This is a genomic window from Pseudomonas sp. EA_65y_Pfl1_P113, assembly GCF_963970525.1.
Classification (GTDB): Bacteria; Pseudomonadota; Gammaproteobacteria; order Pseudomonadales; family Pseudomonadaceae; genus Aquipseudomonas; species Aquipseudomonas tritici.
On record NZ_CAXAQM010000043.1, the window covers coordinates 1 to 41402 of the forward strand.

A 41402-nucleotide genomic window follows, 5' to 3' on the forward strand; every position below is an offset into this window, starting at 1 on the left:
TTGTTATTTTGGCGACTACTCATATGCTATTACCCCCCCCCCCCCCCCCCCCGTAGTAGAGGTCAAAATATGATCGGTTAAAAACTAGATTTTTCTGTGTTTAACTAATATTTAACCTTTGAGCTCAGAAGGGGGTTTTCAGGGTTAATTCAAGCAGTTTTTAATTGCTTTAGCTTTCGCTAATAGAATAATTATCTCAAGAGTAGAATTTGCCTTTGCCTTTTAATCGTTAAAGCAATCGTTTGTTTGTGGCAAACCTCGATGTGTACGTAGCAATAAAGTTTTCAATCCCTGGCTAAATATTCATTGTCAAATTTTCGTAGGTTCACTCAGTGAGAGCGCGTTTCACTGATCAGATCCAAGCAGTCCCAAACGATACGCCCATTGCGTCAAGTCAGCAGCATTATGCGCATCAAGTTTCCTCATCAAATTCAGTCGATGAGTTTCCACCGTCTTCAAGCTAATACACAGTAATTCAGCAACATTACGGTTACGCAACCCCTCAGCAACGAGCTTCAGTATTTGGCGTTCACGATCAGTCAGAGACATCCCGTCAACGGAATCACCGGAACTTCGTAAAGAAGCGACTTGGAATGCATCCAATTCGCGATCTATGTATATCCCCCCAGCGCGGATCTGGGCAATAGCGCGCAGAAGATCATCACGCCTGCTGCGTTTGAGCACATATCCATCAGCCCCGACATCAAGAATTCGTGCCGCATTTCGCTCAGAAGTATTGGAAGTCAGCGCCATCAACCGTATGCGTGGCCAACGCTGACGGATCAGGGTTAGCGCAGACACACCATCAAGCAAAGGCATGTTCAGATCCATCAGTACTAGATCTGGCCGCAGGTTGCGACACGCGGTAATCGCCTCGCGACCGTTTTCTGCTTCACCTATAATAACCAGTCCGGACACATCACAGAGCAAAGCTCTCAAGCCTTCAAGGATAATTCTGTGGTCGTCGACCAACAGTATTCGGTAGTCCGCTATATTCATAAACGCGTACCCAGTTTTATAGATGTCAAAATCGAAGAGGGCGCTTTAATCCGGCTGTAACTGTTTCAAAGTGTTCAGAAGTAAAATCCCTTTAAAGATCAAGGCCGGCCGCTTTGCCCACAAAGGACGAGTCGGGAAAACAAGGAGCGCAGGTGGATGCTGACACGCCTCTATTTCTGAAAATAATAAGGTATTGAATATTGCGGTATGGTGACTGGCTATCACTGAAATTAGGTAATTTTCCCGGTTTTTTGGAGTTTGTACGAGTAGTCGGGATGGGTAACATTGCCGCCATGATTGGCTGGAGGCGCGTACGGCAAAGCGTTACTGAGGAGGTATGCGTTACTTGATGACAAAGCTTAAAGAGCTGCGTCTGGATGGTGTGGTGCAGGCTTGGATGAGTGCGAAGGTGAGTTTGAATGTTCTAGAATTCAACATGAAATTGGTCACGAAAATAATCGGCGCGCACGGATTGACGAAGGCACTGTGGGCATAAAAAAGCTGGTTCTGGCTTATCACCGATGCCTTAAAAACAGTTCTGATGTGTTCCTGTTAGCGCCCGCTGCGACGCGCGGCATTGCCCTCGCGATAGCTAATTAACGAACGTAGATGGCCTGAGACGATGAAGCCTTGGCGTTTTCAGACAATGTGTGCCAATAGTCGGCACTTTGAATTCCCCACCCTGCAACACGAGCCCCAAGCAAAACGTGCTATGTGACTAGCGGCCCGCCATAAATAGTTGCGCTCAACAGCGTTTCGCCTTTGCGGGACTTGATCCGTAGCTCCCCCCCTATGCGTTCTATGCGCATTCGCATGCTACACATGCCAATCCCTGCGTTAGCGGCCAACACATCGCCCACCGCAAAGCCCCGACCGTTGTCGCGTATCCAGAGGCTCAGGCCATTCTCCTTCTCGGCGCGTACGCCCACTTCCAGGCGGGTAGCACTCGAGTGTTTGATGACGTTGGTTAGGGCCTCTTCGAGAAACCGCGTAAGTGCCAGCAACTGTTGTGGCAAGAAATCGCCCGGCCATTGCTCCGCTAAGCTCCAGTGCGACTCGATGCCCAGATCGTCGAGCAAGTCGATGAACCGTCGCCGCGACGGAGCCAGCCACTCCTGCGGCGATTGCCATGAATGCACCGTAGAGGTTCCGTCGATCACATCACGAAGATCACTGCGGAGCGTCTTCAGCACGGACAGGAACTGAGCGTCCTTGAGCCTATCTCCATGCTCCATTCGGGTGATCGAACGCATCAACGAGCTGCCCAGGCTGTCATGCAAATCATGGGTCAGTCGCAGGCGCTCGTTGAGGCGAATGTTGTCCGCTTCCAGTTGATGTTCGCGCTGCAGTGTTTCGGTCAGCTCCGCGCGTGTTTTGTCTACGCTTGACTGCAGCTCATCGTTGAAGCGTTCGATGCGATGCAGGCTCTTGGCGAAACGCATAGCCAGGCCCAGGAACATCACTGCGCAGATAAAAGGCGTCGACAGCAGGACATAGGCTTCTTGAGCCTTGAGCACGCCAGTAAAAGCGAGAAACTCATAGAGGGCCAAGCCTGACATGCACGCCCCAAGCAGGATCAGGTAGCCCTGTCGCGTCCGGCAGCTATACCAGAGAAGTTGTGCAGAGATGGTAAACAGGACCAGCCGGAGTGAAAAAGCAGACACCAGTTGTATCAACGAAATGTATGCCTTCGGAACCGCCACCACGACCAGGGAAAATACGATCGCCCAGCCCCAAATACCTCGCGTTAGAGTTACACGACGTAACCTAATGAACGACCAGGCGTACATGCATATCACGGGGCAATACAGTGTCAGCAAGATCAGCCCCAGACGATCCCACACCTCACCGTTGGGGAATGGCCAGGATGACGTCACCAGCATGTTACTCAGGCCACCCGTCCATAGCAGCGAAGCCAGCGCGAACCAGCCGAAGGCACGTTCCTGACGGCGCAGCAGCCAGAACGTCAGGAACAGCACGCCCAGCATCAGTGAAATCACCAAGGTGAAAAAAATCAGTTCACGCTGCAGCAGCATCTGGTGTCGGTACTCAGGCCGGACCTGCTCGGGTGCGCCTAAACGCACCGTCCCCAAACCAGGGGCCGCATGCTCCGAGCCCACCAAGCGAACCCACAGGGTATTGACCGGCCGCAGCCCGGAAGATGGCAACAGCCAATAGCGCGGCATGTTCCAACTGCGCGACAAGGGCTCGGCAAGGCTTTCGTCACGCCAGATCAGATCATCGTTGAGCCATAGCTCACCGGCCATGACCATGCGATCGATACTCAGCGCGAGCGACTCACCCGAGCAGTCAGCCTGCCAATCCAGTCGATACCAAACAGCCCCACCGAAACCGGGCCAGTGGCGTTGCCACAGGTCCGGCAGGCTCACCGGCTGCCAGCCTTCGCGCGGGCGCACGCCATCGCCGGCCCGCTCGGGGGCCGCCATTACCTGGCTTATGATCGGCTGACAGCTGGCCTGTGCCAGGCTCGAAAACCAAAGCAGCAGGGTGAGCAGTAGCGTCAGGGCAACAAGCCGTGTTGCCGAGCCTTGCTCACCGCGCGAGTCCGCGAGGAAACGGCCAGCTTGCGGTAAATCCGTTTTATATGGCATTCGACGGTATAGCGTGAAATGGTCAACTGATCGGCAATTTCCCGGTTGCTCAAGCCCCGGGAAACCCATTCGAGAATCTCGCTCTCGCGGGCGCTGAGCGCTTCTACTTCGCCTGCGTCGTTAGGCGTGTGCAACGGCACCTTCGGCAGCAAGGCCAGAATGCGCCGTGCGATGAACGGGTCGATCGGCGCACCGCCGCGTAGCGCGCTGCGAATCGACAGGCTCACCTCCAGATCATCACGTTCCTTGAGCAGATACCCTGTAGCTCCAGCCTGCAGCGCCCCGAGGATTGCTTCCTCGGTGCTCCAGGCCGAAATCACCAGAATCCACAATGCCGGATCATGCACACGTAACTCTTGGATCAGTTCCATACCATTGCCATCCGGCAGTCCCAGATCCACCAACACCATCGCCACCGGCTGCTGGCTGACATGCGCGCGCGCTTCGGCCAGATTCACCGAGAACCTCACCGCCTCCTGGGCATAACCAATTTCATCCAGTATCCGCGACAACCGCTGACGCATGAGCCGATCGTCCTCGACGACCAACACCGGCGCAGGCAGCAGAACATCATCGGGAGCAAGACTGGCGGTCGACATCAGCGAATGGTTCTCGGAGCAGGTCAATGAAGAGCGGCAAGTGTGCCACGCAATAGTGGCACTCGCCTATCGCCAGAATCAGGTATAGCCCTAGCGTTCATGTGTACTCTCGATTGCGGCTGACCCTCATTTCACGGGCGGTAACGGGGCCTGCCACGGGAGTCGCTTTAGCGGCGAATCTTGGGGGCTCGGCAGGTTGTGTGATTGCTCGGCATCGTCACAGCCAGCAGTCGCATCACTAGAAAACCGGCAGAATTACCTAGTTTCAGTGATAGCCATTCGCCATGCCTTAACGTCCAATACCCCCCTTATTGTCAGGTCTACGGGTCAGCACCCACCTGCGTACCATATTCCCGGTTCGCCCTTTGTCGCTACGTGCCTGGGTCAACCGGTCGGTCTTGATCGTTAAAGGGATTACACATGAACCGCACCTACGCCCTTGTCTGGAACCCAAGCCTCGCCACATGGAGCGTTACGGATGAACACGCCCGCCAGCGCGGCAAGGGCGCAGGTTCGATACTTGCCGCGGCCCTGTTGCTACCGCTCACGGCGATCGCTGCCGACCTGCCCAGCGGTGGCAATGTGGTGGCTGGCAGTGGCCAGATCAAAACACCAAGCGCCAACCAGATGGTCATCGACCAAACCAGCAACAAATTGGCCATCGACTGGCAGAGCTTCGATATTGCCGCCGGCCACAAAGTGACCTTCAACCAGCACGGCAGCGACTCGATTGCGCTGAACCGCGTGCTGGGCGCCGATGGCTCGAAGATCATGGGTCAGCTCGATGCCAATGGCCGGGTGTTCCTGATCAACCCCAACGGGGTGCTGTTCGGCGCTGGCGCACAGGTCAATGTCGGCGGCCTGGTGGCCTCCACGCTGAACCTCAGCGACAGCGATTTCGCAGCCGGCAACTACAAATTCAAGGGCAGCGGCAGCAACGCCAGCGTCATCAACAATGGTCACATCACCGCAGCCGACGGCGGCAGCATCGCCTTGCTCGGCGGCACGGTGAGTAACAACGGCGTCATCGTCGCCAACCAGGGTACCGTGGCCTTGGCCGCTGGCAATGCGGTCACCCTGGATTTTGCCGGTGATGGCCTGCTTAACGTGCAGGTCGATGAGGCCGTGGTCGATGCCCTGGTGGAAAACCATCAACTGATCAAAGCCGACGGCGGCCAGGTACTGCTCACCGCCAATGCCGGCGACGCCTTGCTCAAGACCGTGGTCAATAACACCGGCGTGATCGAGGCGCACACCCTGGGCGAGAAGAACGGCAAGATCGCCCTGCTCGGCAGCTTCGCCGGCGGCACCGTGCAAGTGGCCGGTACCCTCGATGCCGGCGCGCCCAACGGCGGCAATGGCGGCTTTATTGAGACCTCCGGTGCCCACGTCAAGGTGGCTGACGGCACAAAAGTCACCACCAAGGCGGCGAAGGGCAAGACCGGCACCTGGCTGATTGATCCGACCGACTTCACTATCAGCGCTGGAAGTGCGAGCAAAACTAACAGCGGCATTGGTGCCGATACGCTTTCCAGCAACTTGGCGACGAATAATATGATCCTGCAAACGGCCGCCACTGGCAACGAAGCCGGGAATATTAACGTCAACGCCGCCGTGACCTGGAATGCAGGCACCATGCTGACGTTGAGCGCCCATAACAGTATCAATATAAACGCCGCCATCACCGCCCAGCACCTCAGCGGCAAAGTCGCCTTGAAGTACGGCCAGGCCACCGCCGCTGGCGGCACGTCGGACTACCACATCAAGGCCCCTATCAACCTGCAAAGCGGCGAAAACTTCAACACCCAGAAAGGCTCGACGGGCGCGGTAATCAACTACACCGTGGTTAATGATGCCACTGCGCTGCAGGACATGAATAAGAACCTGGCTGGCAACTATGCCGTGGGTAGCAATATCGACCTGGAGAGCATCAGCAGCTGGAATTCGGTTGGTGGTGGTGACGACAAAGCTAGCGAACGTTTCGCCGGACGCTTCGACGGCCTCGGCCATACCCTCAGAAAACTCACCATCAACCTCGACAAGGCCAACTTCGTCGGCTTATTCGGCTCTACCAGCAACGGCAGTGTGATTCGAGATATTGGTCTGGTGGGTGTCGACGTAAAGGGCAGATATTGGGTAGGAGGGCTGGTCGGACTGAGCCGCGGAACCATCAGTAACGCCGATGCTACCGGCAGCGTCGAGGGCGAAGTTGGGGTCGGAGGGCTGGTCGGATTACAAGAAGAGGGAAGCATAAGCAATGCCTATGCCACCGGCAACGTCAAGGGTCAACGGGAGGTCGGAGGGCTAGTCGGACACCAGTATAATAAGGGACTCCTCAACACTGCCTATGCGTCCGGCAGCGTCACGGGCTCTTTAGGCGAAGTAGGAGGACTGGTCGGATATAGCCAAGGAAGCATCAGCAACGCCTACGTCGAGCCTTCCGTAGACGGCATTGTCAACGGCAATACACAGGTCGGAGGGTTGGTCGGATTAAATACCGGAAGCATCAGCAATGCGTATGCCAACGTCAATGTCAACGGCAATACACAGGTCGGAGGGTTGGTCGGATTAAACTATGGAAAAATCATAGACTCCTATGCCCTCGGCGGAGTCAAGAAAAACACAAATGGGGACTATACTGGCTTAGGAGGGTTGGTCGGATCAAACAAGGGAACGATCAGTAACGTCTTTGCTACCGGCAATGTCGACGGCAATACACAGGTCGGAGGACTGGTCGGATTAAATACCGGAAGCATCAGCAATGCCTATGCCTCCGGCAGCGTCAAAGGCGTACTCGTTGTCGGAGGTCTAGTAGGGCTCCAGGAGATCGGAAGCATCAGCAATGCCTATGCCACCGGCAGCGTCAAAGGCTTTAACTACGTCGGAGGGCTGGTCGGATATAACTATAACGGGGGAGCGATCAGCAATGCCTATGCTACCGGCAGCGTCGAGGGCAATAGGCAAGTCGGAGGGCTGATCGGAGAAAACGAAAACGGAACCATCAGCAACAGCTTTTACGCCACTACCGCTGCCAATAAAGATGAGATCAACAACGGTGGTAAAACTACCGGTGTGTTCAGCGGCAATACGCATGGCACTGGCAAAACCTGGGCAGAACTGACCCAAACCTCGACATTCACAGGCTGGAGTATCGCCAGTACGGGCGGCTCGGGTGCGGTCTGGCGCATCTACGACGGCTATAGCGGCCCGTTGCTGCGAAGCTTCCTCAAGTCCGTGACGCTCAACGCCGATGCCAGCGGCGGCAGTAAAATCTATGACGGCACTGCCGCCACGGGCACAACTACCTCCTATACCAGCAGCTTGGGCGGCAACCTCGACACCAGCAAGATCCTGGGCAACCTGCATTATAAGAGCAATAGCGAAAACGCCGGGACTTACAGGTATGCCGATGGTTCGTTGCTTCTCAGCGGCCTGTACTCGGACCAGCAGGGCTACGACATCAACTATGCCGACGCTAGCCTGACCATCAGCAAGGCCAATGTCACTCTCTCCGGTACCAAGATCTACGACGGAGCCACATCAGTCGCGGGCAGCACGCTGACGGCGGCCGGCGTGGGCGGGCAGACGTTTACCGTCACAGGCGTGGGCGACGCCTCGAATTTGACTAGCAAAAACGTGCAAAAGGGTGCGGCGCTCGCCAGCACCACTGGACTGAGCCTGGGTAGCAGCAGCAATGGAGGCCTGGCTCGCAACTACAACCTGAGCACCGCCGGCAGCAGCTATACCGTGACTCCCAAAGGACTCACCTTGACCGGCATTAGCGCGTTGGATAAAACCTATGACGCCAGCACCTCAGCCATTCTCAACACCCCGAACGTTGCCTACTCCGGCCAGGTCGACGGTGACAAGGTCACCCTGGCAGGTAACGGCACGGGCAGCTTTGCGAACAAGAATGCCGGTGCCAACAAATCGGTGGCAGTGTCGGGTTACAGTCTGGTCGGGGGCGATGCTGGTAACTACGTCCTCACCCAACCGAGCGGGCTGACCGCCAGTATTAGGAAGGCAGGCCTCACCATCACCGCTAATGACACCAGCAAAGTCGCCGGGCAAAGCATCGCCTTGAACGGATACAGAGCCAGCGGCCTAGTGGGTAACGACAGCATTAGTGCCGTCAGCCTGTACAGCCTTGGCCAACCCACAACGGCTGCTGCTGGCAGCTATTCCATCGTCGTCAGCAACGCTATCGGCGCAGCCTTGAGCAACTACGGCATCCGCTACCAAAACGGCACCTTGCTGGTTCGCGCGGCGGCAAGTGAACCGACCATGGCCAGCACCCCGCCCTATATCGGCGTGCTGGTGTCGAATGGACAAACCGTTTTAACAAAAGCCCCACAACAGGCCAGCGAGCCTGAGGTCAAGGATCCGCAGACGCTGATGACTAACCCGCTGGCTGAAGTCACGAGCCTGCAGGTCATCAACCAGGGCATTCGCCTGCCAGAAGGAATTTGACTCATGCGTTTTGTTCATTCACTGATCGGCAGTGCTGTTTCCCTGTTGTCGTTGTCCGTGGTCGCAGCCAGCCTGCCGGACGCGGGCCAGTCGCAACAGAACATCGATCAGCGCCCGCTGCAACTGCCGGGCAAGCAACGTCTGGAACTGAACCTGCCTGATGCCCCCTCGACCGAGGCGACCGCCAGCGGGCCGAGCCTGCAAGTCAGGGGCTTTATCCTGCAAGGCAACAGTGCCATCGCCAGCGAGACGTTATTGCCCCTGCTCAGCGATCTGCAAGGCCGCACAGTTGTGCTCGGCGAATTGCAGGCCGCTGCCAACCGCATCACCCTGGCGTACCGCGAGCGCGGCTACCCGCTGGCGCGGGCTTATATTCCGGCGCAGGAGATCGACGGCGGCGTGGTACAGATTGCGGTGATGGAAGGCCGCTACGGCGATGTCGCGCTAAACAACACCTCACGGGTTACAGGCGCGGCGCTCGCCCCCCTCTCAGATCTCAAGAGCGGTGATGCCGTGCGCAGCACGTCACTGGAACGCAGCCTGCTGTTGCTATCCGACACGCCAGGGGTGGAGGTGAAATCCACTCTCAAGCCAGGAGCATCAGTCGGTGCCACCGACCTGCTGGTGGACGTGCAACCCGGCCCGTTGCTGTCCGGTTCGGTGGATGCCGACAACTACGGCAACCGTTTTACTGGCGAGTACCGCCTGGGCGGCACGCTCAACGTCAACAGCCCGCTGGGCTTGGGCGATCGCTTGTCGCTGCGCGCCATGGGTTCGAATGAAGACCAACAATACGGGCGCATCGCCTATCAATTGCCGATTGGCCCTTGGGCCACTCAGGTGGGCGTGGCCTATTCGGACATGGACTACGAACTGGCCAAGAATTTCGCCGACCTCAAGGCCCACGGCAATGCGCGGATTACCAGCCTGTACGCGATCCAGCCGTTGGTACGCAGCCGCGATTTCTCCCTGTATACGCAAGTGCAATTCGACGACAAGCGCCTTAAGGATGATATCGACCTGTTCGACAGCAAGAGCGACAAGCGCTCACGCATGATCACTACGACTCTCAGCGGCAACAGCCGCGACATCCTGTTCGGGGGGGGCGTCAGCAGCTTCGCCCTGGCCTGGAGCCAGGGCAGCCTGAATATCGACGGCGCTGTAGCCAAACGTAGCGACGACCTCACCGCCGGCACACGCGGCCAGTTCAACAAGATCAACCCGAGCCTGGTGCGCCTGCAACGCCTGAGCGAGCGCTTCAGCCTGTACGGTCAACTGCAAGGCCAGTGGTCCGACGGCAACCTGGACAGTTCGGAGAAGATCAGCCTCGGTGGTGCCTACGGCGTGCGTGCTTACCCGCAGGGTGAAGCGTCCGGCGACCAGGGCTGGCTGGCCAACCTCGAACTGCGTTATGCGCTGACCGATGCCTGGCAGCTCAGCACCTTCGCCGATCATGGCGAAGTGCGCCTGAACAAGGACACCTGGAGCAACGGCGAAAACCACCGCAGCCTCTCGGCGGCAGGCGTCGGCGCACGCTGGTCCGCGTACGGCTGGCAGATCAACACCGTCGCCGCGTGGAAGCTGGGCAACGCCGACGCGCAAAGCGACGTCGAGCGCAGCCCGCGGGTGTGGGCGCAGGTGGTGAAGTTCTTTTAGTAACCGGCTCCTGAGCTCGGATAAGCTGCTGGCGCAATCCGGGCTTGGGGGGGGCACACATAGCGGTCTAACCGGAATCATCCAGTAGGGGCTTGCGCAGGGATGGCACAAAGCCATATCTTGCTTCGCTCCAGCGATCATTACGGTATGCCTGATATGCGCCTGGCTTGCAGCCTGTTGTCCGCATTATGTGTTTTGTCTTTTCCTTGTCTTACTAACGCCACCGCAGCGCAGTTGCTGCCCTTCCAGGAAATCGCCGACCTGCCATCGCGCACCAGCCTGACGCTGGGCGACACCACCTACGATCCGCCGGATGAGCTGAGTGCGATGCCTTTTATCAGTGGCGGCGTGGCGCTGGACAACTTTGGTGGCAAAGCCGACCAGGCCCGACTCGCCAGCGCGATCAACCTGCATGGCCTGCTTGACCAAAGCGATCTGCTGAGTCTGCGAAGCATGGGCTCGGCCGAAGCGGGGCATTACCACTGGGGCGCTTATAGCCTAGGCGTCGGCCCATGGGCCAGCAAGGTGGGGGTTATTCTGTCGGACTTGTCCTACTCATTGGGCGACGAACTGGAAATACTCGCCGCCAAAGGTAAAACTCGTACGGCCAGTGTATTCATCATCCAACCGCTGCTTGAAAACGAGGCGTTCACCCTCAAGGCGCGGCTGCAGTTCGACGAAAAACACCTGCAAGATGAGATTGGGCTGCTGTCTATAAACAGTAAAAAACGCTCCCGCGTATTCAATTACGGACTCTCCGGTACCGTTCGCGACCATTGGTTGAACGGCGCTACAACGACCCTTGCTCTGAGCTGGAGCGAGGGTAGCCTGAATATCGACGGCTCGCCCTACTCTCTGGCCGGCAGGGCCGATCCAGGCCATTTCCGCGTGCTGCGTGCCAATCTGGCCCGCCTGCAGCAATTAGTCGGGCGCCTGGCTCTTTATGTGCGCGCCCAGGGCCAGTGGACGGATGACAATCTGGACGACTCGGAAAAAACCTATATCGGCGGCGTGTTCGGCGTGCGCGCCGCAAACCAAGCTGCCGCATTCGGCGACAGCGGCTGGCTCGCCAGCGTCGAACTACGCTACGCCCTGACTGATACCTGGCAACTGGTTACCTTCGCCGATCACGGCGAGGCACGGCTGAATACTCCTAGCCTGTTCAATGACACCGCGCCGCGCCGCCTGTCAGGAGCAGGCTTTGGGACGAAATGGTCAACCCGCGCCTGGAGCGTCAGCGCGTTGACAGTCTGGAAGATCAGCAACCATGACGCGCAGAGCAACGCCGATCATCAGCCTCGGATATGGGCACAGTTGGCTTACAGTTTCTGATTCTTTGGTACCGCATCAAGAGGGATTTAAGGAAATTCTGAAGAAGACTTCTTGATTTTCGCAAAATACCAAGACTCCAGCCGCCGAGTTTTCCGATGAAGCAGATGACGGTCGCTGACGCCGAGTACGCCGGCAAGCGTGAGCAGGCCCGCAAAGAGTTGTTCTTGATCGAGATGGATCAGGTGGTGCCTTCTTGGTCTGATGCATTTCAGGATCGCGTTTTCCGTCCTTGTTCTTGGTCGAACTGAGCGTATGAACCAGCGTGGCATCGACGATGGTTGCTTGTCGAAGCGACAAGCCACGGGTGCCAAGATAGCCATTGATAACGCCGAGAGTACCAGCGGCCAACTCGTGCTTTTCCAGCAGGCGACGGAAGTTGAGGATGGTAGTTTCATCTTGGATCCGCTACAGGCTCAGACCGGAAAACTGGCGCAAGATCGTCGTCTCTTACAGCGCTTCTTCCATCGCAGGATCGCTGTAACCGAACCAGTTCCGCATGAGATGAACCCGCAGCATCGCCATCAAAGCATAGGCCGGACGACCACCTTCGCCCTTCGGGTAATGAGGTTCGATCAGCGCAATCAAACCCCTTCAAGGTAAGACCCGATCCATCTCGATCATTAACAATTCCTTGCGGGTCTGCTTGCGCTTACCGGCGTACTCGGCATCGGCGAAAGTCATCTGTTTCATCATCGAAAACCTCGGCGACTGGCGTCCGGAGATTTTGCCAAATTAGGAAGTCTTTTTCAGAGTTTTCCTAGTGATTCAGGTGTTCACCTGATTTTCATTCACTGCGTAAGAAATCAAAATCGAGCCAATATCCTCAGCTACTAATAGTTGCTGGAAGTTTTTTAGGTTTGTTCGTAATTTTATAATGGGTTCGATATCGATGAGTAGTAAACGAAGTGAAGCTTGATTTAGATTGGCTGAGCACCTTTTTATTTTTGAAGGTGTATGTTTCAGGTGGATACTGATAAGCAGAAAAGTCTATTGCTCTACGTAAGGTTCATGAACGGGCTTTGCGGGGGGGGGTACTTCAAGTATTTGATGGCGTGGTTGCAAGGGAAGTATTTTTATAGTGTGATCATAAAGTTGTCACATATATAGGTATCTATAAGGCGGTTTTCTATTTGTGGTCCGCCATATTTTTTGAAATTCAAGATTGTAATGATGCTTCTGAGTGAGTGCGTTCGGGAGCTTGAAGTGGTAGAGATTGCTATCTGCAGGGTTCTGACTGCTAGGTGTAACGTGTGTTTGTGGGGGGTATATCATGATATTCACATCAATGTGCGGATCTGGCTATCTGATTAATCGTCGGTCACCAAGATTATTCGAATTGGTATGTTTTTAGGTGTGAATTTTTAGATGACTACTCCGGACGAAGAGTTAGGCGCATTCCCAATCAGTGACGCAAATCCGGTCGGTGTTAGCCCTCGCGACGGTGTTGTTTTTGCGCGGGCCCAAGCTGAGATAGACAAGCTTAGTAGCATCCATTCGCAGAGCGGGGTTGATTGGACAAAGGTTGCTGCTGCTTGCAGTAAGATTTTGCTCGAAGAAGGCAAGGATCTGACAGTCGCTATATGGTTGCTTTGCGCCTGGACAGTGGTGCGAGGTACGGATGGTCTGGCGACAGGTGCTCATGTGTTACGTGGTTTGCTGGAGAACTATTGGGATAGCTTTACGCCCCCACTGGCTCGTCTTCGGGCTAGGCGCAATCAGGCGCAGTGGATGCTCGACTGGCTTGAAGTTCGACTAAGTGAGGGGCTGGAACCCGTTCCAGGCGCACAGTTGGCCGGTCTGTTGGATGACTGGGATGCCATTGATGTATTCTGGCGCGAACGAGATGATGATGGACCAAGTTTCTTTCGTCTGCGCCGCCTTATTACTGAATTGCCGGTGCAGGCCATAGTTGAGGTGCCGGCTGTTGTAACTGAGCCTGTATCGCAAGCAGATAATAGTGGTGCTGGGCATGCGCCTGTGGGGGCTGCCAAGGCGTCAGACTCTGCGTTACTCCTTGCGCCTGCGCACCAAGTGATTGGCAATTTGGATAGCGATGAGTCGGTCGAAAAGGCTATCAATGATGTGTTTTCGTCGCTCACTCCGTTAATTGAGTTCTGTGTACAGAATCGCTGCACTTTACCGCTGTTGTTTCGATTGAATCGGCAGATGGCTTGGATCACTCTGGATCAGGCACCGCCTTCTACAGGTAATGCCACACGTTTGCCAGCGCCGCCCGAGAGTCAGGTGGATACTTTTCTGCGGGTTCAGGTCGGCGGTGAGCCGCTTGATGTGGTGCGCTTCTGCGAGGAGCGCTTGATAGCGTATCCATATTGGTTGGATCTCAATCGTGCCAGTCATGTTGCGCTGTCGAAATTAGGTGCAAGTGCTGCTGCGGCGGCAGCGAGCTTGACACAGGAAGTGCGAAATTTACTCGCTCGAATACCTGTTCTTCCCGAGCTGACCTTTTCAGATGGTCAGCCATTTGCCGACGGTGCTACTCGCAGTTGGATCGAAGGCTTGGTCTCGGTATCCATCGGCGGCGGTGTGAGCGATGGGGTTCAGGCCTTGATTGATGAGGCTGGAACGAGTGCTGCCGAGGGACGGCTTAACGAAGCCATGGTCAGTTTGCAAGATGCCTTGCGCGAGGCTGGGAATGGTCGAGATCGTTTTCGTCTGCGCCGTGCGCAATGTGAGTTGCTGCACCGTTTTGACTCGCGCGCGCAATTGTATGTCGCCCTAGATGTTTTACTTCAGGAGGCTCGGTCTCTGGGGTTGGACCGCTGGGAGCCGGAGTTAGTAAGACCTGTATTGGAGTTAGCTCTCGTGTATGGCGATGGTGGCTCGAGAACATTGTGGACTGAGCAATTGGCCTCAATTGACTTGCCGGCCTTCTGGCGCTTGTCCGGTTCTCCTGCAAGTGATGATTGATAACCCAGGTATAGATAAGCGAGGTTAAGCCTTTTTGATTTCCCCCCCATGCCGCTTTTTAGAAGCGTCTTTAAGCAGGAGTGTATGTAGATGGCTAGTGAAGGTTCAGTCGCGCCTAAAGAGCGCGTCAACATTGTTTATAAATCTGACACTGGGGGCGCTCAGGAGCAGGTCGAGCTGCCGCTTAAGCAATTAGTGATTGGCGATTTCACTCTGCATGATGACGAAACTCCGTTAGAGGATATGAAGCCGATTCGCGTCGATAAGGACAACTTCACTGACGTGCTTAAGGGGCAAAACCTTAATTTGACGCTGGCAGTGCCTAATCGCTTATCGGAGAACGCTCCGGAAGACGAGCAGATGCCTGTTTCGCTGAAGTTTCAGTCGCTACGTGATTTTGAGCCCGACGCCATTGTCGACCAGGTCCCGGAACTGCAGCAATTGATCGCTTTGCGTGATTCGCTCAAGGCCCTCAAAGGGCCAATGGGCAACCTGCCGGAGTTCCGTAAGCAGTTGCAAGCACTGATGAATGATGACGGCGCGCGCGAGCGTTTGCTCGGTGAGCTGGGCGTAAAGGACAAGGAGTAATTCCATGAGTGAAGAGAAGAGTCAGGCTCCAGAGAGCGGCGGGCAGGCGGTTGAAACGCTATCATTGCTGGATCAGTTGGTAGAGGCTACCCGCATTAAGCCGGGCGATGAAGCTTATGCGGTGACCCGCCACGGCCTTGAAGCCTTTGTTACCGAGTTGCTTGAGCCTGCACGTCAAGCCGAGAAGGTCAGTGCAGGTCTTATCGATGACATGATCGCCAACTTGGATGCCAAGCTGTGCCGTCAGGTTGATGCGATCATGCATAACGAGAACTTCCAGAAGTTGGAATCCTCGTGGCGCTCACTGAAGTTTTTGGTCGATCGTACTGATTTTCGTGAGAATAATAAGCTAGAAATCCTCAGCGTCTCCAAGCAGAAGTTGCTTGAAGATTTTGAAGACGCCCCGGAAATCACTCGTTCAGGTCTTTATAAAGCAGTCTATACCGCTGAGTTTGGTCAATTCGGCGGCCAGCCGTTTGGCTCAATCATCGGTAACTACGAGTTCAATCCTGGTACGCAGGATATGAAGCTGCTGCAATCCCTGGCTTCGATATCTGCCATGTCCCATACACCTTTCATTGCCGCGGCTGGCCCGCAGTTTTTCGGCGTTGAAAGTTTTGCTGAACTGCCAAATCTCAAAGACCTGAATGCTGTCTTTGAAGGCCCGCAATTCACTAAATGGAACGCGTTCCGTGAAAGTGATGATGCGCGCTTCGTTGGTCTGACCTTGCCGCACTTCCTGTTGCGTACACCCTATGGTGAGAATACGGTGCCGTCCAAGACGTTCCGTTACAACGAGAATGTCAGTGGTGGAAATAAGGATTTTCTTTGGGGTAATGCGGCGTTTGCGTTCGCAAGTCGCCTATCCGATAGCTTTGCCCAGTACCGCTGGTGTGCAAACGTGATCGGCCCGCAGGGTGGTGGTACTGTCGGCGATCTGCCGATTTACAACTATGACGCAATGGGTGAGACCCAGACCAAGATTCCGACCGAAGTGCTCATCTCCGAGCGGCGCGAGTTTGAACTGGCCGAGCAGGGTTTCATTGCGCTTACCATGCGCAAGAACACTGATAACGCGGCATTTTTCTCTGCCAACTCATGTCAGCGGCCAAAATACTTTGGTAATGACAAGGAAGGCAAGGAAGCTGAACTAAACTACAAGCTCGGCACTCAACTGCCCTATATATTTGTGGTCAGTCGCCTTGCGCATTATATCAAAGTCATTCAGCGCGAAAACATCGGTACTTGGAAAGAGCGGGGCGACCTAGAAACTGAACTTAATACTTGGATTCGCCAATACGTAGCCGATATGGACAATCCGGCTGCCGGTGTTCGCAGTCGTCGTCCATTGCGCCAGGCAGAAATTACCGTCAGTGATGTTGAGGGTGATCCAGGCTGGTACCGCGTTGGATTGAAAGTGCGTCCGCACTTCAAGTACATGGGGGCTTCTTTCACCTTGTCTTTAGTCGGCAAGCTCGACAAGTCTTGAAGTATATCGGCGTTTTAGAACCCCGATTTTTAAATTCAGGTGTTCACCTGAGGGTTATACCCTCAGGGTTTGCTTAAAATAGGGACAACGCAGCGAAACAGGTAAACCAAACTTCTGGGCGCTGTTAATACTGTATGGTTAATTGATTTTTTAGGAGAAGTAAGTTATGCCAATGCCATGCTATCTCAGCATTGAAGGTCAAAATCAAGGCAAAATCGAAGGTTCGTGCGCCGTTGCGGGTCACGTTGGAATGATTATGGTGCAGGCGGTCGAGCACCTGGTGGACATACCTAAAAACCCGCAGACCGGTCTGCCAGCCGGTAAGCGTGTCCATCAAGGTATTACGCTGACCAAAGAACTTGACAAGTCCTCGCCAAAACTGTGTCAGGCCCTGACTTCTGGTGAGCAACTCAAGACCGTCACCTTGGAGTTCTACCGGATTTCTCCAAAAGGTACTGAAGAAAAGTATTACACCATCACCCTGAGCAATGCTGTACTGGTTTCGGCCCGTACTTGGGTGCCGAATGTGCTCAATCCTGAGTTCAAACAAATGGGCCATATGGAAGATATTGGTCTGACCTACGAGAAAATCGTCTGGACTTGGGTGCCGGATGGCATTGAGGCAGAAGACTCTTGGTTGGCTCCGAAGGCATAAGCAACAAAGACGCTGCGGTCGCCGCTCTTTTTCAGGGCGGCGTTTTTCCCGCTCATGAGGGTGTAGTGCATTGAAAGAGAAGCGATTGTTGGAGCGCATCATCATGCTTGAGGCTGATACCGCGCGTTCTCACCTGACCCAGGCCGAAGTGCTGACGCAATCGATCCTCAATCATCTGCAGCGGATCCTCAATACCAGACGCGGTAGCGTTCCAATTGACGTCGATTTTGGCGTCCCTGATTTCACCAATCTGGCTGGTTCCTTTGCTACCGGCGAGACTACGCAGATCATGGAGAACATGACCCGCATGATCGCGCGCTACGAACCTCGGTTGAAGTCTCCGCGCATCCTAGTCGCTGAAGGCTCTCAGGAAGTGCTGTCGCTGAGTTTCAGCCTAGAGGGTTTAGTAATGATCGACGACCGGGATATTTCTATCCACTTAGCAACGCGGGTGTCTTCCGACGGTCGTGTTTCCCTGGCGATGCGCTAAGTCATGCTCAATAACCATTACCAAAGTGAGCTCAATCACCTGCGGCGCCTGGCTGACGAGTTCGCCCGCGGCAACCCGGCCCTGGCGCCTTTACTTGGCGTGGATTCGGCCAGCGACCCTGACGTTGAGCGTCTGCTTGAAGGCGTGGCGTTTCTCACAGGAATGGTTCGCCAGCGTCTGGATGACGAGTTTCCTGAGTTCATTCAGGAGCTGGCTCAACTGCTATATCCTCATTACCTCCAGCCTTTGCCATGCATGACACTCCTGCAGTTTCTGCCTCGGACACCGCTGCAAGAAAGCATACGAATCGAGGCCGGATGTGAAGTTACTTCGGTGCCGATTGACGGTCAACGCGTGCGTTTTCGTAGCAACCTCCCTGTGTCGCTTGAGCCATTGCAATTGCTGAGTACGCGTTGGGATGGCAGCATTGGAATGGAGCGGAGCCTGGTTCTGGATTTTGCTTTCACGACGGCCAAGCCTGAGGACTGGGATGTCGATAGCCTGACGTTCTATCTCGGCGACAGCATCGCCGATGCGTGCAAGCTAATGCGTCTGCTCCAACTGAATTTGCGTGAAATTCGTATTTCGGCTGCAGGTCAACCGGTCACTCTGCTACCCCCTAAGCATCTGCGCAGCTTGGGCTTTGATGCGGATAAGTCGTTATTGCCTTATCCCAATAACGCACATCCGGCCTATCGCTGTTTGCAGGAATACTTTGCCCTGCCAGAGAAGTTTCTGTTTGTCGAACTGTCGGGCTTCAAACAATGGCTCCAGCGCGGCAAGGGCGGGCGTTTCAGCGTACGTCTGATGTTCGACAAACTACCGGACTGGGCTCCGGCAGTATCGGCCAGCAGCTTCATGCTCGGCGTGACGCCGATGATCAACTTGTTCGATCAGGCCGCTCATCCATTGCGTATCGATCATAAGCAAACGGACTACCGTATTCAGCCGGCCGACCATGGTCAGCGCAAGAGCCTGCGTATTCACTCGGTGCTCAGGGTCGACAGTTATGCCGTCGAAACGGGTGAGCAGCAGCTACAGCCGTTCAATACATTTTCTCAGCGCGATACTTATAATTTGCGGATTCGCCCGTCCAACATTGAGGCACATGGTTACGATCATTACTTGAGCCTGCCTTACACCGAGGGCAAGGAGCTCAATGAAATGACACTTTCCATCGGCCTGTTGTGCACTAATGGCAAGTTGCCGGAAAGTTTGCGTTTGGGTGAGTTGAACCAGCCTACGGAAAACACTCCAGCCAGGTTGGAGTTCAAGAACATTCGTAGCATCACGGCCTGCCAACCGCCCAGGTTCGATGAAAAACTACTGTGGCGCATGCTCTCGCAACTCAATGCCAACCATTTTCGCCTGGCTGATCGCGATTATCTGCAGGGCCTGCTATCGCTTTATTTGCCGAGCATCGGTGAGGGCGCGCAAGACGCCAATCAGCGTCGAATCGATGCCATCGAAAAGGTCACTGTCACCCAGGAGCGGCGTTTTATTCGCGGATTGCCCGTGGAGGGCAGCGTGATTCGCGTCGATTGCCGGGGAGATCACTTTGCAGGTCCTGGCAGCCTCTACGTGTTCGGTTGCGTGCTTGAGGAGTTTTTCTCGGCCTGTACGGCGATCAATAGCTTCACCGCTTTCACACTGTTCGATAGCGTCAATCACGAGACTTTGAAATGGCCAGCGAAGATCGGACATCAGCGGCTAATGTAGCCGATCCACTCCTGCGTGACAGTCGCGACTACGCCTTTTTCCAGGCTTTACGCCTGCTGCGTTTGCGTTTCCCCAGTGAAAAAAATTTTGTCGAGAACGTTCGTATTCGCCCTCGATTGGGGTTGGGCTTTCCGCAACGCGACATTGAACACATTAAGCAGGACGCCGAGGGTCGCTATTGCATTGAGGCCAATTTCTTCGGCCTGTATGGCGTCACTTCGCCGTTGCCGACCTTTTATACCGAAGACCTGATCGACGAGCAGTTGCAGGGGCATTCGGCGGGTCGCGACTTTCTCGACATACTCCACGCGTCGTTGTACCCGTTGTTGTTTCGGGCGTGGGAAAAGCACCGAATCTGGATTGATATCACCGAACGGCGAGAGGTCAAGAGCCTACGTCACTTACAGGCGCTGATCGGTATTGCCGACGCCAGACCGGAGGAGCGTAGTGAGTCCACTGACCTGCTGCGCTATGCCGGCCTGTTCAACCAATATCCGCGCTCTGCCTTGGGTTTGCAGCAATTGGTTCAGGCCGAACTGAGTGACGGCGAGGTGGAAGTGGTGCCGTGTGTGAAAACACGATTGCGTATTGATCGTACCGCACGTACTTATCTGGGATTGCAATGCGGCTTGCTGGGTGAGGACAGCCTGCTCGGCCGCGAAGTGATGGACCGTAGCGGTAGCCTGGACATCCGTATCGGGCCCCTAAGTGCCGAGAGTTTCAAATCCCTTTTACCTGGCCAGGCGCGCTATAAAAAGTTGGTGCGGCTGGTGAAGTTGTATCTGCAGACACCACTGCGTTGTCGTTTGGTTATGCGCTTGAACGCGTCTGATCAGCCGGGCGCAGCCTTAGGCGCCGGATGGCAAAGTCTGGGCCTTGACACCTGGCTCGGTGACTTTAGCGCCCAGGATGAAGTGACTTTCATGTTGACAGCCGAACACGGACCAATGCTCGAAGAGAGGGCTTTATAAATGATTCAAGTCGAACTTAAACCGCTGTTCGCACGGCTTAACGTCTACAGCACTAAGGCATTGGAAAACGCCGCCGGGACGACTCTGGCTCGAAGCCATTACGAGATATCCCTGGAACACCTGCTGCGTCAGTTGCTCGATGATCCCAATGCTGACATGACACGGATTCTCACTCGCTTCGAGATTGACCCACTGCGTTTGCAGGCCATGCTTGATGACGGTCTTTCTCAACTGAAAAACGGCAACCCCGGTCGGCCGGTATTCGCTAGCCTTCTGACCGAGTGGGTCCAGGACGCCTGGTTAATTGCCTCGCTGGTAGTCGGCAGCGGTCGAATTCGCGGTGGCTCGTTGCTGTTGGCGCTGGTCTCCAGGCTGGGTTACTACACCGCGGGCACGCGCTACGGCGATATGCTCAAGGCTATCTCCGCTGATGCCTTGACGGCCGAATTCGCGACGCTGGTCTCTGGCTCAGCCGAAGGTCCGTTGGACAGCTTGCAGGCTGGCAGTACTGCCAGCATCGCCAATGCCGGTGCGCCCAAGACGGCAGAGGACAATATTGCCCGCTTCTGTGAAGACCTTACCGCCAAGGCCTTGGCTGGACGCATCGATCCGATTTTTGGTCGCGATGATGAAATCCGCCAAATGATCGATATTCTTGCTCGCCGTCGTAAGAACAACCCCATCGCTGTCGGCGAACCAGGGGTGGGTAAGTCCGCTGTTGTTGAAGGGCTGGCCCTGCTGATCAGTCAGGGTGAGGTCCCGGACTTCCTCAAAAACACCCGGTTGCTCAGCCTTGATCTTGGGGCGTTGGAGGCGGGCGCTAGTGTCAAAGGCGAATTCGAGAACCGCTTGCGCTCGGTCATTGAGGAAATAAAAGCCTCGACTACGCCGGTGATTTTGTTCATCGATGAGGCGCACATGCTAATCGGTGCCGGTGGTGCTGCCGGTGGTTCTGACGCTGCCAACCTCCTTAAACCCGCCTTGGCTCGTGGTGAACTACGGACGATTGCCGCCACTACCTGGTCGGAATACAAAAAGTATTTCGAGAAAGATCCCGCTCTGGCTCGACGCTTCCAGTTGGTCAAGCTCGACGAGCCGACGGTCAAGACTGCCGTACTGATACTGCGTGGCCTAAAGGGCCATTATGAGAAGGTTCACGGTGTCAGCGTTCGCGACGACGCCATTGTCGCGGCCGCAGAACTTTCCGATCGCTACATTACCGGGCGTTTATTGCCGGACAAGGCCGTTGACTTGCTCGACACTGCCAGCGCCAGGGTGCGCATCGGCTTGGGCATCAAACCGGCCGAACTCGAACGCATGGAGCGCCAGATGTCTGGTCTGGCCCGTGAGTTGAGTGCACTGGAGCGTGACCTTAGTAACGGGTTCCCGGTTCCAGATGAGCGGCTGACCGAGATAGCCGATGAACAGCTCGACATCGAAACCCGGCGGGCGGCATTAGAGGCACGCTGGCTGGCTGAGCGTGATGCTGCCTTACGTGTGCTGGAGGCGCGCAAGCAACTGAGCCTTAAAGAGGAAGAGCTGCCTCCGGCAGATGGTGCGGAGGGTGTTTCGGTACTGGCCCCGATGGCCGAGCGTCAAGCCGAATTGGAGCAGGCGCGTACCGCCCTTGCTCAACTGCAAGGTAACGAGCCGCTGCTGTTTACCGAAGTGAACCCCGATGCCGTGGCCAAGGTGGTTTCCGATTGGACGGGCGTGCCTCTGGGTAAGGTTCTGCGAGATGCCGCCGGTGGCGTATTGGCCTTGGCGGCGAACATCAAGAGCCGTATCCGTGGTCAGGACACTGCAGTGGAGCAGATCGCTGAAACGCTGAAGGCCGCACAATCGGGCTTGCGCGATCCTCAGCAGCCGCTGGGCGTGTTCCTGCTGGTTGGTCCGTCCGGAGTCGGTAAGACGGAGACTGCGCTGGCAGTTGCCGAGCACCTGTTTGGGGGTGAACAGGCAATGATCTCGGTAAACATGAGCGAGTACCAGGAGAAACATACGGTTAGCCGCCTGGTGGGTTCTCCTGCGGGTTACGTGGGTTTCGGTGAGGGAGGCATGCTGACCGAAGCCGTGCGCAAGCGACCGTACTCCGTGGTACTGCTTGATGAAGTCGAGAAGGCTCATCTGGACGTCGTCAATATCTTTTATCAGGTGTTCGACAAAGGCAGCCTGTCCGATGGTGAAGGTCGGCAGATCGACTTCAGCAACACCGTAGTGCTACTGACCAGCAATCTTGCCACCGATGAAATTCAAAACCTGTGCGCGGATGGCCGTCCGGACCCCGATACCCTGGCGGAAAAAATTCGTCCGATCCTGTCTCGACACTTCAAGCCAGCCTTGTTGGCGCGGATGACGATAGTGCCGTTTTTCACCCTGGGGAGCGAACAACTTTCGGGCATCGTGCACCTCAAGTTGAATCGTCTGAGCGAACGCCTACTGGCCTCTTCGAAAGTTCGCTTGAGTTTCGCCCCGGAAGTGGCGCAGGCCATTGCGGCGCGTTGCACCGAAGTAGAAAGCGGTGCGCGTAATATTGACTTCATCTTGCGCAAGAGCCTTACACCGCGTCTGTCTGACGTATTGCTAGGTGCTGTCGCAGACCAACGACCGCTGGCCGAGTTGCATGTGACGGTGGATGAAGCGGGCGAGTGGCTGATCAGTTCGGTGGATGCGGTACTGCCCAAGACGTCTGAGGGCGACAAGGTAGCCGATATCAGCATTGGCATTTGAGTTTCAGGTGTAGGCCTTAGATACAGGTATTGAACCACTCTTCATAATATTTTCGTGCCCCGCGAGTATCTGTGCTCGTACCCTCCCTCTCCACGCGCTGGACGCTGCGGCGGGGCATACTTTTTTTTAGTTGATTTGCAGTGAGGGTTGCAGCATGGCTTCGACTGACCAGCCGCTTTGTAGCTTTACCAGTTCGGCATTACCCCTTGAGTCCTTGCTGGTCTTGGATTGGCAGGGTCAGGAGGCCATATCGCAGCCTTATCGATTTGATGTGAGCCTGGCCTCTCAAAATCCGTTATTGGACGACGAGGCGATGCTCGGGAAGCCGGCGTGCTTGACTCTGTTTGATGCCATGGGAGCGCCGCATCCTTATCACGGCGTTATCAGCCAGGTTGAGCAGCTGGATTGCGACGATCAATATTTTTATTTTCGTGTGGTACTTGAACCACGCATGGCGCTTTTGCGCCAGCAGCGGTTCTCTGAGATTTGGTTGGATAAGAGTCTTCCAGAGCTGATCCGCGCCGTGTTATTCGATGTCGATCTGATACGTACGGGCCCTGGGCTTGGGAGCGACAGCGAGGCCGAGGGCTATGACTTCGACATTCGTCTGGCCCAGGACGATCTGGCTCTTAACCCAGTCAATTTCACTTGCCAGTTTGAGGAAACCAGCTTCGATTTCCTCTCGCGCATGCTCGAGTATTACGGGGTTTACTATTTCTTTGAGCAGCAGGCCGATCATGAGGCGCTAGTGCTGTGTGGTGATCTGCGCTACCAGCCACAGGTGCCGATTGCGCTGACCTACTTTCCGATGCATAGCACGCTGGAGGCGGCAGAAAAAATGTCGGTGGTCCGCTCGTTCCGTCTGCGTCGGTCAAGCCAGAGCCGCACGGTGGTCTTGCAGGATTTTTCTGCCAGCGCCGCACAGTTGCAACTGAAGGCGTCAGCTTCAGTGGCGGACGCCTGCCTCCCAAGCACCGCTGATGCCGAACACAGAACCGTAATTCAGGCATCTGCGGCTTTTCGAGGAGAGTACGGGCTATATGGTGAGCATCTGGGTTCTAACAATGAGGGTGTTTGGCTGGCGACTCGCCGAGCCCAAGCCATTGGTTGCAGGCACCGAGAATTTTATGGCAGTGGCAGTGCTACGGGGGTACGCGCCGGTTATCCAATGCAACTTCTGAATCATCAAAACCTGGCGTTTAATATCGGTTATCAGGTGATTGAAGTACGACACGATGGTAGTCAACCATTACCAGGTCTGGGCGATGACAAGTTGGGTAGAAATGGCAGTAGCAGTACCTCCTTTATCGCGCTGCCAGGGGATATACAGTTCCGTGCGCCTTGTATTACCCCGCGTCCAAATGTTCAGGGCTTGCTCAGTGCAGTGATCGATGGTGACGATAATAGTACTCAGCCGTTACTCAACGAACATGGTTGCTATAAAGTCATCTTTCCGTTCGTTCGCGGTGATAAAGCAAGTACTCGCGGTTCTGCGTGGTTGCGCATGGCTACAATGTCCAGCGGTGCTAACCATGGGATGCACTTTCCGTTGCTCAAGGGAGCAGAGGTGCTGATTTCGTTCATTGGCGGGGACCCGGACCGACCTATCATCACCGGCAGTGTGCCGAACTCGGAAAATCCGAATATAGTCAATGCAAGTAACGCGACTCAAAGTGGTTTCACGAGCCCTGGCGGGCACTACCTGTCCATCGACGATAATGAAGTGAACTCGCGGGTGATGTTGGGCGCGCCTGCGGGTAATACCAGTTTGACGCTAGGACAGAATGGTGCAACCGGTGCGCAGTTGTCCACTAATTCGCACATGGGGTTGGCTTCCTCTTCGTTTCATCAAGAGGTTTCCGGAATTTATTCTAAAAAAATAATGCCGATAGGTGATGATGCGGAGTCCGGCATACAAAGCTCAAATGCCAATACGGAAGGTGCGGGGCCGCCCTCGGGAGCGTCGGAAGGGGCAGGAGCGCCGGCACCGGCTGCAGCGGATCCTTCTAAATTAAAGAAAAGTAAAACTTCATCGACAAACTTGCTAACAGGTATGACGAATTATAATAAGATCAATGGAATGCTTGTTGAGACTAATACCGCTGCTTCTCAGGTTTCCGCCAGCCTATGTGCTACTAAAGTTGAACTAAATGTTGTGGGGGCGGCGACGACATGGAAGCTGGGCGGTGCGATTCATGAATACGCAGCGAACGTGATAACCAGGAAGTACGGCAAAGAAAATAAGAAGGTTGTTGCTAAGACTGAAGATGTTGTCTTGGTTCAACACAATAAGATATGCGCTTCCGTGAATGAGACTGTGGCGCGCAAGGAAACAAGTGGTACTTATGTTGTGACGGCTGAAATATATATTCAGAATTGTGTCGGCTTTTCAATTATTGCTCTGAATGCAAAAGAGGCATATATCGCTGCGCCGACTATTACACTTAAAGGGAATGTGGTCATTGAAGGTAAGTTGACGGTGGGAGGAGGAATAAGTTGTATTGGGGCGTTGAACTCGGAGGCTGGTATCACCACAATGGGTCAAGTCGTCGCTGAATCAGGTTCTTTTGCGAACTTAAAAGCTACTAGTCCTATACTTGGGACACTCTCCGAATTTCCTGTTCCAGATCCTGCCGCAGCTGAGTCAATGGCCGGAGTAACAACAACGGAAGCAGGGTTTGAACTTCTCCGTCGCGATGCAGATGCTGCAACAGATGCTGCAACACAAGTGCCTGAGTAATCGTCCTGTTGTCCTCATTAGGAGTGAATTTAGCATGCGGCTCAACTACAACGCAGCGAGCCTCTTGACCATAGCTCGTCAGCGAGATGCCCATGGGCCGCGTCTAGTCATCACCGTTGGGTTGCTATACGACCCGGTGATGCAGGTTCTGGCCCCTAAGCAGGCCCAACCCTGGTTGGCCGAGCGTTTCGGTGAGGAGTCCTTCGATCGTTTTTTGAAGAAAAGCCGTGGCAGTTTTGCTGTTCACGGCACTGCTCACGCACTTCATGATGGGCAGCGCCATGGTATGTCGGTACAGGTCAGTCTGGGAGCTTTGCGCAAAACTCTATATGTCTACCCACCACGTTATTGGAAGCATGGTGTATTGGGTTGGACGATGCAGCCTGGTGACCCCTTGCAATCACTGGCGCTGGATCTGCAGCACGCCTATGGCGGCCCCGAATATGCGGATAATCCAGAGGGCATGGGCCATGCTGGTGCGGGTGGCCCGGTTGATGGGCTGGCGCTGGCGCAGATCGAGGGCAAGCTGGTGGCTTTGCGCGGGCCGGATGAGCCTCAGGAGCTGGCCAGCTTCCTACCGTTGCCGATGCAGTCCCGCGAGCGGCTGCAGTTTATGGGGTCCTGCGACGAGCATTGGCAGCGCCTGCGGGCGCCATTTCTGCCGCTTGATACCGATCCGCGCTGGTTCGACGAGGTGGCCCAGGATCAGTGTTACAGCGACTATTGGCGAGGCGACGAGGCCTGGAGTGCAAGTGGCATGCACCCTGAACGTGACACTTTGCAGGGGCGTCTGCCTGGCTTGCGCCCGCGTTTGCTAGTGCGCCGGGTAGTGACAGAGGGCACGCCTGAAGAGGCACTGCTGGACCTGGATACGGTCTGGTTGTTTCCTGATGTCGAGCGAGTGCTGCTGCTGTATCGCTGTGACATTGCGGTCCAGGACATTGATGGCGAAGACGTCGCTGCGTTGGCTGTCGGCTGTGAGCGCGCCGCTGATCCGCAGCGTAGTACCGAACAATGGGCCGCTGAGTTATGGCCGCAGCCGGTGGTGAAGGCCGTTGTGGAACCACCGCCACCACCTCCTGCATTCGACCCTGCTCAAGCGATGGCCAAAATGCAAGCGGCTTTTGATGCCGCCTATGAGCATTTTGCTGTCCAGCAGGCGCAGGTGCTGGCAGGGGCGCAGGAGATTGCCGCGCGGGTTGGCAAGACCGTCGATGACAGCGCTACGCTCAAGTTAAAGGCCCCTGATCTGGCCGCTTTGGCCGCTGCGCCGCGCGCGCCTGCTGTGCCGTTTGATAGTGCTGCGTTGAAGGCGGAGATTGAAAAAGAAATCGCTCAGGGCAAGGAGGAGGGGCATCGGCAACTTGAGCAAATAGCTAAACACATTGGCACTGATGCCAAGAGCCTGTATGCCATGGCCGCAAATATGAAACCTGTTCACCCCGACCCGGTTGCAATGGTGAACAGCTTGTCCATATCGGAGGCAGAGAAGGTCAAATATAGGGCACAGATCCAGGAAGCAATAAATAGAGGTCACAATATTGAGGCCCAGGTCAAGGCCGCTACGGATTCAGTCAAGGCTGCCATTGATGCGGCCAGGCCTGCCACGACAAACCTGCCCGCAATCAAGCCTCGGCGGGTCTGGACCCGAGAGCTCCTGCAAGCGAGTCATGACGAAGGCGAAGTGCTGTCCAGAGAACGCTTCAAGGAGCTGAATCTGAGTGGTCTGGATCTTCGGGCCGGGCAGTTCGAGAGTTGTTTCTTCGAGACATGCAAGCTCAAGGGTTGCTGTCTTGAGGGGGCTGATCTGCAGAATTGTACCTTCACCGATTGCGACTTCACTGAGGTGCAGCTCGATGCGGCGAAGCTGACGAGAAGCCTGTTCCAGCGCTGTAACCTGAATGCCGCGCAATTGAACGATGTTAGTGGCGAAGGCCTGAATGCCCAGACGTCTGATTGGAACGGTGCTGCGCTTGAGCGTGCCAACATGAGCCGTGCCCAGTTCAGCGACTGCACCATGACCAAGGCCAGTTTTAAGGCGGCCCGGTTCGAAGGCGCACGCTGGCAGCGCTGCGATCTCGCCAACCTGCAAGGCCAAGGGACGTTCATGAACAACTCGCAGTGGCATGATTGCCGGATTGATGCCGTCGACTTGCGTGGCAGCGAATTGCGTCGCGCCAGTTGGTCAAAGACTCACGGGCAGGCTGCGGACCTTTCTGAGTGCCAGATGCAGGGCTGGCGGATTGATCAGGCTTGTCAATTTCCGGATATCCGTCTGGATAAATCTGATCTAAGCGGTGCCAGTTTGCAGTTCTCGGCATTGCCGCGAGCAAGCTTGGTCGAGGCGCGGCTGGATTCAGCATTGGTATCGCGGTGTGATTTGACCGACTCAAATGGTTATCACCTGTCGGCATGCGCTGCCGACTTCACTGGAAGCAACCTTTCCAAAGCCAGTTGGGTGGGGGCGAACCTGATGGATGTGCGTCTGCGCAAGGTCAATTTGCAACAGGCCGACCTGAGTAGCAGCAACTTGTATGCAGCTTTTACCGAGGGCGTTCGTGGCGCTGATGTACGCCTGGACGGGGCCTTGTTGACTGGTTGCCGTCTTCAGGAGGATCTGGCAAATGGCTGATGTCTTGAGTGTTGAACAATTACAGGCTCTGCTCGTCAAGGGGCAGCCGTTACGCGATCTATCGCTGGCGGGTGGCGATTACTCTGGAGTCGACTTGCTTCGTGCGCGGTTTGAGCGGGTGGATGCCCGAGGTGCGTGCTTTCGCGCAGCGAATCTCAACGGCTGCCGTTGGGATCATTGCCAATTACAGGACGCGGATTTCAGTGATTGCACCGGCCAGAGTCTGTCACTGAGCGACTGTGCTGTTGATCGTACTTGCTTCGCGAACGCCAAACTGGTGGGGGGGCGCTGGCTGCGCTGTACCGGCGACGGGTTGATCTTTGCTCAAGCCAGCCTGCGTCACCTGGCCATAATCGAAGGGTCTTTCAGGGCGCCCGATATGGCGCGGGCAGAGATGCAGCGATGCCAGTGGGCTGATTGCAAGTTGGCCGAATTCAATGCTGAAGATGTGCGTTGGGAGCAAGTGCGATTGACGGGTTGTACGCTGGTTAGCGCTTGTTTTGCTCGTGCTCATTTGCAGCAGTGTGCTTTCGATGAATCCACCCTCACGGGTGCCGATTTCACGGGTGTGAACAGTCTTTCCACCTCTTTCTACCGCTGCCAGGGCGTGGGCTTACGCGCCTGTCAGGCGGTATTGTCGAAGTCGATTTTCAGCCAGGCGTGTTTTCCACAGGCAGACTTCAGTGGTGCTCAACTGGACATGGCTAACCTGGATCAGGCCGACCTGACTGAGGCCGTGTTCGATCGGGCCTCGCTGCGATACGCCAGTGTTCGTGGAGTGCGCGCAGCCCGCAGTTCATTTGTAGCAGCGTGCTTACAGGGCGCCGATTTGCATGATGCTGACCTGACTGACTGCGATTGGCGGCAAGCGGAACTTGAAGCGGTCCGAGCCACCGATGGCGAGCGCCTGGCGGCGCAACGCTGGACCCCAACTTTATAAGGAGTTACTTAAATGAACGAGCTCTTGCAAGTTATGGACAGTCCCGCAACGTTGCGTCATGCGCGGATCAATGCTTTCGACGGCGAGCGTTTTGGTTTGGTGAGTGCTGAAGGTTATCGATATTGGCTCAAGCCTGCCCTCGGATGCCTCCTGCAACCTGCCGTGGGTGATAGCGTTTTGGTCTCAGTGGTCGGCAATGAAGGTTACATTCTAAGCGTTCTGGAGCGTAGCCAGGCCCAGGTGGCGGAATTGCGGGTCTCTGGTGACCTGCATCTGAACCTGCCGACCGGAGCTTTGAGTATCGAAGCCCGTGATGGCGTCGTGTTGAATGCCGGAGCGAGTCTTGCGGTTCAGGCTCGGTACTTGAATGCAATAATTGACCAGGGGCAGTTAGCGTTGGGCGCCCTGCAGGTGGGCGGGGAACAACTCGACAGCCACTGGCTGGAGCACAACGAAAGTGCGTTGTACCACACAGAGCAGGCGGTGCAGCACACTGCCGAGTATGGCGATAGCCGACGCAAGATTCAGGGGCATGAAGACGTGAGCGCCGGGTCCATGCGCCAGTGCGTTGAGAAGGATTGGAGTTTGTCTGGCGAAACACTGGATTTGTTTGCGCAAGTTACGGTCGCGCTCAGTGGCGAACGCATAAAACTGGGTTAGGGAGTATTAGATGTTCATGCTTAACAACGGTGGGGCCATGGCCAATTCCACTGTCCCCGACGTATGTAAGACACCCAGTCCGGCTGGGCCGATACCGATGCCCTATCCCAATATTGCGGAAACCAGTATGGCTGATCCAGGCGGTTTAGTGCCTGAGGTGTTGGTTGCGGCGATGCCCGCCATGAATCTTATGAGCAAAGTCATTCTTAGCAATGGCGATCAGGCCGGCGTCGCCGGGGGCGTGGTCAGTTCTAAAATTATGGGCGAGATGGCGTTTATCGATGGCAGTGCGATGGTGATGGTCGGCGGTAAGCCCGCAGTGCGCGTGACTTGTCAGACCTCACACAACGGATCGCCGCCTAATACGATGGGTATCGTCGCTGCGCCGAGCCAGACAGAGGTTTTGGTACTTGAATGAATAGTCGACTCTTTGCATTACTGGGATTATGCATGGCGCTCATTGGCTGTAGCGGTCAAGAGCTTACGCCCCAACAGAAAGCCTTGACCCAACTTAAGTGGGACTATGCCGAGAACGCCATTCAGTTGGATTTCGCTTCCAGCCCTGATCTGAATCAGTACGATGGCCAGTCGCACAATTTATTAGTGGTGGTGACACAGTTCGATCAGGCGAATGTTTTCGCCAACTACACCGGAAGCTCTCAGCAACTGAGCAGCTTGTTACTGATGGACAGTGCGCCGAAGGACATGATCGGCCTGACTCGAGTGTTTATCCAGCCGGGAGAGACCCGGCGCATTATGTTGCCACGTCTGGAGGGCGCAAAAATGGTCGGCATCGCCGCCGGCTATGCGCACCTTGATCCCACCCGCAGTGTCAAGCTGTATCAGATTGGCGTAGACGTGAGTTCTACCGGTTTCTTCAGTAAAACCTGGACTGCTACCCCCCAACCGATTGCCATTGACTTGATGATGGGCGCCGACGCCGTACTGCGAGGCAAGGACAGTCGCCTGGCGCAGCCCAAGCCCGTGCAGCCGGCAGAAGGCGAAGTGCGTCTGCCGGGAGTAACACAATGATGGTTTTGCATGCTTGCCATTTCAACCCCTTTTGCCGAATCAGAACCTTATGAATATCGATCAATTGTTGTATTGGCATCAGGGGCTATTTCTGCAGCCTCAGCACTTCCAACAGAATGATGCACGGATAGAAAACAGTCTGGCACGCACTACTGAACTGACACACCCTTATCCTTGGGGGCTTATCTCAATAAAGATAAACGAGCCTGCGTTGGCTTCACGCCAGTGCATGCTGGATCAACTGTCGGTTCGTTTTGCTGAAGGCTCGCTGGTTGAGTACCCAGGCAATGCGGTACTGGAAATGCGCAGCTTTGATATTGCTGAATTCGCCAGTGGCGGCCGTACGCTATATGTCGGTTTGCGCCGTCTGTTGCCCGGTGATGCCAATGCTCAGGTGTTTGAGACCCTCAGTGATGGTGCCCAGGCCGAGGCGCGTTTTGCTGTAACCGCTGACCCGGAAGTGATTGGCGACCGCTTTGGCAGTTCACCGGACGCACGTGTGCGCTCGATGTCCTACGTGTTGCGTTTGTTCTGGGGTGACGAACTGAAGCATTTGAGTGCCTATGAACTGTTACCCATCGCCCGTTTCGAGGCTGATGGTGATCGTGTCCGTCCGGCGCAGCGCTTTGTTCCACCGTGCGTTAACCTGACGGGGTCTGGGATCCTGCTGCAAACCTTGCGTGAAGTGCGCGACGATTTGGTTGGTCGGGCGCGTCAGTTGGCGGTTTTCAAACAACCGGGCGAGTCACGTCGAGGCGACTTTGATGCGATTCAAGCTAACAACCTGATGGCTCTTTCGGTGCTCAACCGCTACGGCCCGATGCTCACTCATCTGCTGGAGACCCCGCAGATCTCTCCGTGGCAGTTGTATGGTGTATTGCGGCAGGTGGTGGGTGAGTTGAGTCTGTTTTCCGACAGCTGCGACATGCTGGGTGAAACCCCTCAGGGACGCCAGTTGGTGCCTGCCTACAAGCATGAAGATGCAGGCGCGTCGATCATCAGCCTGGTCAAGTTAATTGGTCAGCAACTGAACGAAATCAGTATCGGCTCGGAGCTGTTGGTGCGTCTCCAATTGCACGACGGCTTTTACCAGAGTGATTTGCCAGAGGCATTCTTTGGCTTGCGCCATCGTTATTTCCTGGTCGCGCGCAGCGAGAGCGACCCGGTGTGGTTGTCTGAAAGCCTCCCGCGTGACGGTAAACTCGGCGCTCTTGGCGCTATGGATGGCCTGGTCAATCGGTCATTGCCGGGTGTCGAATTGGTCTATCTGCAAGTGCCGCCGGCAGGTTTGCCAAGGATTGCCGGGGCCCTCTATTTCCGTGTGGAAACCCTTAGTGATGCCTGGGAAGAGATACAAAGCGGGCGCCAGGCGGCATTCTTCCTGCCTGATATTCCCGGTGATTTGATTGTGGAACTGGTGGTGGTGCGCTCATGAGCACTTATCGTCTTGCTCATCTCTGGATGCCGGCTTTCGACGCGACCAAGCGTGGCCTGGCCGATCCCATGCAGACCTACGACAGCCTCGCGCCGACGCTGATTGCTCTGCTTGATAGTGCTACCACCCGTTCGAGGGAGCGTCAGTTCAGTGAAGCTCAGATCCGTGAAGCGTTGTTCGCTGTGGTCGCCTGGATCGATGAAAGCGCTATGTCGCTTGATTGGCAGGGCGCCAGCCAATGGCGTAGAACGCCATTGCAGCGCCATTATTTTTCTACCAGCCGCGCCGGTGTTGAATTCTTCCAACGCCTTGAGGCGTTACCAGAGGCAGCTGAAGACGCCCGAGAGGTTTTTGGCCTGGCTCTGCTCAGTGGTTTTCAAGGGAAATATGCCACGCGTCTTGGTGGCGAACTGATGCAGTATCGGCGTCAATGTCTGGAACGCATCATCCTGGATCACAAGATCGCTCCGCTGGATATCTCAGGCGGTCTGTTTAGGCAGCCAGAAGGCGCTCTGCCACAACGCGCGCGTATGGTTCGTCGCAGATTGCCGGGTATCGCGCTGGCGATGCTGATCGGTATCCCTCTGTTGTTGTTGGGTGGCCTTTATCTAAGTTTCGATTTGTCTCTGAGCCATCAGGTCAGTCAATTGTTGGAGATTCGCTGAATGCTCAAGAAAGCGGGGGTTTTCTTGTTGTGGATGGCGCTGCTGGCGGTGCTTGCGTTACTTATCTGGGGTGTTGTGCTCTATCAGGGCTGGCCACTGTGGTATGTGCCGTTGATTTTTGTCGGCATCATTGGCTCGGTCATGGTCGTGCGCTGGGTCGGTAGACGCTGGTACGCTTGGCGCCTGCGTATGCGAATGAGTGACGAGCGGCCGGAAAATCGCGCCGATCACGCCCCCAATATCGATCGCGACTGGACTTCAGGGATTCGCTTGCTGCGACAGTCTCGTCTGAGTCGCCTGGGTTCGCCTCTGTACGTTCTGCCCTGGTTTCTGACGCTCGGCGGGAGCAGCAGTGGTAAAAGCAGTCTCTTAGCCAATAGCGGATTGACCTCGGCCATGCGTTCCGCCGATCTCGGCAATGTGGTGGAACCAACAGACACGCTGGATTGGTGGTTCCTGGAACGCAGTGTAATGATTGACCCCGCAGGGCGGGTGGTCGAAGGTCATGGTTCTGCCAGTGCAGAGTGGAAGCGCTTGCTCTACTGGATGTTGCGGTCCAGGCGGCGTGAGCCTCTAAATGGTGTGCTTCTGGTTATTGATAGCAGTCGTCTACTCAGTGATACCGATGAGAGGCTGGCTGAACTTGGGCGAAACCTGCGCCAACGTCTGGATGATCTGGTTAAGGTATTTGGCGCGCGGTTACCGGTGTATTTCATCATTACCGGCGCGGACGCCGTGAGCGGTTTCAGCCAGTGGGCGTCGGCCCTGAGCCCTGAGCAGCGTAAGCAGCCGTTCGGCTTGCTCAGCCAGAACACCGAGCATGCGGCGCCAGCGTTTCTCGATGAAGTGTTTGAGGGGCTCTGTCAACGCTTGTCGGACCTTCGTATCGAGTTGGGCCTCAGTGGTCTGCCCGATGAACATGCATTCGGACTGCCAGAGCGTGTTGCCGACCTGCGCCTGCGATTGGACAAGCTACTTCTGCCTGTTTTTGGCGCCAACCCCTATAGTGAACCGCCGTTGCTGAGGGGCCTGTTCCTCACCGCTCAGGGCACAGATGAGCAGGGCCGGCGCGAGGGTTGGTTCAGTCATGATTTGCTGGGTTTATTGCTGCCGCAGCAGCGTCATGCTTATCAACCTATTGACAGTTGGCATCGCTGGCGTCGACTGTTTGCCCATTTGGCAGTCATCGTTTGGCTGTCAGCCTGTGTTGGTGTTGCAGTCTTACTGGTTTACGCCGAGCGTCATACCAGTAATGTTATTAATGATGCTCTGAGCGAACCGCCAAAAGTAGCCGAGTTCGACGGCGGGCTGGAAACCGATCTGGATGCTTTGCGCCGGTTCCGCCAATCAATCATTAATATGACAGACAAAGAACAAGGAGGATGGCTCAGCCTTCTACCGTTCTCCCGGCACATCTCTAATGTCCAGAGTCACTATCGCGAGGAGTACGTGAGGCTGTTCAACCACGAGGTCCGGGAGCCTATGTTTGATGGGGTGCTTTCTCAGAATCTGGGTGCAGCCCTTGCCAGCGGTGACTCACAGCAGATCGCTGCCTACGCCGAATTTTTGGTGCGCCGTATTAATTTACTTGATGCGCGATTGAGCAACTCTGCGATGGCAGAGATGCCAACCCCAGGGCTGGGATTGGGTTTGCTATACCAGATATACGCCCCGAAAGATAAGGTCAGTCCATCGCAGATGGCTACGGTCGGCAGCAGTTATGCTTCTTATCTGGCTTGGGATAATGATTTCGCCCAGTTACAGTCTCAACGTGCTGCTTTGTTGGGGTTATTGGGCAGTATGGGGTTGGAGAGCCGACCGCAGACCTGGTTGACCGCATGGGCAGAGCAGCAGAGTAATCTTTCGCCAATGCGCTTGAGTGAGTATTGGAGCGACAACTCCAACCCTGACTTAGAGTTATCCAGCGCCTATACATTGCAGGGACATAACGCGATTCTTGGTTTCATCGAAGAGATTGGGCGTGCCAGCCGAGACCAGCACCTGTGGGAGAGACAGCGAGAACGATTCCTATCGCAGTATCAGGAGGACACTCAAAATGCCTGGTACCAGTTCATTCAACGCTTCTTACTGAGTGCCCAGACCCGTCTGGAAGGACAAAGCGACTGGCAGCAGGCGTTGAGTGTGGTGGGTACTGCTAACGATCCGTTCCTTAAGTTGTTGCACCGGACTGCCAAACGTTTCGAGTTGATTCCAGTGAGCCAGCGCAGTTCTTGGGCAGCAAGTGCAGTAAACATCGACCGCCTACTCAAATTGGCCAAGAATAACGATTTGCACAGCGAAATCGGTGCCTTGAACAATCTGAAGGTCACCAATTCTTTGGGCGGCGATGTACTCAAGGGCCTCGCCAATGGCGATTCTGTCTCTGAGGGCGTCAATCAGGTTCGCCAGGATTTGGCTCAGGCAAGGTCCCTGGCTCAGTTTCAGCAGCTAATCAGAGATATCGTTGGCGACTTGCAGAAGAGTGATGCCCAGGCATTTCAGGTAGCGCTTGATGGGTGGGGCTATGGTAGCGATCCTTCTGTAAAGGCATCCAAGCTGTGGCAGGCGTGGGCAGCCCGCGATAAGTTGATCCAGGAGCTACGTGGCTTGGACCCTCGCGAGGACGTGGTCTGGGGTCTGGCGACGGGCTCATTGGATTTCAGTGTGCATTACGCTGGACAGATTGCTGCCTGTCAGTTGCAACGTGACTGGAATGGCCAGTTATTGAGCGCCATTAATGGCGTGCAGGATCCGGTAATCATCAATGAGCAGTTGTATGGTGACCGCGGTCAACTTCCCGCATTCATGAATGGCCCGGTGAAGACTTTTGTCGAGCGCGATGCTCAGCGCTATGCACCACGTGAAGCGTTGGGAGTGAATGTGCCATTGACCGGTGCTTTCTATTCTTACGTTAGTCGCATGCAACATGCGCAGAACGACATTGCCAGCGCCAAGCGTCAGAGCCTGGCAATGAAGGCTGCGCAGGAGCAAGAAAAGCAGTCGCTGGGTATCGAACAAAAGGCCCTGCAGGCGCAGCAGGTTGAGTTGCAGCAGAAACTCGTCCTGATGCAGGCTACTGCTGCGGTAGTAGAGCTGTCAGCCACGCCTTCGCAGGTCAATCTCAGCGCCCGACAACTGCCACAGCAGACTCGCCTGACCATGCAGTGTAATGGTCGCTCGACGGTGCTGGAAAATTACAACTTTCCAACCAGTGCCAGTTTTGTCTGGGCGCCAGGTAACTGCACTGACGTCGCATTGGAGGTGGTGTTCTCAGACTTCAAATTGGTCCGACACTGGACCGGTCCACAAGCCTTTGTTGAATTCCTACGTAATTTCAGCGGGGGGCAACATACCTTCACACCTGATGATTTTCCCAATCAGCGCGACATCATGGGCAGTGAAAATCTGACGCAGATTCAACTGACATACCGTCAACAGGGTGAGAAGACGCTGCTCGATAACTATGCGCAGGCTGATCAGCTACAAATGCAGATCACTGAGATTAACGATCGTCTCAAAAGCATCGACGAAGAACTGGCTAGTATCGACACCCAGGCTGCTGCGCAAGCGGTTAGCGTGGCTGCTAGCGGTTCCCCGGAGCAACAAGGTTTGGCAAGCATTCAACCACCGAAGCAAATTGCCTGGTGCTGGACCCATAGTTCCGGTGAGATCGCTCGGAAGGTTGTCGACAGTCTGCGGATAGAGGTCGGTGTATTTAACAATGAGACGAGGCTTAAGGAGCTTGAAACTCATTTACGCGAAATGAACTACGAGACGCGTAGGGAGTTGGTGAAAACCCCGGGCGGGCAGCCCTTCCAGCGCTTGCTGGTGGTGGGGCTTGCCGATAATGCCGCGGCGCAGAAGGCCCTCACTGAGATATCGGTGAAACTCAATGTTCAAGGGAGAATAGACCGAGGCGTAAATGCGCTCTTGAATGGTTCAGCCCAGTGATTAGCGGTTGGCGCAATTCACTGGTGTTGAGAATCACTTGTTTACTTGCGTTAGTCCTTTCACTGAGTTGGGGGGGGGCCGCTGGTCTCAGCGCCTGGCGCACTTATGAGCAGTTGCAGAGCGAGGAGCTGGATAATCTGAGCCAACGCCTGCGGCTGCTCACCTCCGTCAATGATGATGATTTTCGCGATGCAGAAGAAGGGGTGCGCCGTTTAGTTCTTCTATGGAACAACGGTGATGCCAAGAAGTTGGATTCCACGATCACTCAGCGCAGCAATATGTCCTGGGTTCTTGACCCGACCGTAGTAGAAGACAAACATCTCGTCCAAGCTAGTCTTCTTGCCCATGCTGCTGCAGCCGCGGAGGCTTTTGGTGTAGCGGGTCACTCAATGATTGTTGATGCGTTTTTCTACTTTCCGGGCGCCGGTGCCGCATTTTCAACTGAGCCGGATATTCCGCATGCCTTTTCCGCAGCCCGTGCAAAGTACTTGCGTGAGCTATTTGCGCGCCTGAGCAATAGCGGACCGGCACTGATCTGGGACGGTCCGCACTACGAAAAAAGTATTAATCGTCAGATTCTGAGCATTATCGCAGTGTCTCGTGATGCTCAAGGTAAGCCGCTGCTGATAGCCGGATATGAGCTGAAACTGGATGAGCGTCTGACACGTATCGAGAAGTTGTTGGACTCCCACGCAAGCCTGTTGCTCGACCGCGATGGCAGGCGAGTTGCCGATCTATCCCAACATAGTCTGGATGACATTTCTGAAGCTACGTTAAATAAGTTGATAACAGGCCTTGATCCCGCTGCTGACTTTCCTCAGGTCTCCATAGTTAATAGGGTGCCTGCGGTTATTGCTCATTTGAGTCAACCGGACTGGTATCTGGTCTCTCTGTATCCACAAGACCGCTTGCGGACCGAAGCATTGCGTCTGATTCTCGGCGAAATCCCATTTGCTGTTATCGGATTTGTGTTACTCGCTCTGGGCTTATTGTTGGTACTGCGGCGTCAACTTGCCCTACCTCTCGCAGGGTTTGCCCGGTCGATCCAACTTACCGCCACCGGAACCGATCTTTCTCTGCGTCTGCCTGTGGCGCGTGAGGACGAGTTGGGGCTCTTTGCCGCTAGTTATAATGAGTTGCTTGACGCCATTCAAACCCAGCAAGCCGGGCTGGAGAACCTCGTTAGTGAGCGCACTCACGAATTACGGACGGCCCGTGAGGCGGCGGACCAGGCGAACCTGCTAAAAGGGCAATTCCTGGCCAATATGAGTCATGAAATTCGTACTCCTATGAATGCCGTGATAGGGATGAATCATCTGCTGGCCGATACAGCCCTGAACGCGCAGCAACAGCATTTTGTTCTGGTGATCCGAGAAAACTCTGAAGCTTTACTGGCCCTGATCAACGATATCCTCGACTTTTCCAAGGTCGAATCAGGAAGCCTCAGCTTTGAGTCTATTGAATTCGACCTTATAGAAGTACTAGAGGAGGTCGTAGAACTTCTGGCGTCGCGTGCAGCAGAGAAGGGCCTTCGGATGATTTGCCAGATTGCCAGCAATGTGCCCACACACGTTCTTGGCGATCCCTGGAGACTGCGGCAGGTCTTACTTAACCTACTGAGCAACGCGGTAAAGTTCACGACCAGCGGCTATATTCGTCTAGTGGCTTGGCGGTCGGATGGGCAACTATTGGGCTTTCAAGTCATTGATACAGGTATTGGTATCGCCGAGCAGGCGCAGGAGGCGGTGTTCGATGCCTTTCGTCAGGCCGATGCCTCGACTACCCGTCATTTTGGTGGCACAGGCCTGGGCCTGTCGATCAGTCGGCGTCTGGCTCAACTGATGGGCGGAAAAATTCAATTGCAGAGTGAAGTAGGAGTGGGGTCGACTTTCAGCCTGTTCCTGCCATTGCCAGATTGCCCCACTCCTCAGGCAGACGACTCGCGATTGTGGGGGCTGCGCATTCTGGTAGTAGATGAGCATAGTGAAGAGCGCGAGGCGCTGATTGGTATCCTTGGTCAGTGGCGGATTTTCTGCCAAGGCTCCAGTTCAGCCCAGGATGCGTTGCAGTTAATGAGACAGCGGGCGCAGCAGGACGCCAGATTTGACCTAGTGTTGGTCAATTATCGATTGCCCATGATCGACGGGTTGGCTTTTGCTGAACAATGCCGTGTGGATGTCAGTCTGACCGGGGCGCGCTTGATACTGATGGTCGCCCTTGGTGAGTCGGTACCGTCTCATGATGACCTAAGACGTCACGGTTTAGCTGCTTGTGTGACTCGACCGTTACGACGGCAGCAACTCTACCGCACGTTATGTGAGGTGCAGAGTGGTGCTACGCCTGCCGTTCAGGATGTTCCGTCACCGTTGAGTTCTCTTGATTGTCACGCCTATAGCCTGGATGTGTTGGTGGTCGACGACATAGCCACTAACCGGCAAATTACGAAGTTACTCCTTGAACGTTTTGGTCATCGGGTCAGCTTGGCTTCTGACGGTGTTGAAGCTTTGGAGATCCTTGCTTCGCGTGTTTTTGATGTGGTCCTGATGGATGGTCAGATGCCTCGTCTGGATGGGATGGAGACGATCCGTCGCCTGCGTTCGGGCCGCATTGAAGTGCTCAACGATGAGGTATGGGTTATTGCTCTGACTGCCAATGCAATGAGCGGTGACCGCGAGCGTTTCCTTGAAGCCGGGGCTGATGACTACTTGGCCAAGCCGGTTTTGCCTGCGCAGCTATTTAGCGCTATTAGCCGGGTCATTACGCTGCAGTTGAAACGTGGCATGGATATGCGTGAGTCGACCGCGCAAGAGCCCGCGGTTGAGTTAGTGTCGGAGGATTGCCTGGCGACTTTGCGTGCACCTCGGTTACAACGTTTGTTCAACGAGGATTGTAAGCGTTTGCTGGCTTGTCTGGAGGAGGCTGTTGCGGCGACCGAATATATCGAGGCGGCCCGAACGGCTCATAGTCTCAAGGGGAGTGCAGGGCAGTTTGGTGAGCTGGAGTTGGAAGCGCTTGCCGACACGGTCGAAGTTGCAGCACTTAATTCTGATTATCCAGCACTTCTAGGCGCTTTGAAACAATTAAAAGTGTATCAAAATTTGCGCCTCAATTATCAGATTCTTTAATAGCAAAAAACAGGAGCTACTTGTTGCAAAGCGTATATGGCAGAAGCTTCAGTTTTGTATTAAGTGTGCGAGTTATATAGCGCCTGACCAAAGCTGCCAGTTACTACGCAAGGCAAAGTTATTGAAAGGGGGAGTTGATGATGACCAGGTGCCAGCTGACCGAACTAGCCTTCCAGATATTCGTGTCCGGAAGGCCAAATCTAGAGCGCGAAATATCTATTATTGTGGATGATAAAGAGCGAGGTTTAACCAAGCAGGAGTTACGTTTCATAAAGATTGCCCTGGAACTGGAAAAGGAAGCAGATAGTAGGTGTATATCTCCTTGGGACTATCAGCTTAAAATTGTGGAGGATTCTGGTTTAGACGTATCGGCGCTACGTTGTGAGGGGCGTTTTTATGATGCCGATGCTATTAGCAACGACAGACTTCTTTAATGGTTTTTAGCTTTCAAAGCTTAGGGATAGTCTGAAGTAGGCCGCTATTTTTCGACTGCTGAGCCATAGGCGCTTTCAAAAAACGGCAGCCGTTCAAAACCGATCACGTCTGCCGCCTATTCCATCCATTTTTTCCGCTGAACGCTCCTCGCAGCAGCTATTTCCCTCATTACGGACGCACCTCTCCTGCGCTGGAGAGCAAATATCGACGCGCCATCCAAAGGTTCGACAGGGCGAACAGCGTCACCATCTGAGCAGTGTTTTTCACCAAGCCTCGGAAACGCACTTTCGTATAACCAAACTGACGCTTGATCACTCGAAATGGATGCTCAACCTTGGCGCGAACCTGGGCCTTGGCTTTCTCGATCTTGCGCATCGCTTTGTACAGCGCGCTGCGTTTACCGTGTTTTTTGTAGGTACTGCGTAAGCGATCCATCGTCTACACATTCAAAGCTGCCATTTGATGCCTGATGCTGGGCTCCCGATATCCTTCAGGAGCCCGCCGTCATGATGCGCCCCGACGCCAAAGTTGAAAAAGTGTACCTCTACC

At 55.1% G+C, this 41402-nt stretch carries 27 protein-coding genes and 2 pseudogenes; 24 read left to right on the top strand and 5 right to left on the bottom strand.

Annotated features, from left to right (window positions below):
- Window positions 1-345: 345 nt before the first annotated feature.
- Entirely contained in the window at window positions 346-999 is a 654-nt protein-coding gene (locus AACY52_RS25230) for a response regulator (RefSeq protein ID WP_339560919.1), read from the bottom strand.
- A gap of 337 nt (window positions 1000-1336) precedes the next feature.
- On the opposite strand from AACY52_RS25230, the gene AACY52_RS25235 reads away from it, so the two are divergent.
- A complete protein-coding gene (locus AACY52_RS25235; RefSeq protein ID WP_339560920.1) occupies window positions 1337-1495 on the top strand; it encodes a hypothetical protein in 159 nt (52 codons plus the stop codon).
- A gap of 214 nt (window positions 1496-1709) precedes the next feature.
- Here the strand turns inward: AACY52_RS25235 and AACY52_RS25240 are convergent, their stop codons facing one another.
- Both AACY52_RS25240 and AACY52_RS25245 read right to left on the bottom strand, forming a co-directional pair.
- Window positions 1710-3446 carry an ATP-binding protein gene (locus AACY52_RS25240; RefSeq protein WP_339560921.1) on the bottom strand — a complete coding sequence of 579 codons (1737 nt, stop codon included), beginning with the start codon at window positions 3444-3446 and terminating at the stop codon, window positions 1710-1712.
- Between the two features lie 74 nt (window positions 3447-3520).
- Window positions 3521-4210, bottom strand: coding sequence for a response regulator transcription factor (locus tag AACY52_RS25245; protein ID WP_339560922.1), 690 nt, complete (start codon window positions 4208-4210; stop codon window positions 3521-3523).
- A gap of 420 nt (window positions 4211-4630) precedes the next feature.
- On the opposite strand from AACY52_RS25245, the gene AACY52_RS25250 reads away from it, so the two are divergent.
- The 4 genes from AACY52_RS25250 to AACY52_RS25265 all read left to right on the top strand — a co-directional run bounded on the left by AACY52_RS25250 (window position 4631) and on the right by AACY52_RS25265 (window position 11916).
- Complete coding sequence (locus tag AACY52_RS25250; RefSeq protein ID WP_339560923.1) at window positions 4631-8680, top strand: GLUG motif-containing protein; 4050 nt, start codon at window positions 4631-4633, stop codon at window positions 8678-8680.
- A gap of 3 nt (window positions 8681-8683) precedes the next feature.
- The gene (locus tag AACY52_RS25255; RefSeq protein WP_339560924.1) at window positions 8684-10336 is read left to right on the top strand and encodes a ShlB/FhaC/HecB family hemolysin secretion/activation protein; all 1653 of its coding nucleotides are present in this window, start codon (window positions 8684-8686) and stop codon (window positions 10334-10336) included.
- A gap of 195 nt (window positions 10337-10531) precedes the next feature.
- Complete coding sequence (locus tag AACY52_RS25260; protein WP_339560925.1) at window positions 10532-11668, top strand: ShlB/FhaC/HecB family hemolysin secretion/activation protein; 1137 nt, start codon at window positions 10532-10534, stop codon at window positions 11666-11668.
- 95 nt (window positions 11669-11763) lie between these two features.
- Window positions 11764-11916, top strand: a complete 153-nt coding sequence (locus AACY52_RS25265) for a hypothetical protein (protein WP_339560945.1) — start codon at window positions 11764-11766, stop codon at window positions 11914-11916.
- Here the strand turns inward: AACY52_RS25265 and AACY52_RS25270 are convergent.
- A pseudogene (locus tag AACY52_RS25270) lies at window positions 11858-12358 on the bottom strand (IS5 family transposase); the annotation flags it as partial. The gene AACY52_RS25265 and the pseudogene AACY52_RS25270 overlap by 59 nt on opposite strands.
- Window positions 12359-13033: 675 nt before the next feature.
- Here AACY52_RS25270 and tssA point away from each other — a divergent pair.
- From tssA to AACY52_RS25365, 19 genes are all read left to right on the top strand, one after another.
- A complete protein-coding gene (gene tssA, locus AACY52_RS25275) occupies window positions 13034-14596 on the top strand; it encodes a type VI secretion system protein TssA (RefSeq protein WP_339560926.1) in 1563 nt (520 codons plus the stop codon).
- 90 nt (window positions 14597-14686) lie between these two features.
- The gene (gene tssB / locus AACY52_RS25280; RefSeq protein ID WP_339560927.1) at window positions 14687-15184 is read left to right on the top strand and encodes a type VI secretion system contractile sheath small subunit; all 498 of its coding nucleotides are present in this window, start codon (window positions 14687-14689) and stop codon (window positions 15182-15184) included.
- Window positions 15185-15188: 4 nt separating this feature from the next.
- Window positions 15189-16673 (top strand): type VI secretion system contractile sheath large subunit, encoded by a 1485-nt coding sequence (gene tssC, locus AACY52_RS25285; RefSeq protein WP_339560928.1) that lies wholly within the window; start codon window positions 15189-15191, stop codon window positions 16671-16673.
- Window positions 16674-16839: 166 nt separating this feature from the next.
- Window positions 16840-17328, top strand: a complete 489-nt coding sequence (locus tag AACY52_RS25290; protein WP_339560929.1) for an Hcp family type VI secretion system effector — start codon at window positions 16840-16842, stop codon at window positions 17326-17328.
- A 70-nt stretch (window positions 17329-17398) separates the two neighbouring features.
- Complete coding sequence (gene tssE / locus AACY52_RS25295; RefSeq protein WP_339560930.1) at window positions 17399-17818, top strand: type VI secretion system baseplate subunit TssE; 420 nt, start codon at window positions 17399-17401, stop codon at window positions 17816-17818.
- A 3-nt stretch (window positions 17819-17821) separates the two neighbouring features.
- Window positions 17822-19537 (top strand): type VI secretion system baseplate subunit TssF, encoded by a 1716-nt coding sequence (gene tssF, locus AACY52_RS25300; RefSeq protein WP_339560931.1) that lies wholly within the window; start codon window positions 17822-17824, stop codon window positions 19535-19537.
- Window positions 19501-20508: a type VI secretion system baseplate subunit TssG gene (gene tssG, locus AACY52_RS25305; RefSeq protein WP_339560932.1), complete on the top strand. Its 1008-nt coding sequence runs from the start codon at window positions 19501-19503 to the stop codon at window positions 20506-20508. Before tssF ends, tssG begins: the two co-directional genes overlap by 37 nt.
- Window positions 20509-23238, top strand: coding sequence for a type VI secretion system ATPase TssH (gene tssH / locus AACY52_RS25310; protein ID WP_339560933.1), 2730 nt, complete (start codon window positions 20509-20511; stop codon window positions 23236-23238).
- A gap of 154 nt (window positions 23239-23392) precedes the next feature.
- The gene (locus AACY52_RS25315; RefSeq protein WP_339560934.1) at window positions 23393-25978 is read left to right on the top strand and encodes a type VI secretion system Vgr family protein; all 2586 of its coding nucleotides are present in this window, start codon (window positions 23393-23395) and stop codon (window positions 25976-25978) included.
- Complete coding sequence (locus AACY52_RS25320; RefSeq protein WP_339560935.1) at window positions 25917-28610, top strand: DUF2169 domain-containing protein; 2694 nt, start codon at window positions 25917-25919, stop codon at window positions 28608-28610. Before AACY52_RS25315 ends, AACY52_RS25320 begins: the two co-directional genes overlap by 62 nt.
- Window positions 28603-29550, top strand: coding sequence for a pentapeptide repeat-containing protein (locus AACY52_RS25325; protein ID WP_339560936.1), 948 nt, complete (start codon window positions 28603-28605; stop codon window positions 29548-29550). Before AACY52_RS25320 ends, AACY52_RS25325 begins: the two co-directional genes overlap by 8 nt.
- 12 nt (window positions 29551-29562) lie before the next feature.
- Window positions 29563-30210 (top strand): DUF3540 domain-containing protein, encoded by a 648-nt coding sequence (locus AACY52_RS25330; RefSeq protein ID WP_339560937.1) that lies wholly within the window; start codon window positions 29563-29565, stop codon window positions 30208-30210.
- A 10-nt stretch (window positions 30211-30220) separates the two neighbouring features.
- Entirely contained in the window at window positions 30221-30628 is a 408-nt protein-coding gene (locus AACY52_RS25335) for a DUF4150 domain-containing protein (RefSeq protein WP_339560938.1), read from the top strand.
- Window positions 30625-31242 carry a type VI secretion system lipoprotein TssJ gene (tssJ, locus tag AACY52_RS25340; protein ID WP_339560939.1) on the top strand — a complete coding sequence of 206 codons (618 nt, stop codon included), beginning with the start codon at window positions 30625-30627 and terminating at the stop codon, window positions 31240-31242. Before AACY52_RS25335 ends, tssJ begins: the two co-directional genes overlap by 4 nt.
- Window positions 31243-31291: 49 nt before the next feature.
- The gene (tssK, locus tag AACY52_RS25345) at window positions 31292-32677 is read left to right on the top strand and encodes a type VI secretion system baseplate subunit TssK (RefSeq protein WP_339560940.1); all 1386 of its coding nucleotides are present in this window, start codon (window positions 31292-31294) and stop codon (window positions 32675-32677) included.
- Entirely contained in the window at window positions 32674-33342 is a 669-nt protein-coding gene (locus AACY52_RS25350) for a DotU family type IV/VI secretion system protein (RefSeq protein WP_339560941.1), read from the top strand. Before tssK ends, AACY52_RS25350 begins: the two co-directional genes overlap by 4 nt.
- Window positions 33343-37293 (top strand): type VI secretion system protein, encoded by a 3951-nt coding sequence (locus AACY52_RS25355; protein ID WP_339560942.1) that lies wholly within the window; start codon window positions 33343-33345, stop codon window positions 37291-37293.
- Window positions 37290-40418, top strand: coding sequence for a response regulator (locus AACY52_RS25360; protein ID WP_339560943.1), 3129 nt, complete (start codon window positions 37290-37292; stop codon window positions 40416-40418). The genes AACY52_RS25355 and AACY52_RS25360 overlap by 4 nt, the downstream gene beginning before the upstream one ends.
- A 137-nt stretch (window positions 40419-40555) precedes the next feature.
- The gene (locus AACY52_RS25365) at window positions 40556-40852 is read left to right on the top strand and encodes a DUF6388 family protein (protein WP_339560944.1); all 297 of its coding nucleotides are present in this window, start codon (window positions 40556-40558) and stop codon (window positions 40850-40852) included.
- Window positions 40853-41021: 169 nt separating this feature from the next.
- On the opposite strand, the pseudogene AACY52_RS25370 reads toward AACY52_RS25365, so the two are convergent.
- Window positions 41022-41276: pseudogene (locus AACY52_RS25370) on the bottom strand (transposase); the annotation flags it as partial.
- Window positions 41277-41402: the final 126 nt, after the last annotated feature.

Coding starts and splice junctions, on each gene's coding strand:
- AACY52_RS25230 (WP_339560919.1), bottom strand. CDS start 999: ATGAATATAGCGGACTACCGAATACTGTTGGTCGACGACCACAGAATT.
- AACY52_RS25235 (WP_339560920.1), top strand. CDS start 1,337: ATGCGTTACTTGATGACAAAGCTTAAAGAGCTGCGTCTGGATGGTGTG.
- AACY52_RS25240 (WP_339560921.1), bottom strand. CDS start 3,446: ATGGCGGCCCCCGAGCGGGCCGGCGATGGCGTGCGCCCGCGCGAAGGC.
- AACY52_RS25245 (WP_339560922.1), bottom strand. CDS start 4,210: ATGTCGACCGCCAGTCTTGCTCCCGATGATGTTCTGCTGCCTGCGCCG.
- AACY52_RS25250 (WP_339560923.1), top strand. CDS start 4,631: ATGAACCGCACCTACGCCCTTGTCTGGAACCCAAGCCTCGCCACATGG.
- AACY52_RS25255 (WP_339560924.1), top strand. CDS start 8,684: ATGCGTTTTGTTCATTCACTGATCGGCAGTGCTGTTTCCCTGTTGTCG.
- AACY52_RS25265 (WP_339560945.1), top strand. CDS start 11,764: ATGAAGCAGATGACGGTCGCTGACGCCGAGTACGCCGGCAAGCGTGAG.
- tssA (WP_339560926.1), top strand. CDS start 13,034: ATGACTACTCCGGACGAAGAGTTAGGCGCATTCCCAATCAGTGACGCA.
- tssB (WP_339560927.1), top strand. CDS start 14,687: ATGGCTAGTGAAGGTTCAGTCGCGCCTAAAGAGCGCGTCAACATTGTT.
- tssC (WP_339560928.1), top strand. CDS start 15,189: ATGAGTGAAGAGAAGAGTCAGGCTCCAGAGAGCGGCGGGCAGGCGGTT.
- AACY52_RS25290 (WP_339560929.1), top strand. CDS start 16,840: ATGCCAATGCCATGCTATCTCAGCATTGAAGGTCAAAATCAAGGCAAA.
- tssF (WP_339560931.1), top strand. CDS start 17,822: ATGCTCAATAACCATTACCAAAGTGAGCTCAATCACCTGCGGCGCCTG.
- tssG (WP_339560932.1), top strand. CDS start 19,501: ATGGCCAGCGAAGATCGGACATCAGCGGCTAATGTAGCCGATCCACTC.
- tssH (WP_339560933.1), top strand. CDS start 20,509: ATGATTCAAGTCGAACTTAAACCGCTGTTCGCACGGCTTAACGTCTAC.
- AACY52_RS25315 (WP_339560934.1), top strand. CDS start 23,393: ATGGCTTCGACTGACCAGCCGCTTTGTAGCTTTACCAGTTCGGCATTA.
- AACY52_RS25325 (WP_339560936.1), top strand. CDS start 28,603: ATGGCTGATGTCTTGAGTGTTGAACAATTACAGGCTCTGCTCGTCAAG.
- AACY52_RS25330 (WP_339560937.1), top strand. CDS start 29,563: ATGAACGAGCTCTTGCAAGTTATGGACAGTCCCGCAACGTTGCGTCAT.
- AACY52_RS25335 (WP_339560938.1), top strand. CDS start 30,221: ATGTTCATGCTTAACAACGGTGGGGCCATGGCCAATTCCACTGTCCCC.
- tssJ (WP_339560939.1), top strand. CDS start 30,625: ATGAATAGTCGACTCTTTGCATTACTGGGATTATGCATGGCGCTCATT.
- tssK (WP_339560940.1), top strand. CDS start 31,292: ATGAATATCGATCAATTGTTGTATTGGCATCAGGGGCTATTTCTGCAG.
- AACY52_RS25350 (WP_339560941.1), top strand. CDS start 32,674: ATGAGCACTTATCGTCTTGCTCATCTCTGGATGCCGGCTTTCGACGCG.
- AACY52_RS25355 (WP_339560942.1), top strand. CDS start 33,343: ATGCTCAAGAAAGCGGGGGTTTTCTTGTTGTGGATGGCGCTGCTGGCG.
- AACY52_RS25365 (WP_339560944.1), top strand. CDS start 40,556: ATGATGACCAGGTGCCAGCTGACCGAACTAGCCTTCCAGATATTCGTG.